Source organism: Marinovum sp., assembly GCF_034669705.1.
Classification (GTDB): domain Bacteria; phylum Pseudomonadota; class Alphaproteobacteria; order Rhodobacterales; family Rhodobacteraceae; genus Marinovum.
Genome location: NZ_JAXMOR010000036.1, coordinates 1 through 48,898 on the forward strand (window position 1 = coordinate 1; position 48,898 = coordinate 48,898).

The 48,898-nt window shown below is 66.2% G+C and carries 46 protein-coding genes; 26 read left to right on the forward strand and 20 right to left on the reverse strand.

The window, feature by feature from the left end:
• Positions 1–274 precede the first annotated feature (274 nt).
• Positions 275–916, reverse strand: coding sequence for a GDSL-type esterase/lipase family protein (locus VOI27_RS19370; protein ID WP_323767603.1), 642 nt, complete (start codon positions 914–916; stop codon positions 275–277).
• A 130-nt stretch (positions 917–1,046) separates the two neighbouring features.
• Between VOI27_RS19370 and trxA the strand changes: the two genes are divergently transcribed.
• The 3 genes from trxA to VOI27_RS19385 are packed head-to-tail and all read left to right on the forward strand — an operon-like array spanning position 1,047 to position 2,833.
• On the forward strand, positions 1,047–1,970 hold the full coding sequence (gene trxA, locus VOI27_RS19375; protein ID WP_323767604.1) for a thioredoxin: 924 nt from the start codon (positions 1,047–1,049) through the stop codon (positions 1,968–1,970).
• A gap of 27 nt (positions 1,971–1,997) precedes the next feature.
• Entirely contained in the window at positions 1,998–2,642 is a 645-nt protein-coding gene (locus VOI27_RS19380) for an LON peptidase substrate-binding domain-containing protein (protein ID WP_323767606.1), read from the forward strand.
• Positions 2,639–2,833: a Trm112 family protein gene (locus VOI27_RS19385; protein WP_323767608.1), complete on the forward strand. Its 195-nt coding sequence runs from the start codon at positions 2,639–2,641 to the stop codon at positions 2,831–2,833. Before VOI27_RS19380 ends, VOI27_RS19385 begins: the two co-directional genes overlap by 4 nt.
• A 452-nt stretch (positions 2,834–3,285) precedes the next feature.
• On the opposite strand, the gene VOI27_RS19390 is transcribed toward VOI27_RS19385, so the two are convergent.
• Together VOI27_RS19390 and accD are read right to left on the reverse strand one after the other, a co-directional pair.
• Positions 3,286–4,560 (reverse strand): folylpolyglutamate synthase/dihydrofolate synthase family protein, encoded by a 1,275-nt coding sequence (locus VOI27_RS19390; protein WP_323767610.1) that lies wholly within the window; start codon positions 4,558–4,560, stop codon positions 3,286–3,288.
• A complete protein-coding gene (gene accD, locus VOI27_RS19395; protein WP_323767612.1) occupies positions 4,557–5,501 on the reverse strand; it encodes an acetyl-CoA carboxylase, carboxyltransferase subunit beta in 945 nt (314 codons plus the stop codon). The genes VOI27_RS19390 and accD overlap by 4 nt, the downstream gene beginning before the upstream one ends.
• A 274-nt stretch (positions 5,502–5,775) precedes the next feature.
• Here accD and VOI27_RS19400 point away from each other — a divergent pair, with 274 nt between their 5' ends.
• The 4 genes from VOI27_RS19400 (at position 5,776) to VOI27_RS19415 (ending at position 9,967) form a co-directional block, all read left to right on the forward strand.
• Entirely contained in the window at positions 5,776–6,426 is a 651-nt protein-coding gene (locus tag VOI27_RS19400; RefSeq protein WP_323767614.1) for a hypothetical protein, read from the forward strand.
• 155 nt (positions 6,427–6,581) lie between these two features.
• Positions 6,582–7,355, forward strand: a complete 774-nt coding sequence (locus tag VOI27_RS19405) for a DUF6478 family protein (RefSeq protein ID WP_323767616.1) — start codon at positions 6,582–6,584, stop codon at positions 7,353–7,355.
• Between the two features lie 9 nt (positions 7,356–7,364).
• A complete protein-coding gene (locus tag VOI27_RS19410) occupies positions 7,365–7,742 on the forward strand; it encodes a hypothetical protein (protein WP_323767618.1) in 378 nt (125 codons plus the stop codon).
• A gap of 197 nt (positions 7,743–7,939) precedes the next feature.
• Positions 7,940–9,967 carry an NADPH-dependent 2,4-dienoyl-CoA reductase gene (locus VOI27_RS19415; RefSeq protein ID WP_323767620.1) on the forward strand — a complete coding sequence of 676 codons (2,028 nt, stop codon included), beginning with the start codon at positions 7,940–7,942 and terminating at the stop codon, positions 9,965–9,967.
• 143 nt (positions 9,968–10,110) lie between these two features.
• Here VOI27_RS19415 and VOI27_RS19420 read toward each other — a convergent pair whose 3' ends face one another.
• Positions 10,111–11,187: a PRC-barrel domain-containing protein gene (locus VOI27_RS19420; RefSeq protein ID WP_323767622.1), complete on the reverse strand. Its 1,077-nt coding sequence runs from the start codon at positions 11,185–11,187 to the stop codon at positions 10,111–10,113.
• Between the two features lie 282 nt (positions 11,188–11,469).
• On the opposite strand from VOI27_RS19420, the gene VOI27_RS19425 reads away from it, so the two are divergent.
• On the forward strand, positions 11,470–12,030 hold the full coding sequence (locus VOI27_RS19425) for a type 1 glutamine amidotransferase domain-containing protein (protein ID WP_323767624.1): 561 nt from the start codon (positions 11,470–11,472) through the stop codon (positions 12,028–12,030).
• Between the two features lie 273 nt (positions 12,031–12,303).
• The gene (locus VOI27_RS19430; protein WP_323767626.1) at positions 12,304–13,209 is read left to right on the forward strand and encodes a LysR family transcriptional regulator; all 906 of its coding nucleotides are present in this window, start codon (positions 12,304–12,306) and stop codon (positions 13,207–13,209) included.
• A gap of 176 nt (positions 13,210–13,385) precedes the next feature.
• On the opposite strand, the gene VOI27_RS19435 is transcribed toward VOI27_RS19430, so the two are convergent.
• Positions 13,386–13,763 carry a histidine triad nucleotide-binding protein gene (locus VOI27_RS19435; protein WP_323767628.1) on the reverse strand — a complete coding sequence of 126 codons (378 nt, stop codon included), beginning with the start codon at positions 13,761–13,763 and terminating at the stop codon, positions 13,386–13,388.
• Positions 13,764–13,773: 10 nt separating this feature from the next.
• Complete coding sequence (locus VOI27_RS19440; RefSeq protein WP_323767630.1) at positions 13,774–15,351, reverse strand: DUF5928 domain-containing protein; 1,578 nt, start codon at positions 15,349–15,351, stop codon at positions 13,774–13,776.
• Positions 15,352–15,491: 140 nt separating this feature from the next.
• On the opposite strand from VOI27_RS19440, the gene VOI27_RS19445 reads away from it, so the two are divergent.
• Positions 15,492–16,310, forward strand: a complete 819-nt coding sequence (locus VOI27_RS19445) for a sulfotransferase family protein (RefSeq protein WP_323767632.1) — start codon at positions 15,492–15,494, stop codon at positions 16,308–16,310.
• Positions 16,311–16,417: 107 nt separating this feature from the next.
• Here the strand turns inward: VOI27_RS19445 and VOI27_RS19450 are convergent, their stop codons facing one another.
• The 5 genes from VOI27_RS19450 to VOI27_RS19470 form a co-directional block, all read right to left on the reverse strand.
• The gene (locus tag VOI27_RS19450; protein WP_323767634.1) at positions 16,418–17,206 is read right to left on the reverse strand and encodes an exodeoxyribonuclease III; all 789 of its coding nucleotides are present in this window, start codon (positions 17,204–17,206) and stop codon (positions 16,418–16,420) included.
• 178 nt (positions 17,207–17,384) lie between these two features.
• Positions 17,385–18,563: an ABC transporter permease gene (locus VOI27_RS19455; RefSeq protein WP_323767635.1), complete on the reverse strand. Its 1,179-nt coding sequence runs from the start codon at positions 18,561–18,563 to the stop codon at positions 17,385–17,387.
• Between the two features lie 5 nt (positions 18,564–18,568).
• Entirely contained in the window at positions 18,569–20,326 is a 1,758-nt protein-coding gene (locus tag VOI27_RS19460; RefSeq protein WP_323767637.1) for an ABC transporter permease, read from the reverse strand.
• A 95-nt stretch (positions 20,327–20,421) separates the two neighbouring features.
• Positions 20,422–21,561: an extracellular solute-binding protein gene (locus VOI27_RS19465; RefSeq protein WP_323767639.1), complete on the reverse strand. Its 1,140-nt coding sequence runs from the start codon at positions 21,559–21,561 to the stop codon at positions 20,422–20,424.
• A gap of 116 nt (positions 21,562–21,677) precedes the next feature.
• Complete coding sequence (locus tag VOI27_RS19470; protein ID WP_323767641.1) at positions 21,678–22,781, reverse strand: ABC transporter ATP-binding protein; 1,104 nt, start codon at positions 22,779–22,781, stop codon at positions 21,678–21,680.
• Positions 22,782–23,166: 385 nt separating this feature from the next.
• Here VOI27_RS19470 and VOI27_RS19475 point away from each other — a divergent pair, with 385 nt between their 5' ends.
• Together VOI27_RS19475 and argE are read left to right on the forward strand one after the other, a co-directional pair.
• Positions 23,167–24,360: a M24 family metallopeptidase gene (locus tag VOI27_RS19475; protein WP_323767643.1), complete on the forward strand. Its 1,194-nt coding sequence runs from the start codon at positions 23,167–23,169 to the stop codon at positions 24,358–24,360.
• Complete coding sequence (gene argE / locus VOI27_RS19480; protein WP_323767645.1) at positions 24,357–25,502, forward strand: acetylornithine deacetylase; 1,146 nt, start codon at positions 24,357–24,359, stop codon at positions 25,500–25,502. The genes VOI27_RS19475 and argE overlap by 4 nt, the downstream gene beginning before the upstream one ends.
• Positions 25,503–25,626: 124 nt before the next feature.
• On the opposite strand, the gene VOI27_RS19485 is transcribed toward argE, so the two are convergent.
• From VOI27_RS19485 to VOI27_RS19500, 4 genes are all read right to left on the reverse strand, one after another.
• The gene (locus tag VOI27_RS19485; protein ID WP_323767647.1) at positions 25,627–26,457 is read right to left on the reverse strand and encodes a cytochrome c; all 831 of its coding nucleotides are present in this window, start codon (positions 26,455–26,457) and stop codon (positions 25,627–25,629) included.
• 115 nt (positions 26,458–26,572) lie between these two features.
• Complete coding sequence (locus VOI27_RS19490) at positions 26,573–27,109, reverse strand: GNAT family N-acetyltransferase (protein ID WP_323767649.1); 537 nt, start codon at positions 27,107–27,109, stop codon at positions 26,573–26,575.
• Positions 27,106–28,500 (reverse strand): aspartate aminotransferase family protein, encoded by a 1,395-nt coding sequence (locus VOI27_RS19495; RefSeq protein WP_323767651.1) that lies wholly within the window; start codon positions 28,498–28,500, stop codon positions 27,106–27,108. The genes VOI27_RS19490 and VOI27_RS19495 overlap by 4 nt, the downstream gene beginning before the upstream one ends.
• A gap of 84 nt (positions 28,501–28,584) precedes the next feature.
• A complete protein-coding gene (locus VOI27_RS19500) occupies positions 28,585–29,247 on the reverse strand; it encodes a GntR family transcriptional regulator (protein WP_323767653.1) in 663 nt (220 codons plus the stop codon).
• Positions 29,248–29,393: 146 nt separating this feature from the next.
• Here VOI27_RS19500 and VOI27_RS19505 point away from each other — a divergent pair, with 146 nt between their 5' ends.
• The 13 genes from VOI27_RS19505 (at position 29,394) to VOI27_RS19565 (ending at position 43,526) form a co-directional block, all read left to right on the forward strand.
• Positions 29,394–30,479, forward strand: coding sequence for a polyamine ABC transporter substrate-binding protein (locus VOI27_RS19505; protein ID WP_323767655.1), 1,086 nt, complete (start codon positions 29,394–29,396; stop codon positions 30,477–30,479).
• 58 nt (positions 30,480–30,537) lie between these two features.
• Complete coding sequence (locus VOI27_RS19510; RefSeq protein ID WP_323767657.1) at positions 30,538–31,659, forward strand: ABC transporter ATP-binding protein; 1,122 nt, start codon at positions 30,538–30,540, stop codon at positions 31,657–31,659.
• A gap of 320 nt (positions 31,660–31,979) precedes the next feature.
• Positions 31,980–32,870, forward strand: coding sequence for an ABC transporter permease subunit (locus VOI27_RS19515; protein ID WP_323767659.1), 891 nt, complete (start codon positions 31,980–31,982; stop codon positions 32,868–32,870).
• A complete protein-coding gene (locus tag VOI27_RS19520; RefSeq protein ID WP_323767662.1) occupies positions 32,867–33,682 on the forward strand; it encodes an ABC transporter permease in 816 nt (271 codons plus the stop codon). Before VOI27_RS19515 ends, VOI27_RS19520 begins: the two co-directional genes overlap by 4 nt.
• Positions 33,682–35,004: an FAD-binding oxidoreductase gene (locus VOI27_RS19525; protein WP_323767663.1), complete on the forward strand. Its 1,323-nt coding sequence runs from the start codon at positions 33,682–33,684 to the stop codon at positions 35,002–35,004. The genes VOI27_RS19520 and VOI27_RS19525 overlap by 1 nt, the downstream gene beginning before the upstream one ends.
• 217 nt (positions 35,005–35,221) lie before the next feature.
• Positions 35,222–36,298 carry a hypothetical protein gene (locus VOI27_RS19530; protein WP_323767665.1) on the forward strand — a complete coding sequence of 359 codons (1,077 nt, stop codon included), beginning with the start codon at positions 35,222–35,224 and terminating at the stop codon, positions 36,296–36,298.
• Positions 36,299–36,411: 113 nt separating this feature from the next.
• On the forward strand, positions 36,412–36,915 hold the full coding sequence (locus tag VOI27_RS19535; protein WP_323767667.1) for an RICIN domain-containing protein: 504 nt from the start codon (positions 36,412–36,414) through the stop codon (positions 36,913–36,915).
• Positions 36,916–36,963: 48 nt separating this feature from the next.
• Positions 36,964–38,070, forward strand: a complete 1,107-nt coding sequence (locus VOI27_RS19540; RefSeq protein ID WP_323767669.1) for a hypothetical protein — start codon at positions 36,964–36,966, stop codon at positions 38,068–38,070.
• A gap of 106 nt (positions 38,071–38,176) precedes the next feature.
• On the forward strand, positions 38,177–40,111 hold the full coding sequence (locus VOI27_RS19545) for an ATP-binding protein (RefSeq protein WP_323767671.1): 1,935 nt from the start codon (positions 38,177–38,179) through the stop codon (positions 40,109–40,111).
• Between the two features lie 244 nt (positions 40,112–40,355).
• Positions 40,356–41,102, forward strand: coding sequence for a hypothetical protein (locus tag VOI27_RS19550; protein WP_323767672.1), 747 nt, complete (start codon positions 40,356–40,358; stop codon positions 41,100–41,102).
• On the forward strand, positions 41,099–42,433 hold the full coding sequence (locus VOI27_RS19555) for a DUF6638 family protein (RefSeq protein ID WP_323767674.1): 1,335 nt from the start codon (positions 41,099–41,101) through the stop codon (positions 42,431–42,433). The genes VOI27_RS19550 and VOI27_RS19555 overlap by 4 nt, the downstream gene beginning before the upstream one ends.
• 3 nt (positions 42,434–42,436) lie before the next feature.
• Positions 42,437–42,712 carry a hypothetical protein gene (locus VOI27_RS19560; protein WP_323767676.1) on the forward strand — a complete coding sequence of 92 codons (276 nt, stop codon included), beginning with the start codon at positions 42,437–42,439 and terminating at the stop codon, positions 42,710–42,712.
• 175 nt (positions 42,713–42,887) lie between these two features.
• Complete coding sequence (locus tag VOI27_RS19565; RefSeq protein ID WP_323767678.1) at positions 42,888–43,526, forward strand: DUF1523 family protein; 639 nt, start codon at positions 42,888–42,890, stop codon at positions 43,524–43,526.
• 7 nt (positions 43,527–43,533) lie between these two features.
• Here the strand turns inward: VOI27_RS19565 and VOI27_RS19570 are convergent, their stop codons facing one another.
• Both VOI27_RS19570 and VOI27_RS19575 read right to left on the reverse strand, forming a co-directional pair.
• The gene (locus VOI27_RS19570; RefSeq protein ID WP_323767680.1) at positions 43,534–43,998 is read right to left on the reverse strand and encodes a hypothetical protein; all 465 of its coding nucleotides are present in this window, start codon (positions 43,996–43,998) and stop codon (positions 43,534–43,536) included.
• A complete protein-coding gene (locus VOI27_RS19575; protein WP_323767682.1) occupies positions 43,995–45,131 on the reverse strand; it encodes a citrate synthase in 1,137 nt (378 codons plus the stop codon). The genes VOI27_RS19570 and VOI27_RS19575 overlap by 4 nt, the downstream gene beginning before the upstream one ends.
• 33 nt (positions 45,132–45,164) lie before the next feature.
• Between VOI27_RS19575 and VOI27_RS19580 the strand changes: the two genes are divergently transcribed.
• Entirely contained in the window at positions 45,165–46,016 is an 852-nt protein-coding gene (locus VOI27_RS19580) for a phosphate acyltransferase (RefSeq protein WP_323767684.1), read from the forward strand.
• 52 nt (positions 46,017–46,068) lie between these two features.
• On the opposite strand, the gene VOI27_RS19585 is transcribed toward VOI27_RS19580, so the two are convergent.
• The 3 genes from VOI27_RS19585 to VOI27_RS19595 all read right to left on the reverse strand — a co-directional run.
• On the reverse strand, positions 46,069–46,428 hold the full coding sequence (locus tag VOI27_RS19585) for a DsrE family protein (RefSeq protein WP_323767686.1): 360 nt from the start codon (positions 46,426–46,428) through the stop codon (positions 46,069–46,071).
• A 29-nt stretch (positions 46,429–46,457) separates the two neighbouring features.
• On the reverse strand, positions 46,458–48,239 hold the full coding sequence (gene xsc / locus VOI27_RS19590) for a sulfoacetaldehyde acetyltransferase (protein WP_323767688.1): 1,782 nt from the start codon (positions 48,237–48,239) through the stop codon (positions 46,458–46,460).
• A 122-nt stretch (positions 48,240–48,361) separates the two neighbouring features.
• The coding region (locus VOI27_RS19595) for a glycosyltransferase (protein ID WP_323767690.1) at positions 48,362–48,898 on the reverse strand (537 nt) is incomplete at its 5' end.

Below are 48,898 nucleotides of genomic sequence, written 5' to 3' on the forward strand. Positions count from 1 at the left end.
CGGGGCCTCACCGCGGACCGGGAGGCCCCGGCGCGGAGGCCGGGGCGGGGTCACCCGAGGTTGCATTGATCCGCACACCCGCGAGTCTTGCTGTGGCGGATAAGGTCCGCTGGCATGTAGGCTCGCGGGCTGAGACTGACCGGATGCAGATGCGCGAAACGACCGGGCTGGCGGGCCAAGCCGCACCCCGCCCCGCCGCGCCCCGGATCTGATCCGGGGCCTCACGGCCGACCGGAAGGCCCCGGCGCGGGGGCCGGGGCGGGGTCACCCGAGGCTAGACCATGCCGCGCACCACTTCTGCCAGCGCAGCGCCGAGGGTGCGGTGCGCCTCGGCCTCGAAGTGCACGCCGTCGGTCTCGCTGGTCTCGATCACCGTGTTGGCGTCGAAAAACCCAAGTCCGCGGGCCTCGGCCAGTTCGGCGACCGCCGCCGGCAGCGCTGCGGCATGGGCCGCGGCGCCGAGGAAATCGGCGCGAAACGGCGCCACCTCCTTGACGGCCGGCGGGCAGATCAGCAGCACCTGCATCCCCGGATGCCGCGCCAGCGTGTCGCGATGCAGCGCGATGTCGAGCAGGCCGGCCAGCCCGGCGGCGATCCGCGCCGGCGAGGGCTCGAACCGGTGCTTGAGATCGTTGGTGCCCAACATCAGCGTCAGCAGGTCGACCGGCCCGTGCGAGGCCAGCGCGATCTTGAGCCCGTCGCGGCCGTCAAGATGCGCGCCCATCACCGGATCGCCATATTGCGTCGTCCGCCCCGGCAGCCCCTCCTCCACCAGCTCCCAGGCCGCGCCCAGCCCCTTGGCCATCACCCGCGGCCAGCGGGTGTCCCGGCCGAAGCGGCGCATCTCGCCCGGGGTCACGATCGGCATCGTGCCATGGGTGTTGCTGTCGCCATAGGTCAGTACCGTGCGCACCATCTCTTGCCCTTTCACATTTCCACCCGGCGATGCTAGATAGCCGGCAAGCCAAGGTAAACCACCGCCTGCCTTGCAGCCACGCCGGCAAGGCCCATATCAGGCGCAACACGCATTTCTCAAGGAGCCGTCAATGCTGGAACTCGGACAATCGCAGAACGCCGCTGCCGCCACGGGCGACCTGATCAAGGACGTGACAGAAGCGGATTTCATGGCCGAGGTGGTCGATGCCTCGATGACGACGCCGGTGATCGTGGATTTCTGGGCGCCCTGGTGCGGGCCGTGCAAGACGCTGGGCCCGATGCTCGAAGAGGCGGTGACCAAGGCCAAGGGCGCGGTCAGGATGGCCAAGGTCAACGTCGACGAGGCCCAGGCGATCGCCGGCCAGCTGCGGGTGCAGTCGATCCCGACGGTCTATGCCTTCTGGCAGGGCCAGCCGGTCGACGGCTTCCAGGGCGCGGTGCCGGCCTCGGAAATTCAGGCCTTCGTCGACCGGGTGATCGAGGCCGCCGGCGGGGCCGCTGCCGATGACGGGCTCGACGAGGCGATTGCCGCTGCAGAAGAGATGCTCGACCAGGGCGCGGCGGTGGATGCCGCCCAGACCTTTGCCGCAATCCTCGGCGAAGATGCGGCCAACGCCAAGGCCTACGGCGGGCTGGTCCGGGCCCATATCGCGATGGACGATCTCGACCAGGCCGAGGCGATCCTCAACGGGGCCCCGGTGGAGATCTCCAAGACGCCGGAGCTCGAGGCGGCGCATGCCCAGCTCGAGCTGGCGAAACAGGCCGCCGGGGCCGGGCCGCTGGGCGAGCTGCAGGCCAAGGTCGAGGCCAATCCCGACGACCACGAGGCGCGCTTTGACCTGGCGCAGGCGCTCTATGCCGGCGGCGATGCCGAGGGCGCGGTGAACGAGCTGCTCGACATCTTTCGCCGCGACCGCGAGTGGAACGACGGTGCCGCCAAGACCCAGCTCTTTACCATCTTTGACGCGCTGAAACCCAATGATCCGGTGGTGCTGAACGGCCGTCGCAAGCTGAGCTCGATGATATTTGCCTGATCGCTTTCGCAGGCTAGGTTAGCCTTCATGATCAGCGCAGCAGACTTGCCCGACACCCTCCCGGTCTTTCCGCTGCCCGGGGCGCTTCTCTTGCCCCGGTCGCGTCTGCCCCTGCATATCTTCGAGCCGCGCTACCTTGCGCTGATCGAGGACTGCATGAAGACGCCGCAGCGGTTGATCGGCATGATCCAGCCCAACCCCGGCCCCGGGGGCGATGACGTGCGTCTGCATGCCATCGGTTGTGCCGGCCGGCTGACCCAGTTCTCCGAGACCGAGGATGGCCGCTACATGGTCACCCTCGGGGGCGTCTCGCGGTTTCGCATGCTGCGCGAGGTCGAGGGGTTCTCGCCCTATCGCCGCTGCGCCATCGACTGGAGCGGCTTCGACCGCGATCTGGGCGGCGACGAACAGGATCCGGGCTTTGACCGCTCCGGCTTCATGGCGCTGCTCGGGCGCTATTTCGAGACCCAGGCGCTGGCGGCGGACTGGGACACGCTGAACGACGCCGAGGACGAGCTGCTGATCAATTCGCTGGCCATGCTGCTCGAGTTCGACCCCGAGGACAAACAGGCGCTGCTCGAGGCGCCCTCGCTCACCACGCGGCGCGAAACGCTTGTCACCCTGATTGAATTCGCCCTGCGCGGCGGCACCTCCGAGGAGATCATGCAATGAAGGACCACGGCCCCAAGGACACCGGTTTCGACCGCCGGATGCTCGAAGCGCTGGTCTGTCCGCAGACCCAGTCTCGGCTGGAGTATGATGCCGCGGCGCAGGAGCTGACCTCGCGCAAGGCCGGCCTCGCCTTTCCGATCCGCAATGGCATCCCGGTGATGCTGATCGACGAGGCTCGGCAGCTCGATTGAGCAGACAGGACCGTCTGACCGGCAGACGAGAAAAAGGGCCCCGAAGGGCCCTTGAAGGTGCTGCTCTGGCTTGACTGCCTGCTTGTTATGACGTGCCGGCCCCCTGGTGTCGGGGGCCGGAAGCTCTTGGTGCCGCGACGGCTGTCATCAGCCGTTCGGGGCGTAATCTCACTGTCTCTGAGGGGCTATCCACATGCCATGACCGGGCGGATCCATCGCACATACCTCGTGCGATCCCGCCCGAGCCGCCAAGGCAGCGCCGGCGGAGCCGATCCCCGCAAACCACAACATCTAAAGTCCCCCGAGAGCGCGCCCGCCATATGTCGTCTTGAACCGACGATCTGGGCGCCACGCTCGCTATTGTGACCAAATATAGCGAAATTTTGCCGAATCAGTCAACGATTACCTGATTCGCAGGGCGTTTTTCTGAAAAGCGACTCGCTGTCAAAGGCTTAGCCGTTGGCGCGCAGCACCGACCCGGCCAGATAGAGCGATCCGCAGATCAGGATGCGGGCCTCAGGCACGGTCTGGTGCAGCGCGCGCAGCGCGTCCGAGACGGTTGGCGCGCTGCGGGCCGGCAGGTCGACGGCCTTGGCGGCGGCGACGGTGGCCTCGGCCGGCAGGGTGTTGGCCTCGCCGGGGATGGCCACGGCGGTGAGGCTCTCGGCCACGCCGGCGAGCGGTCGCAGGTAGCCGGTGACGTCCTTGGTGTTGAGCATGCCGCAGATCAGATGGGTCGGCCGGTCCGGCAGCCGCGCCAGATGCGCCGCCAGCGCCGCGCCGGCCGCGGCATTGTGGCCCCCATCGAGCCAGAGCTCGGCCTGCGGCGCAAGGGCGGCCAGCGCCCCTTCGGTCAGACGCTGCATCCGTGCCGGCCAAAAGGCGCCGGTCACCGCGGCCGCGCAGGCGGCCGCGTCGAACCCGAGGTGGCGCAGGGCGGCCAGCGCCGCGCCGGCATTGTCGACCTGATGCGCGCCGGGCAGGTTGGGCAGCGGCAGGTCGAGCAGGCCGGTCTCGTCCTGATACACCATGCCGCCGCGCTCCTCGAAGGCATGCCAGTGCTGGCCATGGGCGATCAGCGGCGCTCCGAGGCTGGCGGCGCGGGCCTCGATCACCTCGAGCGCGGGCGCTTGCTGCGGGCCGACCACGCAGGGCACGCCGCGCTTGAGGATGCCGGCCTTCTCGCCGGCGATCTTGACCAGGGTGTTGCCGAGGTATTGCTCGTGGTCGATCGACACCGGGGTGATCACCGTCAGCGCCGGCCGCGGCACCACATTGGTGGCATCGAGCCGGCCGCCGAGACCGACCTCGAGCAGGGTGTAATCGGCAGGCGTGCGCGCCATGGCGAGGAGCGCGGCGCAGGTGGTGATCTCGAAATAGGTGATGCTCTCGCCACCGTTGGCGGCGTAGCATTCGTCGAGATAGGCGGTCAGCGAAGGCTCCGAGATCAGATCGCCGGCCAGCCGGATGCGTTCGTGAAACCGCGCCAGGTGCGGCGAGGTATAGGCATGCACGCGCTTGCCTGCGGCCTCGAGCCCGGCGCGGATCATCGCCTGGGTCGAGCCCTTGCCATTGGTGCCGGCGATATGGATCACCGGCGGCAGGTCGTCTTGCGGATTGCCCAACGCCGCGAGCAGCCGCCAGACCCGGTCGAGCGTCAGGTCGATCACCTTGGGGTGCAGCGCCATCATCCGTTCGAGGATGACGTCGGAGGTCTCGGCGCTCATTCCTTGGCGGCGGGCTCTTCCGCCGTTGCCGGCATCTTCGCCGCATCCGGCGCGGGCTCGGCCGGGGCCGGAAGATCGCCCTGCACCGCCGGCGGCAGGCCCAGCAGCATGCGGCAGATCGTGATCAGCTCGTCGCGCAGGTCCTTGCGGCGGGTGACCCGGTCAAGCATGCCGTGCTCGAGCAGGTACTCGGCGCGCTGGAACCCCTCTGGCAGTTTCTCGCGGATCGTCTGTTCGATCACCCGCGGCCCGGCAAAGCAGATCAGCGCATTGGGCTCGGCGATCTGCACGTCGCCCAGCATCGCGTAAGAGGCGGTCACGCCGCCGGTCGTGGGGTGGGTCAGCACGACGATATAGGGGAGACCCGCCTCTTTCAGCATCTGCACCGCCACCGTGGTGCGTGGCATCTGCATCAGCGACAGGATGCCTTCCTGCATCCGCGCGCCACCGGCGGCGGAAAACAGGATCAGCGGGCAGCGCCGCGCCACCGCGCGTTCGGCGGCGGCGATGATCGCATTGCCGACATACATCCCCATCGAGCCCCCCATGAAGGAGAAATCCTGGCCGGCAGCGACGATCGGCGTGCGGCCGATCTCGCCCTCGGCGACCAGCATCGCCTCTTTCTCGCCGGTGGCTTTCTGCGCCGCCTTCATCCGGTCGGGGTATTTCTTCTGATCGCGGAAATGCAGCGGATCGGCCAGCGGTTCCGGCACCGGGACCTCGCGGAAGATGCCGCCATCGAACAGGGTGATGAACCGGTCGCGCGGGCTGATCGGCATGTGATGGCCGCAGCTGGTGCAGACGTTGAGATTGTCCCGGATCTCGCGGTGAAACAGCATGGTGCCGCATTCGCTGCATTTGGTCCAGAGGTTCTCCGGCACCTCGCGGCGGGAGAAAATCGAATTGATGCGCGGACGCACGTAGTTGGTGATCCAGTTCATGTCCGACCTGTTCTTCGGGCCATATCTCGGCGATTTGCCCTCGACTTAAGCGCGATGGCGGTGAAATGCAATCACGGCCTGATTTGAGGGCGGCCCGGTTTGAGGGTCGCAGGCCGCAACGACAGCGCGAGCCCGCCGCGCCGCGGCAGAGGCGCGTCGCGGGCAACCTGCCACGCGTCCGCTTTCAGGGCTTGCGGCAGATCCGCCAGCCGTCCTAGATTGCCAAGGGTCACCACAACGGGAGAGATGGTCCGCCCGCCGGCGGAGCACGCGCATGTCAGGACGAACCGGGATCTCGCGGCCGCGCCTGGCCGCCTTGGCGCTGCTGCTGGCCGCGCTCTCGGCCTGTGGCGATCAGGGACCGACCCTGGCGCTGATCGACCGGCCCTCCGGCGAGGGGTTCTTCTCGGGGCTGAGCAAACCCAGGGCGCCCGATGCCCCGTTGACCGAGGTGGCGCTCGGCGCCGGAGCGGTGCGGCTGGTGGCACCGCAGGGCTGGTGCATCGAGCCGGAATCGCTGCAAACCGGCGGACAGCAGGGATTTGCCCTGCTTGTCGGCTGCCGGGCCCTGACCGAGGGCGAAAGCGGCGACTACTCTCCCAGCGGCGTGCTGACGGTCGCGGTCTCGCGCCGCCGCACCCCGGGCGAGGCCGATGCGGTCGAGGCGCTGCGCGCGGCGGTGCAGCAGGAGATGGTCCGCAGCGAGGACAAGGTCGATGGCGTCGCCCTGATGCGGCTGCGGCCCCGGGTCACCACCGATCCCTCGCGGCTGGGCGATCCGGTCTGGCGCGCGGTCTTCGTGCATCAGAACCGGGCGATTTCGCTGGCGGCCTATGGTCCCGAAGGTGGCCGGATCGCCGGGACCGGCGGCGCGTCGCTGTTGCTGGCCATCGCGAAAGGGATCCGTGGCAACAGCCGGGAGTGACGTGCCGTGGCAGGCGGCGCCGGGACTTGACCCCGGCGCGGCAATCGGGCGTTTATAAAATGGTAAGGGTTCCGGGCAAGACTGCGTGCAGCAACGACACGCGGGCCGCCGGACGGCAGCAGGACCAACGGCAGGCAAGACGGGGCAGACAGGCAATGGCACGGCAGACACGCGGGTTTCTCGACCGGATCGCCCATCGCAGCACGATGCGCCGCTGGCGCGCCGCGGCCGCTGCGGCCCCCGTAGCCGAGCTGCCGGAGCTGCGCCGCCTGCGCGGACGCGCCCGCAAGCTGCGCCACCTGCTCGACGAGCTGTTGCACGTGGCCGACCACCGGCTGGCGCTGCCGCTGATCGGCAGCGAGGCGATCGCCGCACCGCATGACAGCGACTGGAGCTGGCGGCCAGAAGCCTGGCGCGGCCCGCTGCCCGAGCCGGGCGCCGCGGCGGTCGACAGCGGTGCGCAGCTGGGACACGAGGTGACGCTGTTTCACGACTGCCGGATCTCCGAGCTGACCCTGCGCCAGCTGCGCAATGCGCGCGAGGCCGACCTCGCGCCCTTTGGCCTGCGGATGGACGTGTTCCGGTTCGACGGTTCCTACCTGTCGCTGGCGGTCGACCTGCCGGGCGCGGCGATCGAGGGGCTGACCCGGTCGCACCTGCTGCGGGTGGAGTGCGCCGTCGAAATGGAGTGCCCGCTGGAGATTTTCGCCAGGCTCAACGTCAAGAGCGGCCCGAACACCGAGAAACTGGTGCGCGAGCTGCCGCTGAAGAGCGGCGAGCGACATGTGGACTTCGACCTTGCCTATTCCAAGCTGAACGAGAAACGCATCGACAAGGCCTGGCTCGACCTGATCTTCGAAGGTCCGCAGATGAACCAGGTGGTGCTGCGCGACCTGACCTTCAGTCGCCGGCTGCGGGCAGAGATATGAGGGAACACCATGTCTGAACTGACGCTGACCAGGGTCCGCTTTTTCGAAGGGGTGTGGGAAGGGGTGCTCGAGGACCCGGCCCCCGGCGCCGGCGATCCGGCGGTGCAGGTGCTGCTGGCCGACCGGCCGGTCGAGGGGGTGGAGCTGAGCGAGGAGGCCGAGCCCGGCCGCTGGCGGCTGCGGTTTCCGGTGCCGGCGCGGCTGTTGGGCGACGGCTGCCATACCTTCGTCTTTGCCGACGCCAGCAATGGCGACCGGCTCGACAGTTTCTCGATCATCGCCGGCGAGGCGCTGGGGGATGACATCCGCGCCGAGGTCGACATGCTGCGGGCCGAGCTCGACATGCTCAAACGCGCCTTTCGCCGGCATTGCCGCGAGAGCAACTGAGGCCCGTGATCGGCGCTGGTCGGGCTTGGGGGCTTTGCCCCCGGCGGGCGGAGCCCGCCTCCCCCAAGGGTATTTTTGAACAGAAGAAGGTCTGGAGGCAGCGCCAAACGGCGGCGGCGCGCGTCATCTGACCCAACGTTCCGCGTGACAAGCCTGCGTCAATCCGGTGACCTCGGCGGCGAAAGAGGAGGCCGCCGATGACCCGCTACCCCAACCTGTTCCGTCCGCTCGATCTGGGCCACACGACCCTGAAGAACCGCGTGCTGATGGGCTCGATGCACACCGGGCTGGAGGAGACCAAGGACTGGAACCGGGTGGCCGAGTTCTACGCCGAGCGTGCCCGCGGCGGCGTTGGCCTGATGGTCACCGGCGGCATGGCGCCCAATCGCGAGGGCGGAGTGTTTCCCGGCGCCGCGGGGCTCTACACGCCCGAAGACATTGCCAACCACCGGGTGGTCACGACCCGTGTGCATGACGCCGGCGGCAAGATCGCGATGCAGATCCTGCATGCCGGGCGGTATGCTTATGGCCCGGAATGCGTCGCGCCGAGCGCAATCAAGTCGCCGATCTCACCGTTCCCGCCGAAGGAACTCGACGAGGCCGGCATCGAGAAGCAGATCGCCGATATTGCCGAGGCGGCCCGCCGGGCCAGGGAGGCGGGCTATGACGGGGTCGAGGTGATGGGGTCCGAGGGCTATTTCATCAACCAGTTCATCGTCACCCACACCAACAGGCGCACGGACCGCTGGGGCGGCGCCTATGAGAACCGCATCCGCCTGCCTGTCGAAGTGGTCAAACGGGTGCGCGCCGCGGTCGGGCCGGAGTTCATCGTGATCTACCGGCTGTCGATGATCGACCTGGTGCCGGACGGCTCGACCCACGAGGAGGTGGTGCAGCTGGCGCAGGCGATCGAGGCGGCCGGCGCCGACATCCTCAACACCGGCATCGGCTGGCACGAGGCGCGCATTCCCACCATCGCCACCAGCGTGCCGCGGGCGGCTTTTGCCTGGGTGACGAAGAAGCTGATGGGCAAGGTCGGCATTCCGGTCATCACCTCGAACCGGATCAACACGCCAGAGGTGGCCGAGGAGGTGCTGGCCGGGGGCTGTGCCGACATGGTCAGCATGGCGCGGCCGTTCCTGTCCGACCCGGCCTTCGTCGCCAAGGCCGCCGCCGGACAGGCCGATCTGATCGCGCCCTGCATCGCCTGCAACCAGGCCTGTCTCGACCACACGTTCAGCGGCAAGATCTCGACCTGCCTGGTCAATCCGCGCGCCTGCCACGAGACCGAGCTGGTGATCACCCCGGCCGGGACCCGCAAGACCGTGGCGGTGGTCGGCGCCGGTCCCGCCGGCCTTTCGGCGGCGATCACCGCGGCGCAGCGGGGCCACCAGGTGACGCTCTTCGACCGCGACAGCGAGGTCGGCGGCCAGCTCAACATGGCCAAGCGCATCCCCGGCAAGGAGGAATTCCTGCCCTTCGTCGAGTGGTTCAAACGCATGATCGAGACAGCAGGGGTCACCGTGAAACTGGGGCAGGAGGTTGGCGCGGCGGATCTCGCGGGCTTCGACGAGGTCATTATCGCCACCGGCGTGTTGCCGCGCGATCCCGAGATCGAGGGTCAGGCCGGGCCCAACGTGCTGAGCTACATCGACGTGCTGCGCGGCCGGGCGACGGCGGGCCGGCGGGTCGCCGTGATCGGCGCCGGCGGCATCGGCTTTGACGTGGCGGAATTCCTTGTCGAGGAAGGCCAGTCGCCGACGCTCGACCTGCCGGACTGGATGGAGACCTGGGGCGTGACCGATCCCGGGGTCGCGCGCGGCGGTCTGGCCCCCGAGGGGCCGCAGCCCGAGGCACCGAAGCGCGAGGTGATCCTGCTGCAGCGCAAATCCGAGCGGCCCGGCAAGCGGCTGGGCAAGACCACCGGCTGGATCCACCGCGCCACGCTGAAGATGAAGGCCGTCGAGATGCGCGCCGGGGTGAACTACGAACGGATCACCGACGCAGGCCTGTGGATCTCGAAGGGCGCGGAGCGGGAGACCCCGGAACTGCTCGAAGTCGATACGGTGGTGCTCTGTGCCGGTCAGGTGCCGGAGCGCAGCCTGGCCGAGGCGCTCGAGGCGCAGGGGGTGCGGGTGCATGTGATCGGCGGTGCCGACGTGGCGGCCGAACTCGACGCCAAGCGGGCGATCGACCAAGGCACGCGGCTGGCGGCGTCGCTCTGAACCGGGGTCTGCGCGAAAAAGGCCGCCGGAACGCCCGGCGGCCTCTGTCACTGGAAAACGACGACTTGCTAACCTTCACGGGTCACATTGACTGGTACCGATACACTCACGAACCGTGACCTGTGATCCTCACGCCGGAGGCGTTACTCCACGGTGATGAGGTCGCGCACCTGACCGGTGGTGCTTTCCTCGATCTCGGTCTCGTTGTACTCCGGCATCTGTTCCAGCTCGGCTTCCGAGGTCTGCGGCAGGTAGACCACGCCGTCACGCACGTTCAGACGGTCGACCGGCAGGGCAATGTCGCGCTCGCCAAGGCCGAGGAAGCCGCCGACTCCGATGATGACAACCACGGTCTCGCCACGGCGGCCAACACGGTCGATGTCGCCAACGTTCTCACCTTCTTCGCTGACCACGGTCATGCCGACGAGGTCCTCGACCCGCAGCTCGCTGATCGGGTTGGCATTGACGCGCTCACGATAGGCAGTGCGGTCTTCCTCGGAGGCCATCATGCCGGCTTCGTCGGTGTTATAGTCCTGAATGGTCACCTGCGCTTCGGACTGCTGCACGTCGACGTTGGCCTCTCCGGCGTCTTCGACACGCACTTCGGCGTCCTCTTCGGCGTCGAGCACGTCGACCTGAGCGCCTTCGGACTGCTGCACGTTGACGTCGGGCTCACCCTGTTCGACGGTCACCTCGGCCTCTTCGGCGGCATCGACCGAGACATCGGCCTCGGCGGCTTGCACGCGGACCTGCGGCTCGGATTCCTCGATGGTGATTTTCGGCTCGGGGCGCACGAAGCGGACGACCGGCTCGGGCTGGTCGACGCTCACGCTGGGCTGACCGCTGTCCACATCGACCTGCGGTTCAGGCACCCGGACGGTGATGATCGGCTCGGGGATGGTGACGGTGACCTGCGGCTGGCCCTGTTCAACAGTGATGATCGGCGCGACCTGCTGCACGGTGACCCGCGGCTCGGGAACCTGCACAGTAATCTCCGGCTGCGGCTGTTCGACGGTCACTTCCGGCGCGGCCTGATCAACGCTGACTTCGGGCTCGGGCACGGTGACGTCAACCTGGGCGTCTTCCTGCTCGACAACGACCTGGCCGCTCTCGGTGGGCAGCACGGTCTGGTTTTCATCTGCGGTCTGGGCAATGGCGCCGGCTGCGGTAAACGCGCTCAGAGCGACTGAGCCTAGGAGAGATTTCATCGTCATGTTCATCTTAGGTCCTCGTGTTGGTGCGGTCAGCCGACAGAGAGCAACACCCTCCCCGCGACGACCGTTTACAGTTAAACGCAGCACATTCATCCGGGCGTACCGCCCGCACTCGCGCAGTCTAGACCCTATCAACAGGCGAACCCGCGATGGGTTCCGGACGAATTCCGGACAACTTCGGGCACTGCCGCACATCACGCGGGCGTGACCGCAATTCCCGGGCCGCGGTGGAACGGGCGGCGGCGGGTCGCGTTGGGCCGGCTGAACCAAACGCAGGAGGCACTAGACATGTCGAAGATCGAAAACGCCCGCATCCTCGTCGTCGCCACCCATGGCTTCGAACAATCCGAACTTGAATTTCCCCGCGACCAGCTGCGCGTCAAAGGCGCAAAGGTCGATGTCGCCACGCTCGATGGCGCGGCGATCAAGGGCTGGGAGGGCTCAGACTGGGGCCGCGAGGCCGACGCCGACCTCAAGGCCAGCGATGCCAAGGCGGACGACTATGACGCCATCGTCATCCCCGGTGGACAGATCAACCCCGACCTGCTCCGGGTCGAGACCGACGTGATTTCGCTGGTGCGCGACTTTTATGACAAGGGCAAGGTGGTGGCCGCGGTCTGCCATGGGCCGTGGGTTCTGGTCGAGGCCGGCCTGGTGAAGGGTCGCCAGATCACCTCCTACCCCTCGATCCGCACTGATGTCGAAAATGCCGGCGGCAAGTGGCAAGACAGCGAAGTGGTGGCCGATATGGGCATCGTGACGTCGCGCAAGCCCGATGACCTCAAGGCCTTTGTCTCGAAGATCGTCGAGGAAATCGAAGAAGGCAAGCACGACCGCAAGGCCGCCTGAACCGGCCGCGACAGGTAGATCAGGGGGCGGGCCGAGGGGCCCGCCCCTTTTTCGTCGCGATCTCTGCACCTCTCTGACATCGACATTGGAAACAACGGGTTGCGGCGCCGCGGGCTGGCTGACCCAGCGTTTCGGGCCGGTTCGCGTCATGCGTGTTTCGGCTGGCGAGACAGTGGCGCGAATACCGTGATATTGTCAGCGCGCGGCCCCGGTTCTGCCTGAATTCGGCATCATCACTGTTTCCAGGGATGTCACAGTTACCGAGGAACACGCATGGATCGCCTGACCGAAATGGAAGCCTTTGCCACCGTCGTCGATCAGGGTGGATTTACCGACGCTGCCAAGAAGATGGGGATCTCGAAATCCGCCGTCTCGAAACATGTCTCGTCGCTCGAGGCCCGGCTCGGGGCGCGGCTGCTGAACCGCACCACCCGACGGGTGAGCCCGACCGAGATCGGACTGGCCTATTACGACCGCGCCCGCCGGGTGCTGAACGATGCCGGCGAGGCCGATGCGCTGGTGACCTCGATGCAATCGGCGCCCTCGGGGCTGTTGCGGATATCCGTGGCCACCGACTTTGGCGTCAATCACATGTCGCCAATCCTTGGCGAGTTCCTGTCGGAGTTTCCGGACATCACCGTCAACATGGTGCTGAACAACCGCTACGTCGAGCTGATCTCCGAAGGCTTCGACATGGCGGTGCGGATCGGCGAGCTCGAGGACAGCACCCTGCGGGCCCGCAAGCTGACCGAGACCACCAAGCGGATGATCGCCAGCCCGGCCTATTTCGAGAAATACGGCCGGCCGTCGAAGATTGACGATCTCAATGACCACAAGCTGCTGCATTATTCCAACCAGTCGAGCGGCAATGTCTGGAAGGTGACCGCGCCCTCGGGCGAAAAGCGCCAGGTGCGCACCGCCGGCTGGCTGAGCGTCAACGACGGCCAGTCACTGCTCAACGCCGCGGTGGCGGGCCTTGGCATCGCCTACCTGCCCTCCTTCCTCTACGGCGACGCGATGGAGCGCGGGCTGGTCGAGGACGCGATCCCAGAGTTGCCGGTCGAGACCCAGGGCATCTACGCGGTCTATCCGCCGGGCCGCTTCACCCAGCCCAAGGTCCGCGCCTTCATCGATTTCCTTGTGCACACCTTTGCCGACAAGGGTCCGACCGACTGGTAAGCCCCTCGCACGTGTAACGATTGCGCCCCCGGCCCTAGCGCCGGGGGTTTTTACGTTTCACGAGAGCGTGGCTTGCAGGTCGCGCGCAGGTGAGCATCAGAGCTGCCCCGCCCCGGACCTGATCCGGGGCCTCTCGCGCGGCAGCCAGGAGGTCCGGCGCGGCGGCCGGAACGGGGTCAGGCGGGTTGCAGCATGCGGCCCAGGTTGCGACCGCCGAGGATGTGCACATGCAGATGCGGCACCTCCTGAACGCCGTCGCGCCCGGCGTTGGCGATCAGGCGAAAGCCGCCGCCCTTGCCGAGGTCGACGCCGGTCATCTTCGCAACCTCTCCGATGGCGCGCACGTAATCGACGATCTCGGCCTCGCTGGCCTCGGCGGCGAAATGGTCAAAGCTGACATAGGCCCCCTTCGGGATCACCAGCACATGGGTGGGGGCCTGCGGCGTGATGTCGTGGAAGGCCAGCGTATGCTCGGTCTCGATCACCGTGGTGTTGGGGATCTCGCCGCGCAGGATCTTGGCAAAGATGTTCTGGTCGTCATAGGCATAAGACATGGGGGGTTCCTCAATCGGCAAACAGGTGGTCGGTGCGGGCGATCTCCTGCGCGGTCTCCGGCGGGACCTGCAGGAAATCGCCAAGGGCGCGGGCGCTCTGCTCGGGCGGTTCCCACTCGCGCAACAGGCCGTGGTTGGGAAACTCCGCGCCGCGGATCGCTTCGCTCTCGAACAGCACGTCGCCCCGGATCGTGGGCAGCAGCCGGCGCAGCGCCTCGGGCTTGGTGTGATCGCCGGCCAGCCCGACGCGCTTGGCGTGGCCCACCAGATAGGCATCGCTGAAATTGCACTGCACCTCGAGCAGGCGGGTCCCCGAGCGGTCGCCGTAGAAGTCCTGCAGCAGGTCGAGATTGGCCGGATCAAGGCAGATCAGCAGCCGGTCGCTGTCGTAATAATCAAACAGCATCCGCATCAGCGCCCGGCGGTGCCGGTGGCGCTTGTCCATGCTGGTCTGGATGCCACCGAGATCGGGCAGCGGGCAATCGGTCTCGTTGAACAGGTATTCGACCGCCGGGATGTTGGTGAGCTGCTGGATTCGCCAGACCAGCCGCTTGGCTACATGCCATTTCTTGCAGACCACGATCAGCAACTCGCGGTCGCGGCCGAGCGAGCTCTCGCCCTCCCAGAACCGGGGCGCGAACCGCCGGCCCTCGCGGCCGCGGCCCGACAGGAAGGTATAAAGGCTGCGCCCCTCATTGGAGATCTGGAACTCCGCCCCGTCCGAGGAATAGAGCACCCCCAGCCTGCGCTTGAGCTCCTGCGCCTCCGGGCTGATCTTGCGCGCGAAGAGGTAATCCTGGCTCATCAGAAGGTCGTAGTGATCGTTGTAGAAGGTCACCGGCATGCCGTAGTCGGAAAACAGCAGGAAGGTCAGCGTGCGGCTGCGGATCTCCTCTTCCGGCACCAGGTGGCGCACCAGGGTCTGGAAGAAGGTCTCGTCGGGGATCCAGGTGGTGCGGAAGAACCGCATCACGTCGCGCCGCTGGCGGGTGAACTCGAGGATCCATTCGATGGTGCGGCGGCGCAGGCACCACCACTGGCTGCCGATCATGATCTGCAGGTCGGCGGGGATTGCGCGCTCCAGCCCCAGCCGTTTTTGCAGGTTGATCGCAGCGTAGAACATGCGCTTGTTCTCGCGCTCGTTGAAGTAGTGCCGATAGATCAGCCGCTCGGCCTGGATGCCGGTCTTGATCCAGTCGCTCTCGAAGAAATCGAAGCTCTCGATGAAGTCGGCGTCGGTGTCGTCGAGGAACTCGTGGGTGTATTCGGCCGACTTGATCGCCATGCAGTCGCCCGACAGCATGTAGAAATGCGTGGCCTTGGGAAAGGCCGCGACCGCCGCCTCGATCGCCAGCAAGGTCGCCTCGACCAGCGACCACGCGCCCCAGCCGCATTTCACCCGACGCCTGGCAAAGGTGACATGCGGGTTGTCGGCCAGCGCGTTGCGGATGCGCTCGAACTGGGCCTTGGGCGCGCGCGCGTCGAAGTGGATCGACATGTAGTCGTCCTTGGCCGTCAGCCGCTGGGCCTGCTTGATGACGGCCTCGGGGTCCTTGTGGCAGAGCAATATGAAGGCTATTTTCGACATTGTGATCTAGGTCATATTCCGCTCGTCCCGCCCTGGCCCCAGTTAAAGCCGATGACGTCTTGGATAAACAGGGTTTATTAACAAAATCAAACGAGCGTATAAGCGGTGCAACGACAAGAGCAGAATGGAGGCAGCAGCCCATGGGCTTTCCCGGCACATGGATGACGGAGAGTGAAAGCGTGGTCTACCGGGTGGTGCCGAAATGTGCCTGCTCGACCATCGGACAGATCCTCTATTATTCCGACCACGGCACCTTCTTTGACGGCGATATTCACGATGCCACCACCGGGCTGCACAAATGGTCTCGCGAGGACAGCCAGAACCTGATCAACGCCAACGTCAAGACGCACCAGGCCTATGCCTTCACCTGCGTGCGCAACCCCTACACCCGCATCCTGTCGTCCTTCTTCGACAAGATCTGCGGCATCCAGCGCAACGGCAACCGCTACCGCGGCAACCTGGTGCCGATGCTGATCCAGAAATACGGCATCGAGGTCGGCGGCGATGACGGCAAGGGCGAGTTTGACCAGATCGCCAGCTTCCGGCGTTTTTTGCTGTTTGCCCGCGACACCATCCGCTGGCGCAAGCCGATGGACCCCGACATCCACTGGTCGGCCACCTCGGGGCATGTCTCGACCTTCATCTGCAACGGCGGGCGCTACGACAAGATCATCTGGACCGAGAAATTCAACGACGGCATGGCCGAGGTGCTGGACAAGATCGACTCCCGCCACCCGGTCCGGCTGGACGAGATTCCGCGCTTCAACGAGAGCGAGGGCCACGGGCCCAAGCGGGCGCATCCGGTCGAGGACTACTTCGACGACCTGTCGATGCATCTGGTCTACGAGATGTACAAGCGCGATTTCGACGTCTTCAAATACGATGCCGCCGACCCGTCGAACAAGATGCCGGTGGGCGAGATCGACCTCGACGAGGTGCACGCCAAGCTCGGCGAATAGGCAGGCACCCCCCCCCGGCCAGACCGACAGACACCCCCGCCCGGACCTGCTCCGGGGCCTCGCCCCTCGCGCCATGAGGTCCCGGGTCAAGCCCGGGACGGGCATCCTCAGAGATCGAAGCTGGCGAACACCGGTGCGTGGTCCGACGGCTGCTCCCAGCCGCGCACCGGGCGCAGGATGCGGCTGGAATGGCCGGCGTTGGCGATGTCGGGCGTGGCCCAGACGTGATCGAGCCGCCGGCCCTTGTCGGCCGCGTCCCAGTCGCGCGCGCGGTAGGACCACCAGCTGTAGAGATTGCCCTCGGGCAGGTCCTGACGGGTGATGTCGACCCAGCCGCCGGCGTCCTGGGTCTGTGCCAGGTGCTCGACCTCGATGGGGGTGTGCGACACGATCTTCAGCAGTTTCTTGTGATCCCACACGTCATCCTCGCGCGGGGCGATGTTGAGATCGCCCACCAGGATCGCCTTTTCCGGTGTCTCGGCATGGAACCAGTCGCGCATCTCGGTGAGGTAGTCGAGCTTCTGGCCGAACTTCTCGTTGATCGCGCGGTCCGGCTTGTCGCCGCCGGCGGGGACGTAGAAGTTGTGGATGGTGACGCCGTTCTCCAGCCTGGCCGCGACGTGGCGAGCGTGGCCGAGGGCGGCGAAATCATGGCCGCCCGCGTCCTCGAGCGGCAGCTTCGACAGGATGGCGACGCCGTTGTAGCCCTTCTGGCCGCGCGCCACGATGTGATGATAGCCCAGCGCGTGGAACTGCTCGGCGGGGATCTTGTCGACCGGGCTCTTGCATTCCTGCAGGCAGAGCACATCGGGCGCCTCCTCGGACAGCAGCCGCTCCACCAGGCCGGCGCGCAGGCGCACGGAATTGATGTTCCAGGTGGCGAGGGAAAAGGACATGGGGCAGGCTCCGGCTCTTGAAAGGCTGGCGGAGAATGACCGGTTGCGGCGCGGGTTTCAAGGGTCGGAGACGGGCAGCCCCCGGCCGCGGATGGGGGCAACGCCCCCGCCCATGGGGGCGGTCGGGGGCTGCCCGGCGTAACCTTGCGTCGGGTGGGTTTTCAACCCACCGCCCGGCCTACGACGGCGACATGCCCCGCATCCGCTCCGAGCGCCGTCGCAGCACCTCGACCGTCGCCAGCAATGCAATGGAGATCGCCACCAGGATCGTCGCCGCCGCCAGGATCGTCGGCGAGATCTGCTCGCGCAGCCCGGTGAACATCTGCCACGGCAGGGTCTGCCACTCGGCCGAACCGAGGAAGATCACCACCACCACCTCGTCAAACGAGGTGATGAAGGCAAAGAGCCCGCCCGAGATCACGCCGGGCAGGATCAGCGGCATCTGCACCCGGAAGAAGGTGGTCACCGGATCGGCCCCCATGTTGGCCGCCGCCCGGGTCAGCGAATGGTCGAAACTCACCAAAGTCGCGGTCACCGTGATGATGACGAAGGGGATGCCCAGCACGGCGTGGGCCAAGACGATGCCCCAATAGGTGCCCTGGATGCCGATCGAGGAGTAGAAGAAATACATCCCGGTGGCCGAGATGATCAGCGGCACGATCATCGGCGAGATCAGCACCGCCATGATCACCCGCTTGCCCGGCACGTGGCTCTGCGACAGGCCGATGGCTGCCAGTGTGCCCAGCGAGACCGAGATCAGCGTCGCCACCGGGGCGATCTTGACCGAGTTCCACACCGCGCCGGTCCATTCGGAGTTGGTGAGGAAGTCGCGGTAGTGCTTGAGCGAATAGGCGTCGGGGTCGAGCTGCAGCATGCCGGGGGTGAAGGTGAAGAAATCCTCGGCGTTGAAGCTCAGCGGCATCACCACGATGATCGGGGTGATCAGGAACACGAAGATCGCGCCGCAGATCACCCGGAAGGTATAGTGCCAGAGCACCTGGCCCGGGGTCAGATAGGGCACCAGCTTGGCGCGATACCGCCCCTCTGCGATCCAGAACAGGAACCAGCCGACGAACCAGCCGAAGGCCAGCCCCATGATCGCCGCCGAGACCCCGCCCAGCAGCAACCCGGCGAGGCCGAAGCCCGCGATCAGGATCCACTTGGCCGGCTTTTCCTGCCGCCACAGGTGGGTGAAGACCCAGGCCAGGCCGGTCAGCAGCGCGGCGCCCACCAGCAGGCCGATCAGCGGCATGTCGTTGGCGATCCCCACCAGCAGCCCCATGAAGCCGCCGACGCCGGCCATCACCGGCCCGACAAAGGAAAACGGCTTGGGTTCGATCGGTGTCAGTGCTGCCATGTCTCTTACCCCAGCTTCACGTTGTCGATGCCGACGATCTTGTCGTAGGCCCAGTAGAGGATCAGCACCACCGCGAACAATATCGTCCCCAGCGCCGCCGCCAGACCCCAGTTGAGCGAGGACGAGATGTGATAGGCGATCCGGTTCGAGATGAAGACACCCTTGGTGCCACCGACGATCTCGGGCGTGATGTAATAGCCGATCGACAGGATGAAGACGAGAATCGACCCGGCCCCGATGCCCGGCACAGATTGCGGGAAGTAGACCCGCCAGAACGCCGTCCAGTTGGTGGCGCCGAGCGACTTGGCGGCGCGCAGGTAGGACGGGTTGATGGTCTGCATCACCGAATACATCGGCAGGATCATGAACGGCAGCAGGATGTGGGTCATTGCCACGATGGTGCCGAACTGGTTGTTGATCATCACCAGCCGGGCGTCATCGGCCACCAGTCCGAGCCAGACCAGCACGTCGTTGATCACGCCCTGCTGTTGCAGCATCACCTTCCAGGCGCTGGTCCGCACCAGCAGCGAGGTCCAGAACGGCAGCAGCACCAGGATCATCAGCAGGTTGGCGGTCCGCGCCGGCAGGTTGGCGAGAATCCAGGCCACCGGGTAGCCCAACAGGATGCACGACCCGGTGATGACCAGCGACATGAAGATCGTGCGCTGGAACAGGGTGATGTAGATGCGTTCGTTCTCGGGCCGCTGCTCGAAGCCATCCGGCGTTTTCTGCAGGTCGACCGAGTTGAGGAAATAGCCGTTGGTGTATTTCGGGCTGTAGACCTGAACGGTCTCCCACCGGTCGATGTCGCCCCAGTCCTCGTCGATCTCGAGGAAGGCGGCGGTGAAATCCGGGTCGGGCAGCAGCTCGGCATTGGCCGCGGCCTCTTGCAGCAGTGCCGCCTGAGGACCGTCGTAGGCGGCAATGCGCTCGGCGGCGCCGGGGCGTTTCAGATCGACGCCAAGCGCCGCATAAACCGCTTCCCAGGGGTCTTCGGCGGCGACCACGTCCTCGTCTTCGAAGACGGTAAAGACAGCCCAGGCGGTGTAGGCGCGGGTGGTTGTCGGCAGCAGCGCCGCGATCTCCTCGGAGGGGGCGAAACCGATGTCGCCGCGCAGGTCCGAGGTGGTCAGGGCGTTGAAGCGGCGGATCTGGTTGCTGACCACGCCGTCAGAGCTCTGGCCCGCGCCCGACATCAGCTCGAACCAGGTGGCGCCCTCTTCCCAGGCCTCGTTGAGGTCCTCGAGCGGGTCCTGGTAGGCCTCGCCGATATCGTCGAGCCGCCGGCCGGATTGCCGGAACAGCGACGAGACGCCGGTGCTTTCGTAATTCAGCCTTGTGCCGAGCTTGGTGTGCTCCTTGGCCTCGGCGGCCAGGTAGAGGTCGAAGAACAGGTTCTGGAACACCGCTTCGCGCGGCAGCTCGCCGGTGTTGGCGTCCCAGGAGGCCAGGCTCTCGGTGGTCTGCGGCAGGGTGTTGGCGACGATGTCGTTCTCGACCGAGCGGAACAGCATCGAGGCAATCGGCGCGATGAAGGTGACGAGGACAAAGATCAGCAGCGGCGCGATCAGCATCATGGCGCGCGCCTTCTGCATCCGCAGCGCCCGGTTCAGCGAGGATTTGAGCGAGCGGCCATCGGCGGTCACCAGCTTGCCGCTGGCATCGCGATCGTCCTTGGCGTTCAGCGCCTTGGCCTCGTGCAAGGCGTCCTCCGGCGTGGGCGCATCCATGGTCTGGGGGCCGGTGCTCTTGAGATCGCTCATCTGTCTTTCCCTCCGCCGCGGTCTGGTGCCGCGTGTGTTGTGGGGTCGGACGGGCCGCGTGGGCGGCCCCTCCGGTCAGTGTTCAGCCCGAGGGCTTATTGTGCCAGCCACGCCTGGAACTTGGCGTCGATGTCATCGCGGTAATCCGCCCACCACTCGTAGTTGTAGAGGAAGGTGTTCTGCGCGTTGTTCGGATCGGTCGGCATGTGCGGCGCCATGTCGATGCCCAGTTCGGCGTGCTGGCCGACCAGCGGTGCCGAGCTTTCACGCGCCGGACCATAGGAGATGTACTTCGCCTGATCCGCCAGACGCTGGGTGTCGGTGGCGAACTTGAGGAAGTGCTTGACCCGGTTCAGACGATCCTCGGGCAGGTCGGCAGGAATGATCCAGCCGTCGAGGTCGAAGACCTGCGCGTCCCACATCATCGCGACCGGCTGGTCCTGCTCTTCGATCACGCTGAACAGACGACCGTTGTAGGTCGAGCCCATGAAGACCTCGCCATCGGCCAGAAGCTGCGGCGTATCGGCGCCGGCAGACCACCAGACAACCTGATCCTTGATGGTGCCCAGCTTGTCGAGCGCCTGTTGCTGGCCCTCTTCGGTCTCGAGCACGTCGTAGACCTCTTCCTTGGCGACGCCGTCACAGAGCAGCGCCCATTCCATGTTGTTGATCGGGCGCTTCTCGAGCGAGCGCTTGCCCGGATAGGTCTCGAGGTCGAAGATCGAACAGATCTCGGACGGCGGCTCGACGCCTTCGGGCACCAGGTCGGTGCGGTAACCGAAGGTGGTGGAATAGACGATCTGCGGAATGAAGCAGTCCGACACCAGCAGGTCGCCGAAGTCGTCCTCGGCGCTGGTGCCATCGGGCGCCGCGGCCAGATCCTCGTCGGGGTCGATCTCCATCGCCAGGCCTTCGTCGCACAGGCGGATGGCGTCAGAGGCCACCACGTCGACCAGATCCCAGGTCACGTTGCCGGCTTCGTTCATCGCCCGCAGCTTGGCGACGGCCTCGGCCGAGCTTTCATCCCAGGACACCGAGACGTCCGGGAACATTTCCATGTAGGGTTCGGCATAGGCCTTGATCTGCGAATTCTGATAGGCACCGCCCCAGCTGACCAGCGTCATGTCGTTGGCGCAGTTCTCGCAGGCTTCCATCTCGGCATGCGATGCGGCGAACGTGATGCCGCCGGCTGCCGTCAGGACGGAAGTGGCCAGAAGTAGTTTGGTAAGTTTCATTTATAGCTCCCTGATTCACCCGTTGCTTACTGAGCGGGCCGGTGCGCGACGGGTGACGCCAGGCCGGACCGCATCCGTGAAGCACGCGCCAATGGGCGGCGCGCGCGGTGTTTCCGTCAGGCGGCGTCGAGCGCGCGGCAATCCTCTGGCAGCCAGCCGATCTCGACCCGCTCGCCGGGCTTGAGCCGCACCTGACCGGGGGCGTTGCGGGTCTTGACGATGAAGTCGCTGTTGCCCGCCACCCGCAGCCGGGTGCGAAAGATGTCGCCCATGTAGATGAACTCGAGCACCTCGGCCTTGAGCGTATGGGCATCGTCGCTCATCTTCTCGGGGTTGAAGTTGACCCGCTCGGGCCGGATCGAGACCCGGGTGCGCTCGCCCACCTGGCTGACATTGATCGGCTTGCAGTCGATCAGCTCGCCATCCTCGAGCTGCACCACGGCGATATCGCCCTTGATCTCCTTGATGGTGCCGTCGAGCGTGTTGTTCTCGCCGATGAACTGCGCCACGAAGCTGTTTTCGGGCTCTTCATACAGCTGGTCCGGTGGCGCCAGCTGCTGGATCCGGCCATCGTCGAACACCGCGACCCGGTCCGACATGGTCAGCGCCTCGGTCTGGTCGTGGGTGACATAGACCGTGGTGATCCCCAGCCGGTGCGCCAGATCGGTGATCTCGAACTGCATCTTCTCGCGCAGCTGCTTGTCGAGCGCGCCGAGCGGCTCGTCCATCAGCACCAGCTCCGGCTCGAACACCAGCGCGCGCGACAGCGCCACCCGCTGTTGCTGCCCGCCGGACAGCTGCGCCGGGCGGCGGCCGCCGAAATCGCCCATCTCGACCATGTCGAGCGCGCGCTTGACCTTGGCCTCGCGATCCGACTTGCCGATCTTGCGGACCTCGAGCGGAAAGGCGAGGTTCTCGGCGATCGTCATGTGCGGGAACAGCGCGTAGTTCTGGAACACCATGCCGATGCCGCGCTTGTGCGGCGGGATGTTGTTGATCGAGGTGCCGTCGAGGCGGATGTCGCCATGGGTGGCGGTCTCGAACCCGGCAAGCATCATCAGGCAGGTGGTCTTGCCCGAGCCCGAGGGCCCCAGCATCGTCAGGAACTCGCCCTTCGGCATCGAGAGGTTGAGGTCTTTGACGACGAGCGTTTCGCCATCATAGCTTTTCTGCACCCGTTCGAATTCGACGAATGCGCCGTTCGCTGAAGCGTCTGCCAAAATTGGCTCCCTGTTTTTGGTAAGGGTTGATCCCTTTGTCTCAGAGTAAAACGCGGCAAACCGCAAACTGCAACTGAGTTGCGACACTTTAGGCGCCGTTCGCGCCATAGCGGGATGTTTGACTGAAAAACCGGCAGTTGAAAGTCGATCTGTCTCTCTGTCACGGTTTTTAAAAGGTTTTTTCCTGCGACCTCAGGTTTTCGCTGGACATTGGTCCGCCCGATCCTGTGGCATATGCCTTGGAATCCGGCACAAGTCCGGATCGACTCACACCGAGGTCAGAGGATCCCCAGCGCTCGAAAGCGCGGCGAAATGTCGTTTTCCGGCACGCAGCCGCTGCGCCTCGCGGGTCAAGGTCCGGGGACAGTTGCAGGAAGGAAGCGCCATGCCCGACTATCGTTTTGCCAAGGACATCCCGTTCTCGCGCACCGAATATGCCCGTCGCCTGGCCAAGGTCCGCGCCGCCATGGACGCGCGCGATCTCGATGCGCTGCTGGTCACCGATCCGTCGAACATGGCCTGGCTCACCGCCTATGACGGCTGGTCGTTCTACGTCCACCAGGGGGTGATCGTGCTGCCCGACGCCGATCCGATCTGGTGGGGCCGGGCGCAGGATGCCAATGGCGCGCTGCGCACCGTCTGGATGGAGGACGACCGGGTGATGGGCTATGCCGATCACTTCGTGCAATCGACCGAGATGCACCCGATGCAGGATCTCGCGGTACGATTCGGCGACCTCGAGCTCTCGGCCGCCTGCATCGGCATCGAGATGGAGAACTACTACTACTCGGCCCGGGCCCATTCCGAGCTTCTGGCCGCCCTGCCGCAATGCGACTTTGCCGATGCCACAAATCTGGTGAACTGGTGCCGCGCGGTGAAATCCGATGAAGAGCTGGTGTTCATGCGCCGCGCCGCGCGGATCAGCGAAAAGATCATGGACGGGCTGATGGAGCGCACCGCCCTCGGCGTGCCCAAGAACGAGGTGGTCGCCGCCGCCATGTCCGATGCGGTGGCCGGGGCCGATGGCCACTGGGGCGATTACCCCGCGATCGTGCCGCTGCTGCCCTCGGGGCCCGATGCCGCCGCGCCGCATTTGACCTGGAATGGCAAGCCCTTTGCCGGCGGCGAGGCCACCTTCTTCGAGATCTCGGGCTGCTTTCGCCGCTACCACGCGCCGCTCTGCCGCACGATCTTCCTCGACACCCCGCCGGACCTGATCAAGCGCGCCGAGGAGGCGCTGCTGCGCGGGCTCGAGGCCGGCATCGATATGGCCCGCGCCGGCAACCGCGCCTGCGACGTGGCCAATGTGCTGGCCGACGAGCTGGGCAAATCCGACATCAAGCGCGCCGCGCGCTGCGGCTATCCGATCGGCCTCTCCTATCCGCCCGACTGGGGCGAGCGCACCATCAGCCTGCGCGCCGAGGATGAAACCGTTCTCGAGCCGGGCATGACCTTCCACTTCATGCCCGGCCTGTGGATGGAGGATTGGGGCCTCGAGATCACCGAATCCATCCTGATCCGCCCCGAGGGCCCGGCCGAACCGCTCTGCGACCGGCCGCGCGAGGTGGTGGTGAAATGAGCCATCTCAAGGCAAGCACCGACCTGCTGGGCGAGTTGATCGCTTTTCCCACCCTCTCCTCCGACAGCAATCTGGCGCTGATCGGCCATCTCGCCAACCGGCTCGAGGATGTCGGCGCCCGGGTACGGGTGCTGGCCGACGAGAGCGGCGGCAAGGCCAATCTCTTCGCCACCCTCGGCCCCGAGGGCGACGGCGGGCTGATGCTTTCGGGTCATACCGACGTGGTGCCGGTGGCCGAGCAACCCTGGGAGACCGACCCCTTCGAAATGATCGAGAAGGAGGGCGCGCTGTTCGGCCGCGGCACCTGCGACATGAAGGGCTTCATCGCCTGCGCGCTGGTGATGGCCGGTGAATACGCCCACCGCCGGCTCACCCGCCCGGTACATTTCGCCTTCACCTATGACGAGGAGGTCGGCTGCCTCGGCGGCCAGGCGCTGGTGACCTCGCTGCGCGAGATGGAGGTCCGCCCCGACATGGTGATCGTCGGCGAGCCGACCTCGATGCGGATCATCGAGGGCCACAAGGGCTGCTGCGAATACACCGCCCGGTTCCGCGGGCTCGAAGGCCATGGCTCGGCGCCCGACCGCGGGGTCAACGCCGCCGAATACGCCGCGCGCTACGCCATGCGACTGCTGGAACTGCGCGAGGATCTCAAGGCCCGCACCCCGGCCTCGAGCCGGTTCGAACCGCCCTGGAGCACGATCAACATCGGCGCGATCCATGGCGGCCATGCCCATAACGTCATCGCCGCCCTGGCCGAGGTCGAATGGGACATGCGCCCGGTGCACTGGGGCGACGCCGATTTCGTCAAGGCCGAGATGGCGCGCTATGTCGACACCGTGCTGAAACCGGCGATGCAGGCGGTCGACCCCGCCGCCGACATCACCGTCGAAACCCTGGGCGAGACCCCCGGCCTCGAGCCGATGGAGACCAATGCCGCCCGCGACCTGGTGGCACATCTCACCGGCGCCAACGGCACCGACGTGGTGGCCTTCAACACCGAGGCCGGGCTGTTCCAGGGCCTCGGCGCCGATGTCATCGTCTGCGGTCCCGGCTCGATCGAACAGGCGCATATGGCCAATGAATACATCACCGTCGCCCAGATGCAGGCCTGTCTCGACATGCTCGACCGGTTGGCCTGAGGCGCCGCCGCTCCGCCTTCATCTTGCCCGCCAAACTCCGGGGAGCGCGAGGGGCTGACCCCTCGCTTGCGCCCCGCCGGCCAGAGGCGCGCCGCCCGCGACCGCGGCGCGCCCCACCCAGGCCTCACATGTCCGGCTTGCCCGGCACCGTGCGCAGATAGGCCACCAGCGCGTCGAGGTCCTGTTCGGAGATGCCGGCGAAATTGCCATAGGGCATCGGCGGCTGCATCGCCTCGCCGTCGGGCCGCACGCCTTGCGTCACCATAGTCTTGATCTCGGCGTCGGAATATTCGGCCAGCCCCTCCGGGTGGTTGGTCAGGTTGGGCGAGACCACGGTGCCCCAGGGCCCGTGGAACTCAAACCCGCCACGGCCCATGTTCTCGCCGAGGTCGGGGCCCTGCGGTGTCAGCGGGCTGTGGCATTCCATGCAATGCGCCAGCTGGGCGACGTATTCGCCGTACTCCGCATTGACCGCCGGCTCGGGCGCGGTGACGCTCTCGACCGGCGGGCCATAGGCCGGCGGCAGCGGGATGTTGTACTCCGAGGTGCCGGGGTCATGCTCGACCTCTGGCACGCTGCGCAGGTAGGCGACGATGGCGGCGAGGTCGTCGTCACTGATATTGCGGTACATCGGGATCGGCATCGGCGGGCCGATCACCGTGCCGTCAGGCCGCAGCCCTTCGCGGATGGCGCGGCCCAGCTCGGCGTCGGACCACTCCGACACCCGGCTTGCCGGGGTGATATTGGGGGCAATGGCGGTGAACTGCGGGTTCTTTTCCACCAACCGGCCACCCAGCGCCTGATCGGCAATCGGCCCCTCTGGGCCCATCGGTGAATGACAGTTGCCACAGGCCATCAGGGAGGTGACAAGATACGCCCCCCGATCCATGTGGCCTTCGGCTGCGGCCGAACCGGCCAGACTGGCGAGAAACATGGCAGAAACGACGTGTCGCACGGCTAATCTCCTTTTTGAAATAGGCGACTCGAATCGGAGCCGTCAAATGGAGTTTAGCGCAAGCCGCGCAAATCCCGACGCGCAGATTGCCCTTAGGTCAGCACGTCCGCATCCCTCAGCCCTGCCAGTCCGCCCGGCGAATGCGGTAGCAGACATACTCCGCCGCGCCACGCCCCAGCGTCAGTTCCGCGGTGCCCATGCACTCGGCCCCGATCTTTTCCGCCGCGCGCTGTGACCGCAGGTTGTCGGTCCCGATATCCAGCCAGACCGCATCGTGCCAGCGGAAGCCATGCGCCAGCATCAGCGCCTTCATCTCGCGGTTCGCCGGGCCGCCCCAATGAGCGCGGGCCAGAAAGGTAAAGCCGATCGCCACGCTGCCCGGCCGCTCCGCCACCTCATAAAACCGCGAGGCGCCGATCACGCGGCCGTCCTCCCGCAGGGTCACCGTCAGGGTGCCGCCTGAGGCCAGCAGAAAGTCGAAATAGGGATCGAACACCGCCCGCTCGTGGCGTGTCTTTGCCGGGTGGCCCGCCCAGATCAGCGGATCGGCGGCCGCGCGATAGAGCGCCTCGCGATCCGCCGCCACCAGCGGCCGCAGCTGCAGGGTTTCGCCGGTCAGGACCGGGGCGAAATCGAAGCCGCCGGCCGTCATGCCGGGTTCCAGAGGCCGTCCTTCTGGATCTGCTCCCAGGTCTCGTCCAGCGACCGGCGGGCGCGGTCGATCAGGGTATCAATCTCCTCGCGGGTGATCACCAATGGCGGCGCGATGATCATCCGGTCGCCGACGTGGCGCATCACCAGATTGTTGGCGAAACAGCGCTCGCGGCAGATATAGCCCACGGTGCCCTCCTCGCCGGCAAACTTCGCCCGGCTGGCCTTGTCGGGCGTCAGCGCGATGGCGCCCATCAGCCCGACGATGCTGGCCTGTCCCACCAGCGGGTGATCGGCCAGCGCCTGCCATTTTTCCTTGAGATAGGGGCCGGCCACGTCGCGCACGTGATCGACCACCTTCTCCTCTTCGAGGATGCGCAGGTTCTCCAGCGCCACGGCCGCCGCCACCGGGTGACCGGAATAGGTATAGCCGTGGTTGAACTCGTCTTTGGCAATGGTCTGGGCGACCTCGTCACAGACGATCGACGCCCCGATCGGCGCATAGCCCGAGGACAGCCCCTTGGCGACGGTCATGATATGCGGCCGAATGCCCATGGTCTGCGACCCGAACCAGTTGCCGGTGCGCCCGAAGCCGCAGATCACCTCGTCGGCGATCAGCAGGATGCCGTATTTGTCGCAGATGCGCTGGATCTCGGGCCAATAGGTCTCCGGCGGCACGATCACCCCGCCGGCACCCTGCACCGGCTCGCCGATGAAGGCCGCCACACGGTCCGCCCCATGTTCCAAGATCGCCGCTTCCAGCTCCTGCGCGCGCGCCAGACCAAACGCCGCCGGATCGCTGTCGCCGCCCTCGGCCCACCAATGCGGCTGGTTGATGTGGTGGATATCGGGGATCGGCAGACCGCCCTGGGCATGCATGCCCGACATGCCGCCGAGCGAGCCCGACCCCATCGACGAGCCGTGATAGGCGTTCTTGCGCGAGATGATGATGTTGCGCTCGGGCTGGCCCTTCATCGCCCAGTAGTGGCGCACCATGCGGATATTGGTGTCATTGGCCTCGGACCCCGAGCCGGCAAAGAACACATGGTTGAGATCGCCCGGCGCCAGCTCCGCCAGCTTGGCGGCCAGCGCGATGGCGGGCACATGGGTGGTCTGAAAGAAGGTGTTGTAGAACGGCAGCTCGCGCATCTGCCGCGCCGCCACCTCGGCCAGCTCGTCGCGGCCATAGCCGATGGCGACGCACCACAGCCCGGCCATGCCGTCGAGGATCTCGTGGCCCTCGCTGTCGGTGATCCAGACGCCGTTGGCGCGGGTGATGACGCGCGCGCCCTTCCTTGCCAGCCCCTCGCCCTCGGTAAAGGGATGCATGTGATGCGCGGCATCGAACGCCTGAAGGTCCTCGGTCGGAAGGTGATTGGTGATCATGTTCATCGGGCTCACTCCTCGCGCGCCATGGTTTGGCACCAAAATATGATCAAATTATCCGCTGTCAATCGAATCGAGGCCCGGGGCGGGTCATTCCACCGATTGCAGGATATGTTCCATGCCCTGACGCACATCGTCGGCCATGGCGCCGGCCACCGCCTCGGTCTCGCCCGCGGCCAGCGCCGCAAGGATCGCCTTGTGCTGGTCGGGCAGGCTCTGGGTGCCATACCGGCCGCAGACCACCCGCAGCGAGGGGCCGAATCGCAGCCAGAGCCCTTCGGCCAGGTCATTGAGGATCGGGGCCGCGGCCAGCGCGTTGAGCCGGGCGTGAAAGCGGTAGTTCTCTTCGAGGTAGCCGCGCACGTCGCCGCTGTCGATGGCGGCGTCGAGCCGGTCGTCGATGGCGCGCAGGGCGGCGATATCTGCCGGCTTGGCATGGCCGCAGGCCCGCCGGGCCAGCTCCGGCTCGATCGCGAGGCGGGCGTGGATCAGCTCGCTCACCGCGCCGGCATCAAGCTGCGGCACGCAGACCCGCCGGTTGCCCTGAAAGCTCAGCGCGCCCTCGGCGGTCAGCCGGCGGATCGCCTCGCGCACCGGGGTCATGCCGGCGTCCAGCCGCTCGGTCAGGCCTTGGATGGTGATCGGCGCGCCGGGCGGCATTTCGCCGAACAGCAGCAGCGCGCGCAGCTGGCGGTAGACCCGTTCATGCGCCGGGAGGCCGGGCTTGTCCGGCTGGGGGTCGATCTGGTTCATCCGCTCAAAGTGTCACCGTCTGATGGGGTCTTGCGACTTTACCGCGCCCGATGCAGCATTTCCATGTTGCCTGATACGGCATAATTTGATCAAATCAAGGGAAGGTGGCAAGCAAAATGACCGCCAGAACCCAACGGGAGCCGAAAATGAAGAATACTACCATGCTCTGCACCGCGGCGCTGGCGCTTGGCGCCTCGATGGCGGCGGCGCAGGAGGTCCGGGTCTACAACTGGTCGGACTATATCGACGAGAGCCTGCTGGAGAAGTTCGAACAGGAAACCGGGCTCGAGCTGGTCTATGACGTCTTCGACAGCAACGAGGTGCTCGAGACAAAGATGCTGGCCGGCGGCTCTGGCTATGACGTGGTGGTGCCCACCGGCACTTTCCTGCAGCGCCAGATCCAGGCCGGGGCGTTCCAGCCGCTCGACAAGTCGCAGCTGCCCAACCTGAACAACATGTGGGATGTGATCTCGGATCGCACCGCGAAATACGACCCCGACAATGCCCATGCGATCAACTACATGTGGGGCACCACCGGCCTCGGCGTGAACCTCGGCAAGGTGCGCGAAGTCCTTGGCGAGGATGCCCCGGTCGACAGCTGGGACCTGGTGTTCAAGGCGGAGAACATGGAAAAGCTGGCGTCTTGCGGGGTGCATTTCCTCGACGCCCCGGCCGAGATGATCCCGGCGGCGCTGAACTACATCGGCGAAGACCCCGACAGCCACGATCCGGAGGTGATCGCCAAGGCCGAGGCGGTCTATGACCCGGTCCGACCGCATATCCAGAAATTCCACAGCTCGGAATACATCAACGCGCTGGCCAATGGCGACATCTGCGTCGCGGTCGGCTGGTCGGGGGATATCCTGCAGGCCCGCGACCGCGCCGCCGAGGCCGACAACGGCGTCGAGATCGCCTACAGCGCGCCCAAGGAAGGCGCACAGATGTGGTTCGACATGATGGCGATCCCGGTCGATGCGCCGAACCCCGAGGGGGCGCACAGGTTCCTGAACTTCATCATGGATGCCGAGAACATGGCGGCGGCGTCGAACTACGTCTACTACGCCAACGGCAACAAGGCGGCGCAGGAGCACCTCAACGAGGACGTGATCGGCGATCCGGCGATCTATCCCAGCCCCGAGGCGATGGAGAACACCTATACCACCACGCCCTACCCGGCCAAGGTGCAGCGGGTGGTCACCCGGCTCTGGACCAAGATCAAGTCCGGCACCTGAGCCTGACAGCCAGCCCGCGCCATCCCGGCGCGGGCTTTTTTGTGCACACGGAGTTCCCATGGCCGAAGCCGTCTTTGCCCCCTGGACCGATCCGACCGAGACACCGCTGATCCAGTTCAAGGGCGTGACCAAGCGGTTCGGCGATTTCACCGCCATCGACGATCTGACGCAGGACATCTACGCTAGGGAGTTCTTTGCCCTGCTCGGCCCCTCGGGCTGCGGCAAGACGACGATGATGCGGATGCTGGCCGGCTTCGAGACCCCGACCGAGGGGCAGATCCTGATCGCCGGGCAGGACATGTCGCGGGTGCCGCCGAACAAGCGCGCGGTGAACATGATGTTCCAGTCCTACGCGCTGTTTCCGCATCTGACGGTCTGGGACAATATCGCCTTTGGCCTGAAACGCGAGTCCCGCTCCAAGGACGAGATCGAGGCCCGCGTCGCCGAGATGCTGCGCCTGACCCGGCTCGAGCGCTTCGCCCAGCGCAAGCCGCATCAGATCTCCGGCGGCCAGCGGCAGCGGGTGGCGCTGGCCCGGTCGCTGGCCAAGGCGCCGAAGCTCTTGCTGCTCGACGAGCCGCTGGGCGCGCTCGACGCCAAGCTGCGCCAGCAGACCCAGTTCGAGCTGGTGGACATTCAAGAGAAGACCGGCACCACTTTCGTCATCGTCACCCATGACCAGGAAGAGGCGATGACCGTTGCCACCCGGGTGGCGGTGATGGACGAGGGGCGGATCGTCCAAGTGGCGACGCCGTCGGAGATCTACGAGCAGCCGAATTCCGTCTACGTGGCGGATTTCATCGGCGAGGTGAACATCATCGAAGGCCGCGCCACGCCGCAGGGCGAGGGCTATGACATTGCCTGGGCCGAGGGCCAGCCGCCGCTCCATGCCCAGACCACGCGCGGGTTTTCCGACGGCCAGCGCTGTCATCTGGCGATCCGGCCCGAGAAGATCGCCATCGGCACCGAAGAGCCCGAGACCCGCAACAGGATGCGCGGCAGGATTCATGACATCGCCTATCTCGGCAACCTCTCGACCTATCACGTTCAGGTGCCGGGCGAGCGGATCATCAAGGCGCAGACCGCCAACACCCGCCGCCTGTCACGCCGCGCCCTGACCTGGGAAGACGACGTCTGGCTGAGCTGGTCCGACACCGCCGCCGTGATGCTGGAGGAGTGAGGGATGGTTGACCCGTTTTCCCCGACAACGGCCAAGGAGGCGCGCAGGCGCCCTGCCCGACCTCAGGAGGGCCTTAAACCTTGGCGCAGCCATCGTTCGTCAGAGCGCCAATGGCGGCATTCGGGACGGTTGTTGGATACTGCCCTCGCGTCGCGCCAGAGGCGTGCCGCCCATCAAGGGCGCACCTGCGGTGCGACGAGGAGGTGTCGCCAGTGGTCTCTCGGACCAATCGCGCGACCATTGGCAACCAGGGCGCATGCGCGCCGGGCGGTACGTTCGGGCGGTGTTACGAATCCCGTTGATCGCGAAAGGGGTATACGATGCGCCGCCTGACCCTCATCGCCATCCCCTACCTCTGGCTGCTGGCGCTCTTCCTCGTCCCCTTCCTGATCGTGCTCAAGATCTCGCTCTCGGACACTGCCATTGCCATACCGCCCTACACGCCCACCCTCGACCTCTCGGAAGGCTGGGCCGGCTTCAGGGCGTTCCTGTCCGACCTCGACATGGAGAACTTCACCTGGCTGACCACCGATGATCTCTACTGGAAGGCCTATCTCTCCTCGGTCCGCATCGCCTTCATCTCCACCCTCCTCACCCTGGTGGCCGGCTACCCGATCGCCTATGCCATGGCCCGCGCCAATCCCGAGTGGCGGCCGACCCTGCTGATGCTGGTGATCCTGCCGTTCTGGACGTCGTTCCTGATCCGGGTCTACGCCTGGATGGGGATCCTGTCGAACGAGGGGCTGCTGAACGGGCTGCTTCTGCAGATCGGCCTGATCTCCGAGCCGCTGACCATCCTCAACACCAATACCGCGGTCTATATCGGCGTGGTCTACACCTACCTGCCGTTCATGATCCTGCCGATCTACTCGGCGCTGGAAAAGATGGACGACAGCCTGCTCGAGGCCGCCGAAGACCTCGGCTGTTCGCGCCTGCAAGCCTTCTGGCTGGTCACCGTGCCGCTTTCGAAGCAGGGCATCATCGCCGGCTGCTTCCTGGTCTTCATCCCGGTGGTGGGCGAGTTCGTGATCCCCTCGCTGCTGGGCGGATCGGGCACGCTGATGATCGGCAAGGTGCTGTTCGAGGAGTTCTTCAACAACCGCGACTGGCCGGTCGCCTCCGCCGTGGCGGTGATCCTGCTGCTGATCCTGATCGTGCCCATTGTGCTGTTTCAGCGCAACGAGCAGAAACAGCGGGAGGCCGAGGGATGAACCGCTTTTCGCCGTTCAATGCGATCTCGCTGACGCTGGGGTTCGCGTTTCTCTACCTGCCGATGATCATCCTGGTGATCTATTCGTTCAACGATTCCAAGCTGGTCACCGTCTGGGCCGGGTTCTCGACCCGGTGGTACGGCGAGTTGCTGCAGAACGAAGCCTTCCTCGATGCCGCCTGGGTCACCATTCGCGTCGCCGTGGCCAGTTCCACTATCGCCACCGTGCTGGGCACCATGGCGGCCTATGTGCTGGTCCGCGCCGGGCGCTTCCACGGGCGCACGCTGTTTTCGGGCATGATCTACGCGCCGCTGGTGATGCCCGAGGTGATCACCGGTCTGTCGCTCTTGCTGCTCTTCATCGGCATCGGGCTGGACCGCGGGATCGTGACGATCATCCTCGCGCATACGACGTTCTCGATGTGCTACGTCTCGGTGGTGGTCTCCTCGCGCCTCGTCAGCTTTGACCGCTCGCTGGAAGAGGCGGCGCTCGACCTCGGCTGCACCCCGTTCGAGGCCTTCCGCCTCGTGACCCTGCCGATCATCGCCCCGGCGGTGATCTCGGGGTGGCTCCTGGCCTTCACCCTGTCGCTCGACGATCTGGTGATCGCGTCCTTCACAGCCGGCCCCTCGGCCACCACCCTGCCGATCAAGATCTTCTCGGCCGTGCGCCTCGGCGTCAGCCCCGAGATCAACGCGCTCTCGACGCTGATGATCGCGGTGGTCACCGTCGGGGTGATCACCGCCTCGCTGGTCTCGAAGCGCGCCAGCGTCCGGCAGCAAGCCGAGGAACAGGCGGCCGTCCGCGCCTGATGCAGCGGATTTACGAGGATCACGCCTATTCCGACGCCGCGGTGGCGCAGTGCCTCTGGGCCGCCGACCCGACGCCGCCGCGCCCGACCTATCAGGGCCCCCAGAGCACCGAGGTCGCGGTGATCGGTGGCGGCTTCACCGGGCTCTCGGCCGCCCTGCATCTGGCCGAGGCGGGGGTCGATGTCACGCTGCTCGAGGCCCGCCACATCGGCTGGGGCGCGTCGGGACGCAACGGCGGCTTCTGCTGTCTCGGCGGCGGCAAGATCAGCAACGCAGGTCTCGCCCGCAGGTTCGGCCCTGCGGCTGTCGCCAGCTATCGCGCCGCGGAAAAGGCCGCTGTGGAGCTGGTCGCAGACCTCCTCGAGCGCCATGCCATCGAGGCCGACACCCATTCACAGGGCGAAACCCTGCTCGCCCACAGCCCGCGTCACATGGCGGCCCTGCGCGCAGGGCTGCCGCAGATCGCCGCCGATTACGGGGTTACCCCCGCGCTGCACGAGGCCGCCGATCTCGCCGCCCTCGGCATGTCGGGCCCGTTTCACGGCGGGCTGACCGTGCCGGTGGGCTTTGCCCTCAACCCGCGCAAATACGTCACCGGCCTCGCCCGCGCCGCCGAGGCCGCCGGCGCCAGTATGCATGACGCCAGCCCGGTCACCGCCATCGCCCAGGGCCGCGGCTTCACCCTCACCACGCCCCACGGTCCGCTCAGGGCGCAAAAGCTGATCCTCGCCACCAACGGTTATTCCAGCGATGACATCCCCGTCTGGCTGCGCGCCCGCACCATGCCACTGCAATCGAATATCCTCGCCACCCGCCCGCTGACCCAAGACGAACGCGCCGCCCAGGGCTGGACCTCGCGACAGATGGCCTATGACACGCGGCACTTGCTGCACTACTTCCGGCTGTTGCCCGACAACCGCTTTCTCTTTGGCATGCGTGGCGGCACCTATGCCACGCCGCGCGCCAACGCCCGCCTGCGGCAGAAGATCCACGCCGATTTCAACGCCATGTTCCCGGCGTGGCGCCATGTGGCGCGCCCCCACCTCTGGTCCGGATTGGTCTGTCTGTCGCGCAACCGCACGCCCTTTGTCGGCGCCATCCCCGAGATGCCCGGCGCCTTTGCCGGCCTCGCCTTCCACGGCAATGGCGTCGCCATGGGCAGCTACGCCGGCCGGCTTCTTGCCGCCCTCGCCCGCGGCGCGCCGCCGGAACCCCAATACCCCGAGGCCTTCGCCCGGCCTCCGAGCCGCTTCCCCCTCGGCCGCCACCGCCGCCTCCTGCTCGCCGCCGCCACCGCCGCGCTGTCACTGGCCGACAGGTGACCCTGCTCCGCATTCATCTTGCCAGTCAAACTCCGGGGGTCCGGGGGCTGGCCCCCGATCCGACGCCAGCCCATCACGAAACCCCGCAAAATTTCCCACCTTCCCAAGAGAGGGAACATTTGCCAGACTTTCCCCCAAGACCCTCTGCCGCCGGCAGATGTAAAATCGCATAACATTACCCATATTCAGTCCATCCATTCGCAACAGGAAGCCATCCATGTCCGATTTCGACACCCAGCTGCGGGAAAGCCAGGCCCAGGTGGCCGAGGCGCAGTCCAAGATCTCCGAGATCACCAGCCGGATCGAGACCGCGCGGGAGAAGATGAAACAGGGCACCGAGGCCACCATCGATGTCGAGACCGCCACGCTCGAGGATGTGCACGCCCATACCGAGGTCATGAACGCCAATATCGCCGAGCTGATCATGGGCCTCGACGACGTCACTGCCGCCTTTTCCCGCGATTTCGACGAGATGCGATCCAAGACCGGCTGGGAGAGTTTTGTCGGCATCTTCTCCAAGGGGAAATCCGACGCCCTGCGGCAGGAACGGATGAAGACCGCCAATATCGACGACAAGCTGCAGGACCTGATTTCCAAGTCCGACATCATCACCAAGCTGCTCGAGGGTCAGCTGGCGGTGCTGAACGACCAGAAGGACAAGGTCGAGACCAACCTGACCGAGACGCTGGACGACCGCGAATTCACCGTCGGCGAGCTCGAGGCGACCAAGGCGGAGATCCTCGCCATGGACCCGCAGATCATCGCGTTGGAGAACAAGATCGCGGTCGAACAGGACGCGGCCGCGCGCACCAAGCTGGAAACCGAGCTGGCCAATCTCAACAAGCAGTACAATGCTCTGGTGCAGCAGGAGCAGGTCAAGCTCGCCAAGAGCCAGACGCTGGAGCGCTATATCGAGAAGGGCAAATCCTGGGTCGACAGCCTGCAGAACCAGGCGGCGACGCAGATGGTGCTGATCAACAAGCTGCAGACCGACACCCGCCAGCGGGTGGTGCTTTACGATGCGCTGTCGAAATCGCTCAAGACCGCGCAGCAACAGGACGTGGCGCACCGGATCAACGAGATCGGCGTTAAGACCGACCAGGAGGCGCAGACCGCCATGGCCGCCATCGGCACCGCCACCAACCAGAAGATGGCCGACATGCTCGAAGCGCATGAGGATCACATGGTCTTTGCCCGCGACGTGCTCGAGGCCAAAGCCAAGGCCGACGAACGCTTTGCCCGGCGCTTTGCCGAGATCGTCAAGAAGCACGACAGCAACGCTTACGGGGGCTGAGACCGACCCGCCGGAGCATTGAGGCGTGCCGAAACGGCAGATGCCCAAAAAACTGGCCAGACAGTGATTAATTGATAGACTTCAGGTTCGTAGACTACATTCAAGGACCGAAAATGACTCTGACAAGACGACATTTCATCATCACCGGCGCAGCATTTTCTACGCTGTCCAGCCCAGCCTTGGCCGACCTCAATGCCGCATTCTACTACCGCCTGACCAGCGAGTCTCTTGGCGAGGGCTTTTCTCTCGATTCCCACAACGACACCGGTCATCCGCTCCTGTTGCCCAGCGGCAGCTATTCCGGTCAGCTCTGGCGGCTGACCCCGGTGGGCAAGGGGCGCGTCAGGCTGACCAATGCCTACCTCGGCACCGGACGGTCGCTCGACGTGCGCAATGACGGTGTCAACGACCCGGTGATGCTGGACAGCGGCAATTATTCCGGCCAGCACTGGACCCTGACGAATATCGGCGGTGGCCGCTATCGGCTGACCAATAGTTTTCTCGAGGCCGCCCGCTCGCTCGAGGCCCCACGACGTGGCAATGCGCCGCCGGTCATGGGCAAGAGCGCCCAGCGCAAGAGCCAGTATTGGCGCCTGACCCAGCTTCAGCGGATCTAGAGCGCCAGCACCTGTCGGGCCACCGTGGCCCTGTTTGAAAGTGACACCGTGACCGACACCGCTGCCCTCACCGACACCTTCGCCAGCCGCCGCTACTTTCGCAAGTTCGAGGCGATCACCACCCATCTCGGCCGGGTGGCGGCGGTGATGGAGACCGAGGGCAGCCTGGGCCGCGAGGACGTGAAGATCCTCGCGCGCTACATCCGCGGCCTCGCCTATACCTTCAAGGCGCTGTCGATGAAGTACCTGCTGGTCGGCCGCGACACCGGGCAGTTCTTCGGCTCGCTTGCCATCGACACCACGGAAAGCGGCTTCCCGGTGTTTCAGGAACTGCTGGTGATGGCCAATGACGCCCAGCAGGCCGGCGCGCATCTCGAGAACATGCCCGGCGCGGCGGCGCTCAAGGACCAGATGGTCGGCCAGATCATCTCGGACCGGGCGATCCCGACGCGGCTGCAGTTCGCCCTGTCGCAGCGGCTCTACTACGAGGAATTGCAGCGCGGCCACCTGTTCTGGGCCCGGATGGACCCGCGCATCGACTGGGTCGAGGGCTTCGAGGGGCGGCGCAAGTACCGCATCCACTGGGCGGTCTACGACAGCCAGATCAACCTGCCGACGGTCTATGTGCTCGAGCTTGATGACAGCGGCCGCGTGGCCCTGCCCCGCGACGAACGCCGCTGGCCGGAGGTTCAGCGCCACCTGATGGCGCAGAGCCTCGGCGCGCTGAAGCTGCTGACCATCGCAAGGGGCTTCGACGAGAGCTTTGACCATCTGCACCCCAAGCGGCTGCGCCGGTTTCACATCGGGCCGATGTATTCGCACAGCTTCACCCGCCAGACCGGGCCGATCCGAGAGGTGCTGGCCGAGGCGAAATCGCCGCCGGGCGAGGACTGGGCGCTGGCCTGGACCTCGGAACGGCTGGAAAGCGAGCAGGTCCGCGAAGAGCGCGCCGGCTGGTTCTCTTCCGTCGAGCGCGAGGTCTTTGCGCTCGACCCGTTTTCCGGCCGCGGCGTCGACACCGGCGCCACCGAGACCCAGCGCGCCATTATCCTGCCACAACGCCCGTTCCAGGTGCTGTCAGACCGCAACCCGCCCGGGTTCGCCAGCGTCCGCAAGTTCGTCGTCAGCCCCGGCGGCCGGGTGCTGAGCTATTAAGCGGCGGAGGCAGAGATATGGCCGACGCGCCCCACCGTAGGGTGGGTTTGCACCCCACCTGCCCCGCCACCGCCCCCTCGGGCAGAAAGACCCCGGAGAGCCGCCGATGAGCCAGACCGCCGACCAGATGGAGCTTCGCGAGGAGGACATCCGCAAGCATTACGCTGCGGCCACCGCCTTGCTCACCGGGTTCGACCACAGCCCCCGCATCGCCCGCGCCGCGGCGCCGCAGGCTGCAGACCGCTCTCCGGGCATCCCGCGCAGCTCGCGCTTCCGCTCCACCACGCCGGGGCTCGCCACCCGCCGCAGCACCGCACAACACGGTGTCAAGCTGCGCGAGACCATCGAGGCCGCGGGGGCCGATGACGCGCTGACCACGCCGCTGCAGGCCACCGCGCTGCATGCGCTGCGCCGCGCCATCGCCATCGCCCAGGCCCTGGCCGAGAGCCATGCCGAGGCCACCGGCCTGGCCGATCTCAAGCGCGCCAATCTGGCCAATGCCCTGCCCGCCAACCGCCGGACCGAGTTTGCCGAACGTCTGACCGCCGAGGCGCTGATCACCGCCCATGTCTGGGCCAATGCGCTGGCCGCGCTGCTGTCGCCGCATGGCTCGGAGACGACCGTCGAGATCGCCGAGGTCGAAGAGCTGATCGCCGACAATGGCCAGATCATGCTGCACGGTCTGCTGTGGGAGCTTGACCGGGATATCGCCGCTCAGGCGCCGGAGGACGCCCGGCTGATCGCCACGCTCTCGGGCTTTGCCGAACAGGTGATGGAAAAGACCGCCCAGCGCGCCCGCTCGGCCCCGCGGCTCGCCGCTTTCGAGAGCGCCGCCTGGCATGTCGCCGCCGATGACCTGACCCTGCGCGGCTTCACCCCGGCCAGCAAGGCGGCCGCCTCGACCCTGACGATGAGCTTCAAGAAACCGCATGAGGTCGTCGGCAACCATATCGCCAAATATCAGGCCATGAAGCTGGCGAAAATGCTCATGGCCTATGATTTCACCCGCAAGCTCAACCCCTTTGCCGAGCTCGGCGGCTTCATCTTCACCTTCATGGGCGACGGCATGCCCGGCACCGGCAAGACCACGCTGATCCAGATGATGGCCGGGCTGATCAACGACTACTGTCAGGTCGCGGGCTACCCGTTCCGCTACCAGAACCTCTCGACCGAGAATATCGACAGCTATCAGGGCAAGTCGGGCCAGAACGCCAAGGCCTTCATCGACACCATCCTCGACCCCGGCGTGATCGGCTTCGGCACCATCGACGACATCGACCAGCTGGCGGGAAAGCGCGGCGACCGGCAGTCCTCGGCCGGGCAGCTCGAGATCACCGCCGTGCTGATGGAGAGCTTTGCCGGCGCCAATACGGTGGTGCGCGGCAATTGCACCTTCGGGATGTTCTCGAACTACCCCGAGAACGTCGACGACGCCCTGCGCCAGCGCGCCGGCGCGCGGTTCCTGGTGGACGGGCCGCAGACCCGCGAGGATTACATCGACATCCTGTACCTGCTGATGGGCAAGTCGCACGACATTCCGCTGGGCGATCACGAGGCCTTTGCCGCGCAGGAGATCAAGCGCGCCGTCGCCGCCAGCTACGCGGCCCACGCCCGGCCGCAGGAGGCGGCGCTTCTGCAGGTCTTCGACCGGGTGCAGTCGCAGATCGGCCCGCTCGACACGATCGCGCGGATGGGCAGCTATCTCAAGGCGATCCAGCAGGCCGACCCGCGGTTCACCGGCCGAGCGATCAAGAACATCACCGATGCGGTCAAGGTCCGGGCGATGGATTTCGAACTGCCGGATGAGTGGATGGAGGACCCCGAGCTCTTCCTGTTCCGCGACTACGACACCAAGGCGGCGATGATTTCTGAACTGCGCGTGCCGGTGACGGCAGAGATGGTTCTGCAGGAGATCAACCGCTACGCGGATTCGGAATTCCGCTATGCCGACACGTCGGATGAGGCGGCGATCGAGGCCATGGTGCGGGACTACGGGCGGCAGGATGCGGCGAAACGGCGGTATCTGGAGGAGAAGGGGTGATGTTTGGCTGTTCGCGCCCCGGACTTGATCCGGGGCCTCTTAACGAAGCTTGCGGTGGGGCCCCGGATCAAGTCCGGGGCGGGACAGCGAGAAGGGCCGCGCCCGACTTGGAGGGCGCCGGCATCGCACTCGTTTGGTGTAGTCTCAGTCCGATATTAACGGCAGGTGTATCGGCGCCTGAAACTTCGACTGCAGCTTCCCCGCTCGCGCTAGAAACTTATTGTACAAAAAAAAGGAATTTGGAATGAGCAGAACCGCGTTTTTTCGAAAAATTGGGGCCGAATATGCCAATCAGCGCTGGAGTTGGGCGGCGGTCAACCACGAGAGAAACGAGGTGTATTTTGGCGCTTGGGATGACCGGACAACTCAGTCGTCCGCAGTCATTCTCGAAGACAAGTGGCAGTCGAACTCCGGGCGCAAGTCACCGGGCTACTCTGACGCGGCCAAAAAGCTGAAACTTGTTGAAAACCATGGCTATGCGCTTCAGGTGTTCAAAATGGTGAACGGTCGGCAGCCGAATGAAGATGGCCCCTCGAAAATACTTGAGCTGGACGAAACCTTGTACCCTGCAAGGTTGGTCAGAACCGAGCACCAATGGATAGCTGTGTTCTCGGGGTATGAAGCGGAAACCACTGAGGCCATACATGCAAAGATCGCCAAGCTCTATCCTGAGGGCGCGAAACGTACGATCTCGGTCGAGGCAATCGAACGAAGCGGCGCTGCCCGCAAAGCCTGCATTCGGCATTTTGGTCCGTCGTGTAGAGTTTGTGAAATGGACTTCGGAAACGTCTACGGAGAACTCGGCACAGGGTTCATACATGTCCATCACCTGTACCCCATGAAGTTTGTCGAGAACGCATACTCGGTAGACCCAATCAAGGATCTGGTTCCACTGTGCGCTAACTGTCATGCAATGGTGCATCGGGTGAATCCGCCAATGGCGCTGGAGGAGCTCAAGAAGCTATTGCGGCGACGGTCAGCCCCCAAATGAACCGCCTCATAAAATCCGGCCTGATGTTCGGCAACCTGGTCCGCATCGACGCCCCCGCCCTGGTCGAGCGTTACAACCGCGCGCTCAAGCATCTCGCCGGCAAGCAAACGCAACTCACCGAGTTCCACGTCGATATCTCCGGCCATTCCCCAGAAATCGGAGACGAACTCGGCGACACGCTCTACCTCAACCCCCGCGGCGTCAACCGGCAGTTCATCCTGCTCACCACCGCGCAGAAGACCGCGCCGCTGCTCGAGGCCACCTTCTCGACCTCGCGCACCATCCTGCGCCGCTTCATCGAGGCCAACGAGGCCCAGCTCTTTGCGCTGACCGCCCGCGATGCGGTGGCCGGCGAGCTGGTGAACTCGGTCTTCAGCCTGGCCACCCCCGCCCGGCTGTTCGACATCCGCAAGATCACCGTCGAGGCCGACACCACCGGCGGCACCCTGCGCGAGGCGCACGAGCTGGCGGCGATGGTGGATGACTTCAAGCGCCGCGAGGACGCCTGGTTCGACGACGTGCTGATCGCGCGGATGATCGCGGCCGCTGGGCAGACAGGCGACATCCTCCGCAACCCGCTGCGGCTCGAGACCATGAGCTTCGAGACCGGCAACTTCTGGACCAGCCATTTCGGCGGCTGCTACCTGTTTCGCGACACCCCGAGACCGGCGCTGATCACCGCCGGCGCCACCGACGCGCTACAGGACATGCCGATCAGCCAGGTGTTGGCGATGTCCGACACCAGCCGCATCGCCCGCTTCCTCGAGGCCAACGGGCTGGTCGAGCCGATCGTCACCGCGCGCGGCATCGATGCCGCGGCGATCCTGCGGCAGAAGATGGATTTCATCGTCGTCGACGCCGCGCAGGACGCCGGCATCGACCTCACCGGCGCCACCCGCCGCGACATCCGCGGCCTGGCCCGGCGCCATGCCGACCGGCTGCCGGAGGCCTATCACGGGCTCAACCGGCTGGTGCATTGGGCCGAGGGCGCCGGTGACTGGCCGCATATCACCTCGGACCACCCGGCCTATTTCCTGTCGCTGCGCGCCGCCGCCACCGCCGACCGCGATCTCGTCAACATGCTGCTGGCCGAGCTCGCCCCTGGCGACATCCGCCAGCTCTTCATCTGCCACAAGCAGCTGTTCTACCGGCTCTATCGCGACTGGTCCGAGACCAAGCGCAGCTATGTGGTGGATTTCCTGAGCCGCGAATATCAGGTGGACAAGGCAGGCGCGCGTGCCGCACTCTTCGGTCACGAAGCCCCGATGGAAGAGCCGCGCGCGGCGCCGGCCGCCCGCGTCGGCCCCTGGGGCGCGGCGAAAGGACGATAGACGATGCTGGCATTCCTCAAACTCGCGGGCCTGGGCCTGGTGGCGCTGACCGTGGTCTATGTCTTCCTGTCGCTCTATTCCCGCGCCGTGCGCCGCGACAAGCTCGAGGCGCAATGGGAAGCCGACGGCTTCGAGGGCGACGAGGCGACGCGCCAATCCTTCGTCGAGGACGGACTGGCAGAGTACGACAAGTCGCTGCGCCGCAAGCTGATCCTCGGCGTCTACGTGGTGCCGGTGATCGTCATCACCGCGGTGATCTATTTCACCAACTTCCACTGAGGCACGGCCGGTCCGCTCGTTCTCCGGTACGAGAAATATCCTCGGGGAGATCGCCAGCGCAGCGCCATCTCGCCCAGCCTGGCGCGAGGGCTGGAAAACCCCCGGCCACCCGCCAGAGATGTTTCCAAATCGCTGCAGACGCACTACATAGCCAGTAAACCACGGGGCCCCTCACATGCGTTACATCAAATGGTTCTTCATCCTGGCCTTCTGGGTCCTGGTTGGTGCCTTTTTCCACTACACGCTGCCGCAGCATGACGTTGCGCGGATCACCGACACCGAGACCCGCCGGGTGGATTTCGGCGAGAACTCGATCTTCTGGTCGAGCCCCGACAGCGGCAATGCCACCGGGCAGGTCAACCGCGACGTGTTTTTCATCCAGACGATTCGCGAAAACGGCAAGCCGATGGTCTATCGCAACGAGGACACCGGCTGGGGCTGGCCGCCGTATTTCAAGTTCGACACCGCCAACCTGCAGACCGAGGCGGCCGACATGCGCTCGACCTCGGACAATCCGAAATGGGTGGTGATCAAGCATTACGGCTGGCGCAACGAGTTCCTGTCGATCTATCCCAACGCGGTCGATGTGCGGCGGGTGGACAGCCCCGACGTCACGATCATTCCCTGGACCAACATCATCGTGCTGACCCTGGTGGCGCTGCTGTTCTGGGCGATCTACGTGCGCTGGCGGCGGTTCCGGATGCGGCGTGTCGATCCGATGCTGGCGGATGTCGAGGAAGGCTTTGCCGATGCCACCGATGCGGTGAAGGGCACCGGCAGCCGGATGCGCGGCTGGTTCTCGGGCCGTAAGTAGCGGCCGCTCAGAAGGTCAGAACCTCTTCGCCCCGCTCCGGCAGCGGCGGCTGCGCGGCACCGGCCAGATCGGGCGCGCGGCGCAGCCGGCGGGGCGCGAGTTCTCGGTCGAAGCCGACGATCCACAGCGCGTATTCATCGGTCTCGTAATCCTGCAGCGCCAGCCAGAGCTGCGCGCCGGCGTCGATGTGCAGCGCGATCGGCGCCCAATCCTCGACCGGCGGGCCGGCGATCCAGCCGACCCGGTGCTTGCAGCCGGCGATCGCGGCGCGCACCGCCTGCGGCAGCACCCGCCGGTCGAATTCATGCAGCGCCCGGCAAAGCATCGCCCGGGCCGCCGGCGGCGTCGCCGGCACCTCGGCATGCGGCAGGGCGGGGTCTGCGAGGCTCACCGGCATCTGCCGCCAACGCCCGAGCCAAGCCGCGACACGGCTGTCGGGACGCAGGCTGGGCGGCAACAGGCTCTGGTTCACTCACGGTCTCCTAGGGGCAGATAGGCACGCTGGTCCGGCCCGTTGTAAAGCGTCAGCGGGCGGATCAGGATGTTGTTGCGCTGCTGTTCGAGGCATTGCACGATCCACCCCGGCATCCGGCCGATGGCAAAGATCGGCACATAAAGATCCATCGGGATGCCATGCAGCTGATAAACCACCCCGGAGTAGAAATCCACGTTGACGTTGAGACCATGGCGGGAATAGGGCTTCATCGCCTCAACCACCGCCTGCAAGATCTCGAACCACTCGGGCGCGCCCTTCTCCTCGCCCAGCCGGCGCACGCCCTCGCGCATGTGGCGTGCGCGCGGATCCTCGGCGCGGTAGACCCGGTGGCCGAAACCGGTCACCGGCTCCCTGGCGGCGCGCTTGGCCTTGACGTAGGCGGCGGCGTTCTCGGGGGCGCCGATCTCGCGCACCATCTTCATCACGTCCTCGGCCGCACCGCCATGCGCCGGGCCGGCCAGGGTGGCCAGCGCGGTGACGATGGCGCCATGCAGGTTGGCCTCGGTGCCGACGGTGACCCGGGCGGCGAATGAGGACGCATTGGCGCCATGCTCGGCATGCAGGATGAAATCGACATCGGCCAGCCGCGCCGCCTCGTCCGAGGGGGTCTCGCCGGTCAGCATCCAGAGCCAGTTGGCGGCATGTGACAGCGCTGGATCGGGCGCCACCGGGTCGCGGCCATTGCGGATCGCCTGATGGGCGGCGATGATCATCGGCACCTGGGCGGTCAGCCGGATGCCGTTGCGCAGAAACGCCTTGTCGCCGGTCTCGCGGCTGTCGGGCTCGAGCGCCGCCAGCGCCGAGACTGCGGTGCGCAGCACGTCCATCGGGTGGCCCTGAGCGGTGGCGCGGAGGATGTCGTAGATCGCGTCCGGCAACTCCCGCCCGGCCCGGAGGGCGGCGTCGAACTCGGCCAGCTGCGCCTGCGTCGGCAGCTCGCCGTGGATCAGGAGGTAACAGACCTCCTCGAAGCTGCTGTGCTCGGCCAGGTCGTGGATGGTGTAGCCGCGGTAGAGCAGTTCGCCGGCCCGGCCGTCGATATGGCTGACGCCGGAGCGTTCGAAGTAGACGCCCTTGAGGCCCCGGTTGATCTTCACGTCATCAGTCATCATGGTCTCCTGGGAATAGCGGAAAGGCGGGGCATGGCGGTTCTGGACAGGGCATATGAGCGCGCGCGCGGTCGCGGCGCGCGGGTGGTCTTCCCCGAGATCGACGATCCGCGCGTGGCCGAGGCCTGCGCCCGGCTGCGGGCTGAAGGGCTGGCGGAGCCGGTCGGGCTGGGCGAGGTCACCGGGGCGCAAATTGCCGCCCTGCAGGCCAATCGCGGCATGAAGGAGGGGATCGCGCGGCGGATGCTGGCGCGGCCGCTGATCCGGGCGGCGGCGATGGTGGCGGCAGGCGAGGCCGAGGCCATGGTCGCCGGTGCCGACAGCCCGACCGCCAAGGTGATCGAGGCGGCGGGGCTGGCGATCGGGCTGGCGCCGGGGGTGGCGCTGCCCTCGTCGTTCTTCGTCATGGTGTTTCCCGACGGGCGCGAGATGATCTTTGCCGATTGCGCGGTGAATGTCGCGCCGGATGCCGAGGGTCTGGCCGCCATCGCCAGCGCCTCGGCGGCCTCTTGCGAGGCGCTTCTCGGCCCGGCGCGGGTGGCACTTCTGTCGTATTCCACCGGCAGCAGCGGCGCGGGTCCCGGCGTCGAGGCGGTGCGCCGCGCAGCCGAGGCGAGCGGCTTTACCGGCCCGATCCAGGCCGACGCGGCGCTGAACGCGCGGATCGCAGAGAAGAAGGGGATGGGCGCCGGCGATGCCAATGTGCTGATCTTTCCCTCTCTCGACGCAGGCAACATCGCCTACAAGCTGGTGCAGGAACTGGCCGGCGCTCAGGCCATCGGCCCCTTCCTGCAGGGGTTCCGCCGCCCCGTCTGCGATCTCAGCCGGGGCGCGACGGTCGCCGATATCGTTGCCGCGACCGCGGTGACGGTGGGGCTGGGGTGACGGCTTTCCCGAAGGTCTCCGCCCCGCCCCGCCAGTGGCCCTCCGACAGTCGTCAGTAGCAGAGCACGGTCTCGGCCTCCGCCGCCAGCGCCACGAGTTTTGGCGGCATGGCAAACGCTGCCGGGTGGCCTTGGAGCAGGCTGTCGTCATAGCCCCGCGCCTTGGCGGATTTGCCCGACAGGTAGAACCGAACACCGGCCTCCTTGAGCGCTGGAAGCAGCTCGGAGATCCGGCCGGTGCCCTGCCCCTCGGTCCCGCCGTGGTCGGGCGACAGAAGGTGCACCCCGTCGCCGGCAAAGAAGATCACTGTCTCATGACCCTCATTGGCCGCGGCCAAGGCAACGGTGCAGCCCAGCGTTGCCGTGTTCGGCGTCGCGGGGCCGCTGTGGATGTGGATCAGGAACCGGCTCATGACATCCTCCCTTGGTCATTGCCCGCCGATCATACCGCAGGCGTCTGTGGCCGCATATCCGAGGCGTCGATCCCCGCCACGGCGACCGGCTTCTTCATCGCGTCACGGCGGAAGGGCTCGCCCAGTTCCTGGTTGATCAGCGCCTCGATCAAGGTGGTCTTGCCGTTCTGCATCTGGTCCTTGATCGCCTGGTCGAGTGCAGCGGTCAGTTCGTCCATCGTCTTGGCCTGCACGCCCTGAAGGCCGCAGGCCTGGGCGATGCCGGCATAGCTCACCCCGTCGTCGAGCTCGGTACCGACGAAGTTGTCCTCGTACCACAGGGTCGAATTGCGCTTTTCCGCGCCCCATTGATAGTTGCGAAACACCACCATGGTCACCGGCGGCCATTCCTCGCGGCCGATGGCGGTGAGTTCCGTCACCGCGATGCCGAAGGCGCCATCGCCGGCAAAGCCCACCACCGGCGTCTCGGGGCAACCGATCTTGGCGCCAATGATCGCGGGAAGCCCGTAACCACAGGGGCCGAAGAGCCCGGGAGCGAGGTACTTCCGGCCCTGCTCGAAGCTCGGGTAGGCATTGCCGATGGCGCAGTTGTTGCCGATGTCCGACGAGATGATCGCCTCGCGCGGCAAGGCGCTCTGGATCGCGCGCCAGGCCATGCGCGGGCTCATCCAGTCGGGCTTGTCGGCGCGGGCGCGCTCGTTCCACGTGGTGCCGGGATCGTCGTCCTCGTGGTCCATCGAGGCCAGCTGCTGCGCCCAGGCGGATTTGGTCTGGCTGATCAGGTTCTCGCGGTCCTTGCGGCCCTCGTCGCCGGCGCTGTCGTCCAGCCGCGCCAGAATGCCCTCGGCCACCTTCTTGGCATCACCGACGATACCGACCGAGACCTTCTTGGTCAGGCCGATGCGGTCAGGGTTGATGTCGACCTGGATCACCTTGGCATCCTTGGGCCAGTAGTCGATGCCATAGCCCGGCAGGGTCGAGAACGGGTTGAGCCGGGTGCCGAGGCAGAGCACCACATCGGCCTTGGAGATCAGCTCCATCCCGGCCTTGGATCCGTTGTAGCCCAGCGGCCCGGCAAACAGCGGATGCGAGCCGGGGAAGGCATCATTGTGCTGGTAGCCGACGCAGACCGGCGCGCTCAGACGCTCGGCCAGCTGCATCGAGGTGTCGATCCCGCCTGCGAGCACCACGCCGGCACCGTTGAGGATCACCGGGAATTTCGCCTCGGACAGCAGCTTTGCCGCCTCGGCCAGTGCGCTCTCGCCGCCAGAGGGGCGCTCGAAGGCGACCATCTCGGGCAGCTCGATGTCGATCACCTGGGTCCAGTAGTCGCGCGGCACGTTGATCTGCGCCGGGGCGCTCGCGCGGTGGGCGTTCAGGATCACCCGGTTGAGCACCTCGGCGATGCGCGAAGGATCGCGCACCTCCTCTTGATAGGCCACCATGTCCTCGAACAACTTCATCTGCTCGACTTCCTGGAAGCCGCCCATGCCGATGGTCTTGTTGGCGGCCTGCGGCGTGACCAGCAGGAGCGGGGTGTGGTTCCAGTAGGCAGTTTTCACGGCGGTGACGAAGTTGGTGATGCCGGGGCCGTTCTGGGCGATCATCATGCTCATCTTGCCGCAGGCGCGGGTATAGCCGTCGGCCATCATCCCGCCGGAGCCTTCGTGGGCGCAGTCCCAGAACTGGATGCCGGCCTTGGGAAACAGGTCAGAGATCGGCATGAAGGCCGAGCCGATGATGCCGAAGGCATGTTCGATCCCGTGGCGCTGAAGCACTTTCACGAAGGCTTCTTCGGTGGTCATTTTCATCGGTCGGGGTCTCCTGCAGAATCTGTGGATCGGGCCATGGCCCGTCGCTTTGCCGCAGGCTAGTGGTTTGGCTGCCGGCGCGATAGGGCCAATGTCTGACGGCGGATAGGTCCAGTCGCGGGCTAGCGGTGCCGGGCCCGCAGGTGGCCATCGACCGCGCGGCCCCAGGTGTCCCAGTTCAGCCGCTCGGTGTATTCCCGCCGGGCCGAGCGGCGCAGCGCCGCATGGGCCTCGGGTGTGGCGAGATAGGCCTCGACACGGGCGGCAAAGGCCGCGGCGCCGGAGCCCAGCGGCAGGGCATGGCCGTTGACACCCTCGCGCAGCGGCACCCCGCCGATCCGCAGGCACAGCGCCGGCAGGCCGTGGGCCGAGGCCTCGCAGACGGTGAACCCGTAGCTTTCGAGCGCCGGCTGGAACAGGAAATGCCCGCGCCGCATCACCTGCGTCAGCCGCGCCCTGTGCTCTGGCCGGTGCCGGTCGAGCGGGCCGTGCAGCACCACGCCCGCCGCCGCCCCCTCGGGCGGCGTCGCGCCGACCACGTCGAGCACCGCATCCACCCCGCGCGCCCGCAACAGCCGCACCGTCTCGAGCGCCAGCGGCCCGCCGCGCGCGCGCCAGTCGCGGCCGATCAGCACAAAGCGCAGCGGCGCGGCGCGGCT

Excerpts from the sequence above, each read along its gene's own strand:
- VOI27_RS19510 (WP_323767657.1), top strand. The coding sequence starts at position 30,538 with ATGGCCGAAGCCGTCTTTGCCCCCTGGACCGATCCGACCGAGACACCG.
- VOI27_RS19560 (WP_323767676.1), top strand. The coding sequence starts at position 42,437 with ATGCTGGCATTCCTCAAACTCGCGGGCCTGGGCCTGGTGGCGCTGACC.
- VOI27_RS19500 (WP_323767653.1), bottom strand. The coding sequence starts at position 29,247 with ATGAACCAGATCGACCCCCAGCCGGACAAGCCCGGCCTCCCGGCGCAT.
- VOI27_RS19490 (WP_323767649.1), bottom strand. The coding sequence starts at position 27,109 with ATGACGGCCGGCGGCTTCGATTTCGCCCCGGTCCTGACCGGCGAAACC.
- VOI27_RS19585 (WP_323767686.1), bottom strand. The coding sequence starts at position 46,428 with ATGAGCCGGTTCCTGATCCACATCCACAGCGGCCCCGCGACGCCGAAC.
- VOI27_RS19475 (WP_323767643.1), top strand. The coding sequence starts at position 23,167 with ATGCCCGACTATCGTTTTGCCAAGGACATCCCGTTCTCGCGCACCGAA.
- VOI27_RS19505 (WP_323767655.1), top strand. The coding sequence starts at position 29,394 with ATGAAGAATACTACCATGCTCTGCACCGCGGCGCTGGCGCTTGGCGCC.
- VOI27_RS19555 (WP_323767674.1), top strand. The coding sequence starts at position 41,099 with ATGAACCGCCTCATAAAATCCGGCCTGATGTTCGGCAACCTGGTCCGC.
- trxA (WP_323767604.1), top strand. The coding sequence starts at position 1,047 with ATGCTGGAACTCGGACAATCGCAGAACGCCGCTGCCGCCACGGGCGAC.
- VOI27_RS19520 (WP_323767662.1), top strand. The coding sequence starts at position 32,867 with ATGAACCGCTTTTCGCCGTTCAATGCGATCTCGCTGACGCTGGGGTTC.
- VOI27_RS19535 (WP_323767667.1), top strand. The coding sequence starts at position 36,412 with ATGACTCTGACAAGACGACATTTCATCATCACCGGCGCAGCATTTTCT.
- argE (WP_323767645.1), top strand. The coding sequence starts at position 24,357 with ATGAGCCATCTCAAGGCAAGCACCGACCTGCTGGGCGAGTTGATCGCT.
- VOI27_RS19410 (WP_323767618.1), top strand. The coding sequence starts at position 7,365 with ATGTCTGAACTGACGCTGACCAGGGTCCGCTTTTTCGAAGGGGTGTGG.
- VOI27_RS19525 (WP_323767663.1), top strand. The coding sequence starts at position 33,682 with ATGCAGCGGATTTACGAGGATCACGCCTATTCCGACGCCGCGGTGGCG.
- VOI27_RS19515 (WP_323767659.1), top strand. The coding sequence starts at position 31,980 with ATGCGCCGCCTGACCCTCATCGCCATCCCCTACCTCTGGCTGCTGGCG.
- VOI27_RS19455 (WP_323767635.1), bottom strand. The coding sequence starts at position 18,563 with ATGGCAGCACTGACACCGATCGAACCCAAGCCGTTTTCCTTTGTCGGG.
- VOI27_RS19565 (WP_323767678.1), top strand. The coding sequence starts at position 42,888 with ATGCGTTACATCAAATGGTTCTTCATCCTGGCCTTCTGGGTCCTGGTT.
- VOI27_RS19465 (WP_323767639.1), bottom strand. The coding sequence starts at position 21,561 with ATGAAACTTACCAAACTACTTCTGGCCACTTCCGTCCTGACGGCAGCC.
- VOI27_RS19460 (WP_323767637.1), bottom strand. The coding sequence starts at position 20,326 with ATGAGCGATCTCAAGAGCACCGGCCCCCAGACCATGGATGCGCCCACG.
- VOI27_RS19530 (WP_323767665.1), top strand. The coding sequence starts at position 35,222 with ATGTCCGATTTCGACACCCAGCTGCGGGAAAGCCAGGCCCAGGTGGCC.
- xsc (WP_323767688.1), bottom strand. The coding sequence starts at position 48,239 with ATGAAAATGACCACCGAAGAAGCCTTCGTGAAAGTGCTTCAGCGCCAC.
- VOI27_RS19385 (WP_323767608.1), top strand. The coding sequence starts at position 2,639 with ATGAAGGACCACGGCCCCAAGGACACCGGTTTCGACCGCCGGATGCTC.
- VOI27_RS19550 (WP_323767672.1), top strand. The coding sequence starts at position 40,356 with ATGAGCAGAACCGCGTTTTTTCGAAAAATTGGGGCCGAATATGCCAAT.
- accD (WP_323767612.1), bottom strand. The coding sequence starts at position 5,501 with ATGAACTGGATCACCAACTACGTGCGTCCGCGCATCAATTCGATTTTC.
- VOI27_RS19390 (WP_323767610.1), bottom strand. The coding sequence starts at position 4,560 with ATGAGCGCCGAGACCTCCGACGTCATCCTCGAACGGATGATGGCGCTG.
- VOI27_RS19440 (WP_323767630.1), bottom strand. The coding sequence starts at position 15,351 with ATGTCGAAAATAGCCTTCATATTGCTCTGCCACAAGGACCCCGAGGCC.
- VOI27_RS19430 (WP_323767626.1), top strand. The coding sequence starts at position 12,304 with ATGGATCGCCTGACCGAAATGGAAGCCTTTGCCACCGTCGTCGATCAG.
- VOI27_RS19435 (WP_323767628.1), bottom strand. The coding sequence starts at position 13,763 with ATGTCTTATGCCTATGACGACCAGAACATCTTTGCCAAGATCCTGCGC.
- VOI27_RS19575 (WP_323767682.1), bottom strand. The coding sequence starts at position 45,131 with ATGACTGATGACGTGAAGATCAACCGGGGCCTCAAGGGCGTCTACTTC.
- VOI27_RS19380 (WP_323767606.1), top strand. The coding sequence starts at position 1,998 with ATGATCAGCGCAGCAGACTTGCCCGACACCCTCCCGGTCTTTCCGCTG.
- VOI27_RS19450 (WP_323767634.1), bottom strand. The coding sequence starts at position 17,206 with ATGTCCTTTTCCCTCGCCACCTGGAACATCAATTCCGTGCGCCTGCGC.
- VOI27_RS19370 (WP_323767603.1), bottom strand. The coding sequence starts at position 916 with ATGGTGCGCACGGTACTGACCTATGGCGACAGCAACACCCATGGCACG.
- VOI27_RS19445 (WP_323767632.1), top strand. The coding sequence starts at position 15,492 with ATGGGCTTTCCCGGCACATGGATGACGGAGAGTGAAAGCGTGGTCTAC.
- VOI27_RS19495 (WP_323767651.1), bottom strand. The coding sequence starts at position 28,500 with ATGAACATGATCACCAATCACCTTCCGACCGAGGACCTTCAGGCGTTC.
- VOI27_RS19405 (WP_323767616.1), top strand. The coding sequence starts at position 6,582 with ATGGCACGGCAGACACGCGGGTTTCTCGACCGGATCGCCCATCGCAGC.
- VOI27_RS19545 (WP_323767671.1), top strand. The coding sequence starts at position 38,177 with ATGAGCCAGACCGCCGACCAGATGGAGCTTCGCGAGGAGGACATCCGC.
- VOI27_RS19425 (WP_323767624.1), top strand. The coding sequence starts at position 11,470 with ATGTCGAAGATCGAAAACGCCCGCATCCTCGTCGTCGCCACCCATGGC.
- VOI27_RS19400 (WP_323767614.1), top strand. The coding sequence starts at position 5,776 with ATGTCAGGACGAACCGGGATCTCGCGGCCGCGCCTGGCCGCCTTGGCG.
- VOI27_RS19580 (WP_323767684.1), top strand. The coding sequence starts at position 45,165 with ATGGCGGTTCTGGACAGGGCATATGAGCGCGCGCGCGGTCGCGGCGCG.
- VOI27_RS19420 (WP_323767622.1), bottom strand. The coding sequence starts at position 11,187 with ATGAACATGACGATGAAATCTCTCCTAGGCTCAGTCGCTCTGAGCGCG.
- VOI27_RS19415 (WP_323767620.1), top strand. The coding sequence starts at position 7,940 with ATGACCCGCTACCCCAACCTGTTCCGTCCGCTCGATCTGGGCCACACG.